General features: G+C 51.9%; 52 protein-coding genes and 3 pseudogenes (1 of these 55 only partly in view). 22 read left to right on the forward strand and 33 right to left on the reverse strand.

From position 1 onward, the window contains the following. Positions 1-93 precede the first annotated feature (93 nt). The 4 genes from mliC (at position 94) to pdxY (ending at position 3,457) form a co-directional block, all read left to right on the forward strand. On the forward strand, positions 94-417 hold the full coding sequence (mliC, locus tag GF617_RS06720; protein ID WP_181623308.1) for a C-type lysozyme inhibitor: 324 nt from the start codon (positions 94-96) through the stop codon (positions 415-417). A gap of 57 nt (positions 418-474) precedes the next feature. Then, a complete protein-coding gene (pdxH, locus tag GF617_RS06725; RefSeq protein WP_181623309.1) occupies positions 475-1,131 on the forward strand; it encodes a pyridoxamine 5'-phosphate oxidase in 657 nt (218 codons plus the stop codon). Positions 1,132-1,256: 125 nt separating this feature from the next. Beyond that, positions 1,257-2,531: a tyrosine--tRNA ligase gene (tyrS, locus tag GF617_RS06730; RefSeq protein ID WP_181623310.1), complete on the forward strand. Its 1,275-nt coding sequence runs from the start codon at positions 1,257-1,259 to the stop codon at positions 2,529-2,531. A 65-nt stretch (positions 2,532-2,596) separates the two neighbouring features. Next, complete coding sequence (pdxY, locus tag GF617_RS06735) at positions 2,597-3,457, forward strand: pyridoxal kinase PdxY (RefSeq protein WP_203451346.1); 861 nt, start codon at positions 2,597-2,599, stop codon at positions 3,455-3,457. Between the two features lie 58 nt (positions 3,458-3,515). Here the strand turns inward: pdxY and gstA are convergent, their stop codons facing one another. The 12 genes and pseudogenes from gstA to blr all read right to left on the reverse strand — a co-directional run bounded on the left by gstA (position 3,516) and on the right by blr (position 13,789). Continuing rightward, entirely contained in the window at positions 3,516-4,121 is a 606-nt protein-coding gene (gene gstA, locus GF617_RS06740) for a glutathione transferase GstA (RefSeq protein WP_181623312.1), read from the reverse strand. Positions 4,122-4,228: 107 nt separating this feature from the next. Further along, positions 4,229-5,737 (reverse strand): dipeptide/tripeptide permease DtpA, encoded by a 1,509-nt coding sequence (gene dtpA, locus GF617_RS06745; protein ID WP_181623313.1) that lies wholly within the window; start codon positions 5,735-5,737, stop codon positions 4,229-4,231. 614 nt (positions 5,738-6,351) lie between these two features. Continuing rightward, on the reverse strand, positions 6,352-6,987 hold the full coding sequence (nth, locus tag GF617_RS06750) for an endonuclease III (RefSeq protein ID WP_181623314.1): 636 nt from the start codon (positions 6,985-6,987) through the stop codon (positions 6,352-6,354). Beyond that, positions 6,984-7,670 carry an electron transport complex subunit E gene (locus tag GF617_RS06755; RefSeq protein ID WP_203451348.1) on the reverse strand — a complete coding sequence of 229 codons (687 nt, stop codon included), beginning with the start codon at positions 7,668-7,670 and terminating at the stop codon, positions 6,984-6,986. Before GF617_RS06755 ends, nth begins: the two co-directional genes overlap by 4 nt. A 2-nt stretch (positions 7,671-7,672) precedes the next feature. Further along, a complete protein-coding gene (gene rsxG / locus GF617_RS06760; RefSeq protein WP_203451349.1) occupies positions 7,673-8,293 on the reverse strand; it encodes an electron transport complex subunit RsxG in 621 nt (206 codons plus the stop codon). 4 nt (positions 8,294-8,297) lie between these two features. After that, positions 8,298-9,356, reverse strand: a complete 1,059-nt coding sequence (rsxD, locus tag GF617_RS06765; protein WP_181623317.1) for an electron transport complex subunit RsxD — start codon at positions 9,354-9,356, stop codon at positions 8,298-8,300. After that, a complete protein-coding gene (gene rsxC / locus GF617_RS06770; protein WP_203451350.1) occupies positions 9,357-11,459 on the reverse strand; it encodes an electron transport complex subunit RsxC in 2,103 nt (700 codons plus the stop codon). It lies immediately after the preceding gene. After that, the gene (gene rsxB, locus GF617_RS06775) at positions 11,452-12,030 is read right to left on the reverse strand and encodes an electron transport complex subunit RsxB (protein WP_181623319.1); all 579 of its coding nucleotides are present in this window, start codon (positions 12,028-12,030) and stop codon (positions 11,452-11,454) included. Before rsxB ends, rsxC begins: the two co-directional genes overlap by 8 nt. Then, complete coding sequence (rsxA, locus tag GF617_RS06780) at positions 12,030-12,611, reverse strand: electron transport complex subunit RsxA (protein ID WP_008500564.1); 582 nt, start codon at positions 12,609-12,611, stop codon at positions 12,030-12,032. Before rsxA ends, rsxB begins: the two co-directional genes overlap by 1 nt. Before the next feature lie 76 nt (positions 12,612-12,687). Beyond that, positions 12,688-13,128 (reverse strand): DUF2569 domain-containing protein, encoded by a 441-nt coding sequence (locus tag GF617_RS06785; RefSeq protein WP_203451352.1) that lies wholly within the window; start codon positions 13,126-13,128, stop codon positions 12,688-12,690. 87 nt (positions 13,129-13,215) lie between these two features. Beyond that, positions 13,216-13,430: pseudogene (gene ydgT, locus GF617_RS06790) on the reverse strand (transcription modulator YdgT). 233 nt (positions 13,431-13,663) lie between these two features. Beyond that, positions 13,664-13,789: a division septum protein Blr gene (blr, locus tag GF617_RS06795; RefSeq protein ID WP_168162139.1), complete on the reverse strand. Its 126-nt coding sequence runs from the start codon at positions 13,787-13,789 to the stop codon at positions 13,664-13,666. Between the two features lie 244 nt (positions 13,790-14,033). On the opposite strand from blr, the pseudogene GF617_RS06800 reads away from it, so the two are divergent. Beyond that, positions 14,034-15,073 (forward strand): annotated as a pseudogene (locus GF617_RS06800) (oxidoreductase). A 47-nt stretch (positions 15,074-15,120) separates the two neighbouring features. Here the strand turns inward: GF617_RS06800 and add are convergent. The 3 genes from add to malX all read right to left on the reverse strand — a co-directional run bounded on the left by add (position 15,121) and on the right by malX (position 19,033). Further along, positions 15,121-16,122, reverse strand: coding sequence for an adenosine deaminase (gene add / locus GF617_RS06805; protein ID WP_203451353.1), 1,002 nt, complete (start codon positions 16,120-16,122; stop codon positions 15,121-15,123). Between the two features lie 96 nt (positions 16,123-16,218). After that, entirely contained in the window at positions 16,219-17,391 is a 1,173-nt protein-coding gene (locus tag GF617_RS06810) for a MalY/PatB family protein (protein ID WP_203451384.1), read from the reverse strand. A gap of 49 nt (positions 17,392-17,440) precedes the next feature. Continuing rightward, complete coding sequence (gene malX, locus GF617_RS06815) at positions 17,441-19,033, reverse strand: maltose/glucose-specific PTS transporter subunit IIBC (protein ID WP_181623323.1); 1,593 nt, start codon at positions 19,031-19,033, stop codon at positions 17,441-17,443. 98 nt (positions 19,034-19,131) lie between these two features. Here malX and GF617_RS06820 point away from each other — a divergent pair, with 98 nt between their 5' ends. Continuing rightward, positions 19,132-20,160, forward strand: a complete 1,029-nt coding sequence (locus GF617_RS06820; RefSeq protein WP_181623324.1) for a Mal regulon transcriptional regulator MalI — start codon at positions 19,132-19,134, stop codon at positions 20,158-20,160. Between the two features lie 157 nt (positions 20,161-20,317). After that, positions 20,318-20,833: a phospholipase D family protein gene (locus tag GF617_RS06825; RefSeq protein WP_181623325.1), complete on the forward strand. Its 516-nt coding sequence runs from the start codon at positions 20,318-20,320 to the stop codon at positions 20,831-20,833. A gap of 40 nt (positions 20,834-20,873) precedes the next feature. On the opposite strand, the gene GF617_RS06830 is transcribed toward GF617_RS06825, so the two are convergent. Continuing rightward, entirely contained in the window at positions 20,874-22,388 is a 1,515-nt protein-coding gene (locus GF617_RS06830; protein WP_203451354.1) for a YdgA family protein, read from the reverse strand. Positions 22,389-22,488: 100 nt separating this feature from the next. Then, the gene (gene manA, locus GF617_RS06835; protein WP_181623327.1) at positions 22,489-23,664 is read right to left on the reverse strand and encodes a mannose-6-phosphate isomerase; all 1,176 of its coding nucleotides are present in this window, start codon (positions 23,662-23,664) and stop codon (positions 22,489-22,491) included. A gap of 200 nt (positions 23,665-23,864) precedes the next feature. Here manA and fumA point away from each other — a divergent pair, with 200 nt between their 5' ends. Continuing rightward, a complete protein-coding gene (gene fumA, locus GF617_RS06840; protein WP_203451355.1) occupies positions 23,865-25,511 on the forward strand; it encodes a class I fumarate hydratase FumA in 1,647 nt (548 codons plus the stop codon). Positions 25,512-25,654: 143 nt separating this feature from the next. Beyond that, positions 25,655-27,049, forward strand: a complete 1,395-nt coding sequence (gene fumC, locus GF617_RS06845; RefSeq protein ID WP_203451356.1) for a class II fumarate hydratase — start codon at positions 25,655-25,657, stop codon at positions 27,047-27,049. Here fumC and tus read toward each other — a convergent pair whose 3' ends face one another. The 3 genes from tus to rstA all read right to left on the reverse strand — a co-directional run bounded on the left by tus (position 27,050) and on the right by rstA (position 30,096). Beyond that, positions 27,050-27,979, reverse strand: coding sequence for a DNA replication terminus site-binding protein (gene tus, locus GF617_RS06850; RefSeq protein ID WP_203451357.1), 930 nt, complete (start codon positions 27,977-27,979; stop codon positions 27,050-27,052). It abuts the gene before it with no gap. Positions 27,980-28,053: 74 nt separating this feature from the next. Continuing rightward, positions 28,054-29,355 (reverse strand): two-component system sensor histidine kinase RstB, encoded by a 1,302-nt coding sequence (gene rstB / locus GF617_RS06855; RefSeq protein ID WP_181623331.1) that lies wholly within the window; start codon positions 29,353-29,355, stop codon positions 28,054-28,056. Positions 29,356-29,379: 24 nt separating this feature from the next. Further along, the gene (gene rstA / locus GF617_RS06860; protein ID WP_203451358.1) at positions 29,380-30,096 is read right to left on the reverse strand and encodes a two-component system response regulator RstA; all 717 of its coding nucleotides are present in this window, start codon (positions 30,094-30,096) and stop codon (positions 29,380-29,382) included. A gap of 128 nt (positions 30,097-30,224) precedes the next feature. Here rstA and GF617_RS06865 point away from each other — a divergent pair, with 128 nt between their 5' ends. After that, on the forward strand, positions 30,225-30,560 hold the full coding sequence (locus GF617_RS06865) for a GlpM family protein (RefSeq protein WP_181623333.1): 336 nt from the start codon (positions 30,225-30,227) through the stop codon (positions 30,558-30,560). On the opposite strand, the gene folM is transcribed toward GF617_RS06865, so the two are convergent. From folM to ydgH, 3 genes are all read right to left on the reverse strand, one after another. Further along, positions 30,557-31,279, reverse strand: coding sequence for a dihydromonapterin reductase (folM, locus tag GF617_RS06870; RefSeq protein WP_181623334.1), 723 nt, complete (start codon positions 31,277-31,279; stop codon positions 30,557-30,559). The genes GF617_RS06865 and folM overlap by 4 nt on opposite strands. 38 nt (positions 31,280-31,317) lie before the next feature. Further along, on the reverse strand, positions 31,318-32,700 hold the full coding sequence (locus GF617_RS06875; protein WP_203451359.1) for an amino acid permease: 1,383 nt from the start codon (positions 32,698-32,700) through the stop codon (positions 31,318-31,320). Positions 32,701-32,886: 186 nt separating this feature from the next. Further along, positions 32,887-33,831 carry a DUF1471 family protein YdgH gene (ydgH, locus tag GF617_RS06880; RefSeq protein WP_181623336.1) on the reverse strand — a complete coding sequence of 315 codons (945 nt, stop codon included), beginning with the start codon at positions 33,829-33,831 and terminating at the stop codon, positions 32,887-32,889. Positions 33,832-34,366: 535 nt separating this feature from the next. On the opposite strand from ydgH, the gene pntA reads away from it, so the two are divergent. Both pntA and pntB read left to right on the forward strand, forming a co-directional pair. Further along, entirely contained in the window at positions 34,367-35,896 is a 1,530-nt protein-coding gene (gene pntA, locus GF617_RS06885) for a Re/Si-specific NAD(P)(+) transhydrogenase subunit alpha (RefSeq protein ID WP_181623337.1), read from the forward strand. A 10-nt stretch (positions 35,897-35,906) separates the two neighbouring features. Further along, positions 35,907-37,295 carry a Re/Si-specific NAD(P)(+) transhydrogenase subunit beta gene (gene pntB / locus GF617_RS06890; protein ID WP_203451360.1) on the forward strand — a complete coding sequence of 463 codons (1,389 nt, stop codon included), beginning with the start codon at positions 35,907-35,909 and terminating at the stop codon, positions 37,293-37,295. A gap of 59 nt (positions 37,296-37,354) precedes the next feature. Here pntB and uspE read toward each other — a convergent pair whose 3' ends face one another. Continuing rightward, positions 37,355-38,305, reverse strand: coding sequence for a universal stress protein UspE (gene uspE, locus GF617_RS06895; RefSeq protein ID WP_181623339.1), 951 nt, complete (start codon positions 38,303-38,305; stop codon positions 37,355-37,357). Between the two features lie 170 nt (positions 38,306-38,475). Here uspE and GF617_RS06900 point away from each other — a divergent pair, with 170 nt between their 5' ends. Beyond that, complete coding sequence (locus GF617_RS06900; RefSeq protein WP_203451361.1) at positions 38,476-38,841, forward strand: hypothetical protein; 366 nt, start codon at positions 38,476-38,478, stop codon at positions 38,839-38,841. A 91-nt stretch (positions 38,842-38,932) separates the two neighbouring features. Here the strand turns inward: GF617_RS06900 and fnr are convergent, their stop codons facing one another. The 5 genes from fnr to GF617_RS06925 form a co-directional block, all read right to left on the reverse strand. Continuing rightward, positions 38,933-39,685: a fumarate/nitrate reduction transcriptional regulator Fnr gene (gene fnr, locus GF617_RS06905; RefSeq protein ID WP_181623341.1), complete on the reverse strand. Its 753-nt coding sequence runs from the start codon at positions 39,683-39,685 to the stop codon at positions 38,933-38,935. Between the two features lie 183 nt (positions 39,686-39,868). After that, on the reverse strand, positions 39,869-40,384 hold the full coding sequence (gene ogt / locus GF617_RS06910) for a methylated-DNA--[protein]-cysteine S-methyltransferase (protein ID WP_181623342.1): 516 nt from the start codon (positions 40,382-40,384) through the stop codon (positions 39,869-39,871). Positions 40,385-40,394: 10 nt separating this feature from the next. Further along, positions 40,395-41,921: a p-aminobenzoyl-glutamate transporter gene (gene abgT, locus GF617_RS06915; protein WP_203451362.1), complete on the reverse strand. Its 1,527-nt coding sequence runs from the start codon at positions 41,919-41,921 to the stop codon at positions 40,395-40,397. 56 nt (positions 41,922-41,977) lie between these two features. After that, positions 41,978-43,423: a M20 family metallopeptidase gene (locus GF617_RS06920; protein WP_203451363.1), complete on the reverse strand. Its 1,446-nt coding sequence runs from the start codon at positions 43,421-43,423 to the stop codon at positions 41,978-41,980. Next, entirely contained in the window at positions 43,423-44,733 is a 1,311-nt protein-coding gene (locus tag GF617_RS06925; protein ID WP_181623345.1) for a M20 family metallo-hydrolase, read from the reverse strand. The genes GF617_RS06920 and GF617_RS06925 overlap by 1 nt, the downstream gene beginning before the upstream one ends. 174 nt (positions 44,734-44,907) lie before the next feature. Between GF617_RS06925 and GF617_RS06930 the strand changes: the two genes are divergently transcribed. Continuing rightward, positions 44,908-45,819, forward strand: a complete 912-nt coding sequence (locus GF617_RS06930; protein ID WP_203451364.1) for a LysR family transcriptional regulator — start codon at positions 44,908-44,910, stop codon at positions 45,817-45,819. A gap of 369 nt (positions 45,820-46,188) precedes the next feature. Next, complete coding sequence (gene smrA, locus GF617_RS06935) at positions 46,189-46,752, forward strand: DNA endonuclease SmrA (protein ID WP_203451365.1); 564 nt, start codon at positions 46,189-46,191, stop codon at positions 46,750-46,752. Here smrA and GF617_RS06940 read toward each other — a convergent pair. Continuing rightward, complete coding sequence (locus GF617_RS06940) at positions 46,749-47,369, reverse strand: LysE family translocator (protein ID WP_203451366.1); 621 nt, start codon at positions 47,367-47,369, stop codon at positions 46,749-46,751. The two genes, smrA and GF617_RS06940, sit on opposite strands and share 4 nt — an antisense overlap. A 109-nt stretch (positions 47,370-47,478) precedes the next feature. Here GF617_RS06940 and GF617_RS06945 point away from each other — a divergent pair, with 109 nt between their 5' ends. Then, positions 47,479-48,378: a LysR family transcriptional regulator gene (locus GF617_RS06945; protein ID WP_203451367.1), complete on the forward strand. Its 900-nt coding sequence runs from the start codon at positions 47,479-47,481 to the stop codon at positions 48,376-48,378. Between the two features lie 36 nt (positions 48,379-48,414). Here the strand turns inward: GF617_RS06945 and GF617_RS06950 are convergent, their stop codons facing one another. Continuing rightward, positions 48,415-50,073 carry a methyl-accepting chemotaxis protein gene (locus GF617_RS06950; protein ID WP_181623350.1) on the reverse strand — a complete coding sequence of 553 codons (1,659 nt, stop codon included), beginning with the start codon at positions 50,071-50,073 and terminating at the stop codon, positions 48,415-48,417. Positions 50,074-50,244: 171 nt separating this feature from the next. Between GF617_RS06950 and GF617_RS06955 the strand changes: the two genes are divergently transcribed. After that, complete coding sequence (locus GF617_RS06955; RefSeq protein WP_203451368.1) at positions 50,245-51,111, forward strand: aldo/keto reductase family oxidoreductase; 867 nt, start codon at positions 50,245-50,247, stop codon at positions 51,109-51,111. A gap of 111 nt (positions 51,112-51,222) precedes the next feature. Here GF617_RS06955 and GF617_RS06960 read toward each other — a convergent pair. Then, a pseudogene (locus GF617_RS06960) lies at positions 51,223-51,390 on the reverse strand (hypothetical protein); the annotation flags it as partial. Positions 51,391-51,430: 40 nt separating this feature from the next. After that, positions 51,431-51,640: a hypothetical protein gene (locus tag GF617_RS06965; RefSeq protein ID WP_181623353.1), complete on the reverse strand. Its 210-nt coding sequence runs from the start codon at positions 51,638-51,640 to the stop codon at positions 51,431-51,433. A 293-nt stretch (positions 51,641-51,933) separates the two neighbouring features. On the opposite strand from GF617_RS06965, the gene GF617_RS06970 reads away from it, so the two are divergent. From GF617_RS06970 to umuD, 5 genes are all read left to right on the forward strand, one after another. Then, entirely contained in the window at positions 51,934-53,478 is a 1,545-nt protein-coding gene (locus GF617_RS06970; protein WP_203451369.1) for a nucleoside hydrolase-like domain-containing protein, read from the forward strand. A 73-nt stretch (positions 53,479-53,551) separates the two neighbouring features. Further along, a complete protein-coding gene (locus tag GF617_RS06975) occupies positions 53,552-54,937 on the forward strand; it encodes an MFS transporter (RefSeq protein ID WP_203451370.1) in 1,386 nt (461 codons plus the stop codon). Continuing rightward, a complete protein-coding gene (locus GF617_RS06980) occupies positions 54,927-55,943 on the forward strand; it encodes a NagC family transcriptional regulator (RefSeq protein ID WP_203451371.1) in 1,017 nt (338 codons plus the stop codon). The genes GF617_RS06975 and GF617_RS06980 overlap by 11 nt, the downstream gene beginning before the upstream one ends. A 44-nt stretch (positions 55,944-55,987) precedes the next feature. Then, the gene (locus GF617_RS06985; RefSeq protein WP_181623357.1) at positions 55,988-57,376 is read left to right on the forward strand and encodes a Xaa-Pro peptidase family protein; all 1,389 of its coding nucleotides are present in this window, start codon (positions 55,988-55,990) and stop codon (positions 57,374-57,376) included. Positions 57,377-57,526: 150 nt separating this feature from the next. Further along, positions 57,527-57,671, forward strand: the 5' portion of a protein-coding gene (gene umuD, locus GF617_RS06990) for a translesion error-prone DNA polymerase V autoproteolytic subunit (RefSeq protein WP_181623358.1). It continues 290 nt past the right edge of the window; only the first 145 of its 435 coding nucleotides appear in the window; the start codon lies at positions 57,527-57,529; the stop codon falls past the right edge of the window.

Raw genomic sequence — 57,671 nt, forward strand, 5'->3', positions numbered from 1 at the left:
GAAATTCAACGCAACGTGTAACCGCTAAGATTAACAGGAAAACAGGAGGGCAACGCTGCCCTCCAGGACCAGGATCGTCTTCGGAACACGCCCATGAAAAAACTCTTTCTTGTTGTTGCCCCTTTCTTACTGGCAGGATGTAGCGTCTACAACCAGTTTGTTGAACGTATGCAGACGGATACGCTCGAATACCGCTGCGATGAAAAACCGCTGACCGTTAAGCTGAACAATCCTCGTCAGGAGGCCAGTTTTGTCCTCGACAACAAACTGCTTACCCTGAAGCAGGGGATGTCGGCTTCTGGCGCACGCTATACGGACGGTATCTATGTGTTCTGGTCTAAAGGGGACAATGCGACGGTTTACAAACGTGACCGTGTGGTCCTGAACAATTGTGAGCTGCAAAATCCGAAGCGTTGAGATTTTTACAGGGGCGGCGCACAATAGCGCCACCCATAATCAATCTCAGCTAACGCCATGTCAGATAACGACGAATTGCAGCAAATTGCGCACCTGCGCCGTGAATACACCAAAGGCGGCCTGCGTCGCCAGGATCTTCCCGCCGAACCGCTGGTGCTTTTTGAGCGCTGGTTAAAACAGGCCTGTGAAGCGAAACTTGCCGATCCGACGGCAATGGTTGTGGCGACGGTTGATGAAAACGGTCAGCCATACCAGCGTATTGTCCTGCTCAAGCATTATGATGAAAAAGGGCTGGTGTTTTACACCAACCTGGGCAGCCGCAAAGCGCATCAAATCGAAAAAAACCCTCGCGTTAGCCTGCTGTTCCCGTGGCATATGCTGGAGCGTCAGGTGATGGTGACGGGGAAAGCAGAGCGCCTCTCAACGCTCGAAGTGCTGAAATATTTCCACAGCCGCCCGCGTGACAGTCAAATCGGGGCCTGGGTATCAAAACAGTCAAGCCGCATTTCTGCGCGTGGTGTGCTGGAGAGTAAATTCCTCGAGTTAAAGCAAAAATTCCAGCAGGGTGAAGTCCCACTGCCCAGTTTCTGGGGCGGATTTCGTATCCCGATCGAACAGATGGAGTTTTGGCAGGGTGGTGAGCATCGCCTGCACGACCGCTTTTTATACCAGCGTGATAATGACACGTGGAAAATCGACCGACTGGCGCCATAATCCCCGAAATTTGTTGTGTTAAGCGCTAGCGCTACGTGCGCCAGCGCTTTATTCTATGTACCTTTCGCGTTAGGCGAAAAGTCGTGTACCGACAGAGGTGCAGTCGTTTATACATGGAGAATTTGATGGCAAGCAGTAACTTGATTAAACAATTGCAAGAGCGGGGTCTTGTGGCCCAGGTGACGGACGAAGAAGCGTTAGCAGAGCGACTGGCGCAAGGCCCGATCGCGCTCTATTGCGGCTTCGATCCCACCGCAGACAGCTTGCATTTGGGGCATCTTGTTCCATTGTTATGCCTGAAACGCTTCCAGGAGGCGGGTCATAAGCCTGTCGCGCTGGTGGGTGGTGCGACCGGTCTGATTGGTGACCCAAGCTTTAAAGCCGCTGAGCGTAAACTGAACACAGAAGACACCGTACAGGAGTGGGTGGACAAGATCCGCGGGCAAGTTGCGCCTTTCCTCGACTTTGACTGCGGCGACAATTCTGCGATTGCGGCAAATAACTACGACTGGTTTGGTGGCATGAACGTGCTGACGTTCCTGCGTGATATCGGCAAGCACTTCTCTGTTAACCAGATGATCAACAAAGAAGCGGTGAAACAGCGTCTGAACCGTGATGATCAGGGTATCTCCTTTACCGAATTCTCCTACAACCTGCTCCAGGGGTATGATTTTGCCTGCCTGAACAAACTGCATGGTGTGGCGTTGCAAATTGGTGGGTCCGATCAGTGGGGGAATATTACCTCCGGTATCGATCTGACCCGTCGTTTGCACCAGAATCAGGTCTTTGGCCTGACGGTTCCACTGATCACCAAAGCTGACGGAACCAAGTTCGGTAAAACTGAAGGTGGCGCAGTATGGCTTGATCCGAAGAAAACCAGCCCGTACAAGTTCTATCAGTTCTGGATTAACACGGCTGATGCCGATGTATATCGCTTCCTGAAGTTCTTCACCTTTATGGATATTGAAGAGATCAATGCCCTGGAAGAAGAAGACAAGAACAGCGGTAAAGCGCCTCGTGCCCAGTATGTTCTGGCCGATCAGGTCACAAAACTGGTACATGGTGAAGAGGGACTGGCTGCGGCGAAACGCATTACCGCCAGCCTGTTCAACGGCACGCTGAGCGATTTGAGTGAAGCGGACTTCGAACAGCTGGCGCAAGATGGCGTGCCGATGGTTGAGATGGAAAAAGGCGCAGACCTGATGCAAGCCCTGGTGGATTCAGAGCTTCAACCGTCCCGTGGGCAGGCCCGCAAAACGATTGCCTCAAATGCTATCACCATTAATGGCGAGAAGCAGTCCGATCCAGAATACACCTTTGTGGACAGCGATCGACTGTATGGTCGTTACACGCTGTTGCGTCGCGGTAAGAAGAATTACTGTCTGGTTTGCTGGAAGTAATCGAAAGTATGCAGGGGCGTGGGAAACCACGCCCCTTTGTTTTTCAGGGTTGTGGTAAGCAAAAAATGAAGAATATCCTCGCCATTCAGTCCCACGTTGTATTTGGACATGCTGGCAACAGCGCAGCGGAGTTTCCCATGCGTCGCCTCGGTGTCAACGTCTGGCCATTAAATACCGTTCAGTTCTCCAACCATACGCAATACGGTAAATGGACTGGCTGTGTCATGCCACCCTCTCATTTGACTGAGGTTGTGCAGGGCATTGCTGATATCGATCAGCTAAAACACTGTGATGCTGTGTTGAGTGGTTATCTGGGGTCAGCAGAGCAGGGTGAGCATATTCTTGGCATAGTCCGTCAGGTGAAAGCAGCGAATCCTGTAGCAAAATACTTTTGTGACCCGGTAATGGGACACCCGGAGAAAGGCTGTATAGTCGCGCCCGGTGTCGCGGAATTTCACGTTCGTCATGCGCTGCCCGCCAGCGACATCATCGCCCCAAATCTGATTGAACTGGAGATCCTCTGCAAGCATCCGGTGAATAGCGTACAAGAAGCGGTAATAGCTTCGCGCGAACTCATAGCGCAAGGTCCTGAGATTGTCCTTGTGAAACATCTGGCACGGGCCGGGTTGAGCAGGGACCGGTTTGAGATGCTGTTGGTGACAAAGGATGACGCCTGGCATATCAGCCGACCACTGGTGGATTTTGGTGCGCGTCAGCCAGTTGGCGTTGGTGATGTGACAAGTGGTCTTCTGCTGGTGAAATTACTGCAGGGGGCGTCGCTACGTGATGCACTGGAGCATGTGACGGCTGCCGTCTTTGAGATCATGATGGCGACGAAGAATATGCAGGAATATGAGTTGCAGGTGGTTGCTGCGCAAGAGCGTATCGCGAAGCCGGAGCATTATTTCAGTGCGACACAGTTATAACAGTGCGCATTTTTTTGCCGGGTAAGCGACAGCGCCACCCGGCAAACGGACCACTCGTTTAATTCAAACCTTCCGCTTTCAGCGCTGCTGCCACCGCAGGGCGCGCAGCCACACGCTCCATATAAGATGCGATATGGTCTAACCCTTCCATGTTCAGCTTAACCGCACGCGCCCAGCGCAGAACGGTAAACAGATACGCATCCGCAATAGTAAAGCGTGCACCACAAATCCACTGGTCTTCTTTCAGCGACTCATTAATGTATTGCAGTTTTTTCTCCAGCAGAGCGCGCACTGTGGGTTTGAATTCCTCAGGCGTGTCAGGACGAAACAGTGGAGTAAAACCTTTGTGCAGTTCTGTTGCGATGAAGTTAAGCCATTCCAGCGTCTTGTAACGCGAAATACTGCCTGTTGGCGCCAGCAAGTGGCGGTCTGGCACGTTGTCAGCGAGGAATTGCATAATTGCCACGCCTTCCGTCAGCAATGTACCGTCATCCAGCAGCAGGGCGGGAACTTGCCCCTTCGGGTTGATCGCAAAGTAGTCATCGCCGTTTTCCAGGCGCTTTTTCATCAGGTCAACGCCGTCCAGCGTAAAGTCTTTGCCGCTCTCACGCAGAGTAATGTGGGAGGCAAGCGAGCAAGCACCCGGTTTATAGAACAGTTTCATCGATAACTCCTTATTGCTGAGGTTTACGCTATGTTAGTGCCCGGACGAATAAAAAAAAAGCCGCTAACACACGTTAGCGGCCTATATTCAGTCGTTTCCCGATGACATTAAGCTGTTGCGGTTTTAGTCGCTTTCGCTGTTTTGTCGTCGTCCTGAGTCATACGATTCAGTTTAGGTGCAGTCAGCAGCATCAGCACAGCGATAACTGCGGTCGCGATACCAATCTGCATGAATACAGTACCGTAGACATTCAGAGAGACCAGCGGGTCAGTCACGTTTTCTGGTACAGCCATCAGGTTAGCAATCTTACCTGCGATGATTGCCGCACCGGCAGTCGTCAGGAACCAGCTGCCCATGATGAAGCCCATCAGGCGCTGTGGAACCAACTGAGCAACCATTGCCAGACCCAGACCGGATATCATCAGTTCGCCGATAGACTGCAGAGCGTAACTCAGAATCAGCCAGTTAACCGATACGATACCCGCGTCGGTCGCAAATTTCGTACCCAACGGCAGGACCAGGAAAGCACCTGAGCACAGCACCATACCGATAGCAAACTTGTGCGGCATCGGCAGGCGGTCACCCATTTTGTTATAAATAGCGGCCAGAATCGGGCTACCAATCATAATCCAGAATGGATTCAGGGCCTGGTACTGCTCCGGCTCGAACGCGATACCCAGGATAGAGTGCTCAACGTTACGGATAGCGAAGAAGTTCAGAGACGTTGGCATCTGGCTGTACAGAACGAAGAAGATAATCGCTTCCAGCATCAGAATGAACGCAACAATCATCTTGCGACGCGCAGCACCCTGCATTGCAAAGGCTTCTTTCGCGAAGATACACACAATACCCAGTGCAACAACACCAAGAACAGCGCGCGCAACACCCTGGTTATGTAACAGCCAGGTTGCGATTGCCGCGAGGATCACGACACCAACAATCGTTGCCAGCAGTTTGCCCACATGTACTGGCTCGAAGTCTGGTTTCGAACCGTAGTCTTTGACCCACTTTTTACAGAAGGCAAAGTTTACAACGGTGATCAGCATACCGACAACGGACAGGGAGAAGGCGACGCTCCAGCCAAACTTAGCTGCCAGCCATGGTGTTGCCAGCATAGAGAAGAATGAACCGATGTTCACAGACATGTAGTACATGGTGAATGCACCGTCCAGACGTGGGTCATCTTTGCTGTAGCAGGTAGAGAGCAGGGAAGACGGGTTCGCTTTGAACAGACCGTTACCGACAGCGATAGTCGCCATACCCATATAAACCACAGCAGCATCGTGACCAGACCAGGCCACCAGTGCGTAACCAATGGCCAGGACAATAGCACCCAGCATGATGACACGTTTAGTACCGAGAACTTTATCGCCCAGCCAACCGCCGATAGCGACCAGACCATACACCAGAGCACTGAATGAAGAAAACAGTGTGATGGAATCCGCTTCAGACATACCCAGTTGTTTTACCAGGTAAACAGCCATGATCCCTTGCAGGCCGTAATAACCAAAACGTTCCCACAGCTCAATCGTGAAGATGAGATAAAACGCTTTAGGTTGTTTAAAAGCGTTAAGACTTACGCTTTCTTCTGTTGGTTTATTGTTTGCAGTAGACACATATACCTCTTTTTTTACATCCCATATTAACGGGGGTGTTCATCGCGTGATGGCCGAAGTCCATTCGCTTTATAGTTATATTGGGAGGGGAAACGGCGGGTAATGTTCACTATCCTGGACGTTCTGGCAATACGTTTGCAATAATCTGTTACATTTAACTGGGGCGGAATAATGCACGGGTCATACAAATGTTATTCAGCGTTAAATTTTATTGGTCGTGGATTGCTGGTTTATTTCACTGCCAGAGGTCCCATGAAATGGGCTTTTGGCGATATGTTCTGCTATCAACCCTTTGATGTAGTGATATAGCCCATCATCTGAGAAATGTCTGGTTTTATGTGTGGTTGATGGGCGATTAAATCTTGTCTGACAAGGGGCTAATGAAGGTTTGCACAACAAAATTCCAACATGGCGTTATCAGAGTGATCGCGATCACATATGTATAGAAATTTTTGGTGATGAAAAAACAATTAACCTGTTGGAGTGTTAAAACGCCGAATAATCGACACGAAAGAAGATGGCAGGAACGGACAATTAACGTTCACAAGGAAGGTTTGCAGTTATACCTTCCTTTAGTAAGGTTTTGATAAGGGAGTAAAAAGGAAAGTAATACGTCAGGGATATACTTTTTCTTTAAATTCGCAGAGATCCTCGATGATACATGAGCCGCAACGCGGCTTACGTGCAATGCAGGTATAACGGCCATGCAAGATTAACCAGTGGTGGCAGTCGACCTTAAATTCAGCAGGAACCACTTTCAGCAATTTCTCTTCGACCTGCTCAACATTTTTACCCGGCGCGAAACGGGTACGATTACAGACGCGGAAAATATGGGTGTCAACGGCGATTGTTGGCCAGCCAAACGCAGTGTTAAGAACCACGTTGGCGGTTTTACGCCCTACGCCTGGTAGCGCCTCCAGCGCTGCACGATCTTCAGGAACAACTCCACCATGTTGCTCCAGCAAAATGCGGCAGGTCTTAATGACGTTTTCCGCTTTGCTGTTAAACAGACCGATGGTTTTGATATATGACTTCACCCCATCAACGCCTAGCTCCAGCATCGACTGCGGCGTGTTGGCAACGGGATAGAGTTTGGCGGTAGCCTTGTTGACGCTTACGTCTGTAGCCTGAGCAGAGAGCAGCACCGCGATCAACAACTCAAACGGTGAGTTGAAATTCAGTTCTGTCGTCGGGTGAGGGTTCTCATCCCGAAGCCGGGTGAGGATCGTGATGCGTTTCTCTTTGTTCATGATGCTTTCTCTGGGATCCCTTCCTGCACGCTGCGTTCGGCAGCGCGACGTTTACGTTTCTCATCAATCAGGTATTTTATTGCCAGCATCATGCCGAGGCCAATAAAAGCGCCTGGTGGCAGCATTGCCAGCAGGAATGGTGTGTCTGTATGGAACACCTCAATGCGCAATACCTTTGCCCATCCGCCTAACAGTGCATCTGCGCCGTCAAATAACGTCCCGTTGCCCAGAATTTCACGCAGTGAACCCAGAACAAACATGGCACAGGTTGCCCCCATCCCGATGGCAAACCCATCCAGGGCAGAAATCAGCGGATCGTTTTTCACCGCAAAAGCTTCCGCGCGGCCTACCACAATACAGTTGGTGACGATCAACGGGATAAAAATACCCAAGGACTGGTACAGACCAAAGGCATAAGCGTTAATCAGCATCTGCACGATACTGACCACCGAAGCAATGATCATCACGTAGATCGGAATACGAATTTCCGAGGGTGTCCAGCGACGCAGAGCGGAGATAGACAAGTTCGTCAGGGTAAGCACCAGCGTGGTCGCCAGGCCAAGACCCAGTGCGTTAGTCGCGGTAGACGTAACCGCCAACAGGGGACACATCCCCAGCAACTGTACCAGCGCGGAGTTGTTTTTCGAGAGACCCTGGACAATAACCTCTTTAACCTGGCTCATGATTACTCCTCACAGGCCGGAAGATTGTTAAGTTGCGCGGGCAGCGTTTCTGCATACAACCCGGCACGTTTCACAGCATTGACAACGGCACGTGGGGTGATGGTTGCCCCGGTAAACTGGTCGAACTCACCGCCATCCTTCTTAACAGCAAACGTCGTGTCGTCTTCACCGCGGATCACTTTCCCCGCAAAGTGCAAAATCCAGTCGCTCAGACGCAGTTCAATCTTATCGCCCAGGCCCGGTGTTTCGTGGTGTTCCGTCACACGCGTACCTAGTACAGTTCCTGAAAAATCACTGCCGACGAGCAACTGGATTGCTCCGGAGTATCCGTCTGGTGCTGTGGCTTCCATTACGGCGCCGACTGCATCATTGCCTTTACGGGCAATAAAGACGCGGTGTGTGCCTTTACCGAGTTGTGGTGCTTGTACAATAAAGCAACTTTTCTGCAGGTCATTATCGTAGAAGTCCGAAGGGATAACCTGGTCGAAAAGCGCTTTTTGTTGTTTCGCAGCCTGTTCATCAATAGTTGTTTTGGTCAACTCATTAACCAGTGCGGTTAGCCCCGTTAAGGCCGCCGCGAAAATGGCCAACGTGACACCGTGTTTTTGCATCGTTTTTAGCATGATGTCACCCTTTGCGATGGCCATACACGCGAGGACGCGTGTAGTAGTCAATGAGTGGAACGGTAATATTGGCAAGCAGTACAGCGAATGCGACACCGTCCGGATAGCCGCCAAAACTGCGAATCAGCCAGACCAGAAGCCCCGCCAATGCACCGAAGATCAAACGTCCACGGTTGGTCGTCGATGCTGTTACGGGATCGGTCAGAATGAAAAAAGCACCCAGCATCGTTGCCCCTGACAAAAGATGCATCTGTGGGCTGGCCAGTGATTCTGGTGAGAACACCCAGCCCAGCGTCGAGCAAATCGCCAGAGTCAGCAGGAAACTTACCGGAATGTGCCAGCGAATCGCCTTTTGTTGCAGCAGAAACAGGCCGCCCAGCAGATACGCCAGATTGACCCACTGCCAGCCTGCGCCTGCCAGCATGCCGCTGTAAATGGCTGATTTCATGATCTGCTCAACACTGTGCCCGGCATGCAGAGACGTTTTAAAGGTATCAAGTGGAGTGGCCTGGCTGATGCCGTCTACGCCCATCCGAAGGGATGTGATATCCGCGCCATTTGCGGTATGCCCGGTGAAAATCACCTGGAGAGCATCCATAAAGCCAGGAACGGTTGCGGCGATGTCATGTGGCGGTAACCAACTGGTCATTTGGACCGGGAAGGAGATAAGCAGTACCACATAACCAATCATCGCCGGGTTGAACGGATTATGACCCAGCCCGCCATAGAGTTGTTTGGCGATAATGACGGCGAAAACTGTGCCCAGGACAACCATCCACCAGGGAGCAAAGGGGGGAATACTGATGGCCAATAACAGTCCGGTCAGAAGTGCTGAGTTGTCACTCAGAATCCGGGTGACATCCAGCTTTCGCAGCTTAAGAACCAGTGCTTCGGCGGCTAAGGCACTTACACAGCCGAGGAACAACTGGAATAGTGTCCCCCAGCCAAAAAACCAAAACTGCACGGCAATACCAGGCAATGCCGCGAGACAAACCAGCATCATAATACGCGATGTCTGCCGCTGGTTATGGGTATAAGGGGAACTTGCAATTCTGAAAACCATTTAATCCTCGTTAACGGGTTGCTGCGCGGCTTTCTTTGCCTGAACACGCGCAATCGCGGCGGCGACTGCGGCTTTGCGTGGGTCGTCGTTTGCTGCCTGTTCTTGCCCGGCCTGTTGCGCTGTTCTGCGTGCTTTTGCACGCGAAATAGCGGCTTCAACGGCGGCCTTGCGCGGGTCAACAGGTGCTTCAGCTTCCGGTTCGTGCTGGGCCGTTTTGCGTGCTTTAGCACGGACAATCGCCGCTTCAACTGCTGCTTTACGCGGGTCAACAGGCGCTTCAGCTTCCGGTTCGTGCTGGGCCGTTTTGCGCGCTTTAGCACGGGCAATCGCCGCTTCAACTGCTGCTTTGCGCGGGTCAACAGGCGCTTCAGCTTCCGGTTCGTGCTGGGTTGTTTTGCGTGCTTTTGCACGGGCAATAGCGGCCTCTACGGCAGCTTTGCGTGGATCAATATCGGTATCGGTTGATGCATTCTGGGCTTTTTCTGCCTGACGCGCACGGGCTTCAGCTTTACGTGCCTCACGTGCCGCAATTGCTTCGCTATTATCGGGTTTGTCTCCTGCGGAGATCACAACCGCTTGCGCCGCGGTGGCTTTTTTCTCACGCACGCGGGCCAGTGCTGCGCTAATAGCATCCTGATCTTTCTCACCGGGTTGCACAGCAGCCTGTTTGTGACGCTCCTGGCGGGCGACTTTCTCGCGTTCAAGACGTGCCTGACGAGCCTCAAAGCGGGCTTTGGCTTCGGCTGCCCGTTTCTCTTCCATCGAAATGGCATAAATCTCAGCCTTTTCCTGACGGAAATATTGCACCAGCGGAATGTTACTTGGGCAAACCCAGGCACAGGCGCCGCACTCAATACAGTCGGCAAGATTGTGCGCTTTCGCTTTGTCGTGCAATTGGCCTTTGCTGTACCAGTACAACTGTTGAGGCAGCAAGTCGGCGGGACACGCGTCCGCACAGGCGCTACAACGAATACAACCTTTCTCTTCCTGCTCTTCTCCCATCTCAGTTGGGGAAGGGGCGAGCAGGCAGTTGGTGATTTTCACCACCGGGACATCCAGCCACGGCAGGGTAAAGCCCATTAATGGGCCACCCATGATGACCATCTGATCGCTACCAGGACAAAACTCAGCGTGTTCCAGAAGATGGCGTACCGGTGTACCCAGACGCGCCCAGACATTACCTGGGCGAGAAACCGATTCACCAGTCAGCGTCACTACGCGCTCGGTCAGAGGTTCACCGTCTACCACTGCACGTTTAACCGCATAGGCTGTGCCGACGTTTTGCATCAACACGCCAATATCAGAGGAGCGACCGCCGTGTGGCACTTGCTTACCGGTCAGGATTTGCGTGAGTTGCTTCGCGCCGCCAGACGGATATTTAGTGGGGATGACGCGCAAGCTAATATCATGGCTGCCCGCCAGTACTGCACGCAGCATGGATATAGCCTGCGGTTTATTGTCTTCAATACCAATCAGGACTTCGCGCGGCTGAAGGATATGGGCAAGAATGCGGATGCCTTCCACGACCTGTGCGGCGCAGTCCTGCATCAACCGGTCGTCAGCTGTAATATAAGGCTCGCATTCGGCGGCATTGATAATCAGGGTTTCAATCTTGTCACCACCGCCTTGCAGTTTAGTCCCTGTCGGGAAGCCTGCGCCGCCAAGACCCGCTACGCCAAACTGATGGATCCGTTCGATTAGCGCTTCACGGCTACGGGCGCGGTAGTCGCTCCAGCCGTCGCGTTCAATCCAGCGGTCTTCGCCGTCGGCCTCAATAATGACGCTCAGCTCAGAGAGCGCCGATGGATGGGCAACGGTATGTGGGGAAATTGACACCACTTTGCCAGATGTTGGCGCGTGTATAGGCAGCATTCGGCCACGACCAAAGGTCAGAGGTTGTCCACGCAGGACCGCATCGCCTTCTTTTACACACAGTTCGCCTTCCGCGCCGATGTGTTGTTTGAGTGGCATAACGTAACGGGTCGCCAGCGGAATTTGACGCAGCGGCGTCCCGTTGGACTGGGTTTTCATTTCTGGTGGGTGAATACCCCCATCAAAATCCCAAATCTTCTCTTTTCTGAAAGCAGAAAATAACTTAAGCATGTTGTTCCACAGGAATAATGCGAACCGGAATGGTTTGAAGATCCCACTTCCAGCTATCAGTAGTCGTTTCAACTGGACGCAATTCAATGCATTGTGTCGGGCAGGGGGCTACGCAGAGGTTACAGCCTGTGCACAAATCCGCCACGACGGTGTGCATTGCGCGGGTTGCGCCGACAATCGCGTCGACGGGACACGCCTGAATACATTTGGTGCAACCAATACAGTTGGCTTCGTCAATAACAGCCAGCGCACGCACGGGCTCTTGTACATCCGCATCACCATCAACGGGCTGCGGATCTACGTTAAGCAAGGCGGCAATTTTGAGCATGACCGCTTCGCCGCCTGGCGCGCAGCGGTTAATCTTTTCACCCTGAACACCGACGGCTTCGGCATAGGGACGACAGCCGGGATAACCGCACTGCCCACACTGGCTTTGCGGCAGAAGCTCATCGATTTTTTCAACAACGGGATCGTCCTCTACGGCGAAACGACGGGAGGCATACCCAAGAATGACGCCAAAAACCAGTCCCAGCACGCTGATAGAGGCGATGGCAATCCAGATAGCATTCATTACAACTTCACCAGACCACTGAAGCCCATAAAGGCCAAAGACATTAAACCTGCAGTCACCAGCGCGATAGCATTGCCGCGAAACGGTGCAGGAATATCAGCAGCCGCCAGACGTTCACGAATAGAAGCGAATAACACCATCACCAGTGAGAAACCAACCGCGGCGGAAAAACCGTACAGGGCTGATTGCATAAAATTATGACCAAGGTTGATGTTAAGCAGTGCCACACCCAGGACGGCGCAGTTCGTGGTAATTAATGGCAGAAAAATGCCCAGCAAGCGATACAACGCAGGGCTGGTTTTGCGTACCACCATTTCAGTAAATTGCACAACAACGGCAATCACCAGAATAAAGGCCAGTGTGCGTAAATAGGTCAAACCCAGCGGAATGAGGATCCAGGTATCAATCCACCAGGCGCAAATCGACGCCAGTGTCATCACGAAGGTTGTAGCCAGCCCCATACCCATTGCTGTTTCCAGCTTTTTGGATACGCCCATAAACGGGCACAGGCCAAGGAACTTCACCAGTACGAAGTTGTTCACCAGCACAGTTCCGACAAAGAGCAGTAAGTAATCGGTCATTATTTAGCCTGAAATAAAAAAGCCGCCTATTATCGGACAAACCGGAGCAGGCGACAACAGGATAACTGTAAGGTTATTACGGGTTCACGAAGGTTTTCTTCACACGTGCCGAACGTCGGAAATAGGGCGCGAAGAGTGCGGCCGCCAGGAGCGGGAAGAGCAACTGGCGAACAGCCAATGCATCTGAAACCGGGGAGAAAGCAAAGGCTTTTAGTGCCAACAGAACAGAAATGAGCAGCCAGATAATGTAGTGCTTCGGCACGCTGCGTCTGCGTTTAAAGAACGCGATAGTCAACCACAGCGTGTAGTACCACATAGCGATGGCGAAAACGAAGGAAATAAACCACATCACAATATTGAATGTACTCTGGGACATCAGGTTTTGAAGTGCATGTGGAGTAGCCAGAGCAGCGGTATAAAGCAAAAGCGCCAGCGATGCGCTTAATAATGCAACCAGCAGCCATGCCAGTGGGGCGATTAACCAGCCTCCGATTCTTTCTCCAGGCAATGCGGTCATGATATCTCCCATAAGTCTGCGCGAAAAGTTATACATCAAATTTGCAGGGCGCTGAGTATATAACATTTCGCGCGGATGGCTACTTTCTTATAAAACGTAGCGCCATACAGACTTTGGTACTTCGCCCACATTGAACAATCGTCCCCGGATACAAGCTCTGCGCGACGATGATCTGCAGCGCGATACATATTGATGATTTCCTGATTATCCGACAGCGTGTAGTTCAGATGGTCAAACAGTTTTTCCAGGCTTTGAAGTGAATTGATCTTGCGGAATTTTAATAAATAGTCCTGAACTGTCATATTAATAAGTTTCCATATAAAAGTGAGTAATACCAGTGAAGGTAATTCGTTCGAATAATAAACGGATTAATAAAGACGTAAACTGCCTACTCAGGTGACGCTAAAAATTAGGAGTTTTCTTTGCTGAAAGACTCAGGCATCAGACGATGCCTGGAAGAGAAGGTTAACCTTGTTCATCACTGCTGGCAATATGTAACTGACACGATATGTCACTCTCAATTGCTGCCCAGAAATTACTTAGGTTGTGCGACAGTGACAGGCTCCGGGGGCTGGTAGTTATCGATATGGCTGGCAACGCCGAGCAAAACGACCGAAACTCCCAGGACAATCCATCCCGCTAATTCAATGATTCGATTAATTATTGACGTCATGATTCGTGTTTGTAATTTGTCCATAAATACAGGTTGCGAATGTTACAGCGCCGCTTCTGTACAGGCAAGTGCTTTGGGAACGGTTTCCATAAATGAAATCAGCAGGTTATATGAATGTAACAAAAACAACTGGCAGAGGATGCTATTTCAAGCCTGATAGCACATTATTAATCTGTTGTGACGGTTTATTGGCTAGTGTGAAATAAGCACATCACAGGATGAGGGCAATACCATGAACGAGAATATCCGTGTCGGACTTATTGGTTATGGCTACGCAAGTAAAACATTTCACGCCCCTCTGATTGCCGGGACGTCAGGAATGGAACTGGCTGCCATTTCGAGCAGTGATGACGAAAAAGTACATAAAGACTGGCCTGGCGTGCCAGTGGCGTCTGAGCCAAACACCTGTTTAACGATCCCGCTATTGACCTGATTGTCATCCCAACCCCCAACGATACGCATTTCCCACTGGCGAAGGCGGCGCTGGAGGCGGGTAAGCATGTGGTGGTGGATAAACCGTTTACCGTGACGTTGTCACAAGCCCGTGAGCTTGATGCGTTGGCAAAAAGCCTGGGAAGACTGCTGTCGGTATTCCATAACCGTCGCTGGGATAGTGATTTCCTGACGGTAAAAGCGCTTCTCGGTGAGGGGGCGCTTGGAGAAATTGTTTATTTTGAATCCCATTTTGATCGTTTCCGCCCGCAGGTACGTAATCGCTGGCGTGAACAGGCCGGCCCTGGCAGCGGTATCTGGTATGATCTGGCCCCTCATCTGCTCGATCAGGCGGTGAATTTGTTTGGTCTGCCGGTGAGTGTAGCCGTTGATCTGGCACAACTTCGTCCTGGCGCACAGACCACAGATTACTTTCACGCGGTATTAAGTTACCCAGAGCGTCGTATCGTGCTGCATGGAACGATGATGGCGGCGGCAGAAACCGCACGCTATATCATCCATGGAACGCGTGGCAGTTACGTGAAGTTTGGTCTGGACCCTCAAGAGGAGCGTCTGAAAAACGGAGAACGTCTGCCGCAGGAAGACTGGGGGTATGACATGCGGGACGGTGTGCTGACACGCATCGAGAGTGAAGAGCAGGTGCAGGAATCCTGGCTGACGATCCCTGGCAACTATCCCGCCTACTATGCGGCGATTCGCGACGCGCTGAACGGGACAGGAGATAACCCTGTTCCGGCAAGCCAGGCAATACAGATCATGGAATTGATTGAACTGGGGATCGAATCCGCCAAACACCGCGCAACGCTGTGTCTGGCGTAACCTGGAAGAGCGCCGGGTAAGCGTGTTGGCCTCACCCGGCAAAACCACTACCCGCGCGCAACCTTGTCGCGCAGAGTCTGTTTTTCTTCTGGCGTTAAGAAGGCGATTTCCAGGCCGTTAATCTGTGCCTGGCGGATTTGCTCCCGGCTTAAACCTGCCTGAGGTGCGGCGATATTATACTCATGGATAATATCAACCCCCTGAACGGCTGGATCATCGGTATTAAGCGTCGCCAGTACGCCATGTTCCAGGAAGGTTTTCAATGGATGCTGGGCCAGTGTTGGAACAGTACTGGTCTGAATGTTGGAGGTCAGGCAGGACTCAATACCAATACGCTGTTCAACGAGGAAATCCATCAACGCACGGTCTTCTATGGCTTTCACGCCATGGCCAATACGCTCTGCACTCAGTTCACGGATCGCCTGCCAGATACTTTCTGGCCCCGCAGCTTCTCCTGCGTGAACGGTAATATGCCAGCCAGCATCACGTGCACGGTTGAAATGCGAAAGGAACAGGCTGCCCGGGAAACCCAGTTCATCACCGGCAAGATCGACCGCAGTGATCTGATCCTGATGTGCCAGCAACGCTTCCAGTTCCTGCAGGCAGGCCGCTTCGCCAAACGTACGGCTCATAATGCCGATCAGGCGCGCCTGTACACCGAAAGCCTTGCTACCTTCACGCACCCCCTCAATTACCGCTTCAACCACACCAGCGACGGGCAGATTGTGGGTCATCGCCATGTAGCCAGGAGAAAAACGTAACTCGACGTAATGCAGGCCATTACGTGCGGCGTCTTCGATGTTTTCGAATGCTACACGGCGACACGCATCCAGCGAGGCCAGCATTTTTACGCCCCAGTCGAGTTTACTCAGAAAACTGACCAGATCGGGTTCATTCGATGTGACCTGAACGTGAGGAATCAGTGTTTCCAGCGTTTGAGCGGGGAGGGTTAAATTGAACTGGCGGCCAAGATCGAGAATGGTTTGGGCACGAATGTTACCGTCAAGATGACGATGGATATCAGTTAAAGGAAGGCGTGTATCAATCATGGTCGCACTCTTTTCTGGTTAAAGTGCGCCATATTATAAAAACAAAACGAGGGAAAAAGCTATTTGCGCAATGGAATATTCCGTTGCGCAAAATGCTCACTGAAGCGAATGGATCCCGTTGATGAGGCGCTGAACCCCCTGTTCAAGCTTACTGCGCGGGCATCCAGCATTCAGGCGAATGAAGCCATTTCCTTCATTACCATAGGTATATCCCGGCATGATGGCGACTTTTTCCTGCTCAATAAGGATCTTCTGCAGCGCGTGCTCATCAATATTTAACGGACGTAAATCGATCCAGGCGAGGTATGTCGCCTCGGGGGGGGGCCAGTTGAGATTCGGAAAAGCACTGTTCAATTGTTCAGCAATATAATGCAAGTTGTCCTGAAGATAGTGGCGAAGGGCGTCCAGCCATGGCCCACCATCCTGATAGGCTGCAATGTGAGCAACCAGCGCCAGTACCGAGGGAGAGGAGAGTCCATCCCGGCCTTTCAGCGCGCTCAGGTATGCCATACGGCTCTCTTCATCACCAATCAGGCCGTATGCACCAGTCAATGCCGGAATGTTAAAACTCTTGGAGCCAGAGGTGAGCAGCGCCCATTTTCCGCGGGCAACGCTGTTCCATGGAATGTGGCGGTGCTCACCCCAGACCATGTCCATATGAATTTCATCGCTAATGACAGCAACATCATACCGTGCGCACAGTTCAGCCATGACACGAAGTTCTTCCTGCGTCCAGACTTTCCCGGTCGGATTCTGCGGGCTGCACAGCAGCAACACGCTGTTTTCCGGCCGGGCGAGTGCGGCTTCAAGTGCGGCCATATTGCCCTCCCAGCCTGCTGCATTTTTTTTCATGGAGACAGGAACAACGGTGCGTTGGTTGCCTTCGATAGCGTTATAAAAGGCATCGTAAGCCGGAGTATGTACGATGATACCGTCCCCGATATCAGACCAGATGCGGATAAGTTCGGAGACCATGTAAATTACCGATGGCCCATAGACAATCGTGTTTGTATCAACGGGAGTGTTGAAACGCTGCCTGAACCAGTGATCAACGGCGGCCAGAAACTCATCGTTCTTCCAGCGGCTATAACCAAATACCCCGTGGTCAAGACGATGGCGCAGGGCGTCGATAATACAAGGCGCTGTGGCAAAATCCATATCAGAAATAGTGAAGGGCAGCAGATCGTTAGCACCAAAGCGGTCAGCCACATAATCCCACTGAGTGCACCAGGTGCCGTGGCGATCCACGACAGTAGAAAAATCGAACATGATGCGGGTCCTTAACATGAAGACCCCCTCGTGAAGAGGGGGAAAGAGGTCAGGCTTCGACTGTACGCATCAGGGTAGCCAGTTCATCTTTGACTGACTGCACCTGCGGGCCGATGACAACCTGCAAATTATGCTGATTGAGTTGTACCACGCCGATAGCCCGATTCGCTTTCAACGCGTTGGTATCCACTTTGGACATATCATTCACCGACAGACGTAAGCGAGTGATGCAGTTATCCAGAGAGGTAATGTTATCCGCACCTCCCAGCGCCGCCAGAATAGCAGGCGTGTTATAGCCGGATTTACCCACCGTACCTGCCACGGCTTGTTCAACGCTGCTGGCGGTATCGGCATCGCGTCCAGGGGTTTTCAGATTAAATCGGGTGATGGCGAAGCGGAAAATGGCGTAGTAGACCGCAAACCAGATTGCGGCCACAACCGGAACCAGATACCACTTTGTCGACAAGCCGTGCAGAATACCGAACACCACAAAGTCAATCACGTTGCCGTCAGTGTTACCAATGGTTACGCCCAGTATGGCCATGGTGGTAAAGCCCAGACCGGTCAACACGGCGTGGATAAGGTACAGCACCGGAGCGACAAACAGGAACAGGAATTCGATGGGTTCGGTTGTACCACCCACGACGCAGGCAATGACACCGGAAATCAGCAGGCCTTTAATTTTATGACGATTTTCAGGGCGAGCACAGTGATACATCGCCAGTGCCGCACCTGGCAGTCCACCCAGGAATGCCGGCATTTTGCCCTGTGACAGGAAGCGGGTTGCGCTTTCGGAGAAGCCGTGAGTCGTCGGGCAACTCAGTTGCGCCTGGAAAATGGTCAGCGCGCCACTCACGTCATGGCCACAAACCTCCATTGTGCCACCGGCTTCCGTAAAGCGAATCAGCGCCACCAGAATGTGTTGCAGACCGAATGGCAGCAGCAGACGTTCACCGGTTCCAAAAATCATTGGACCAAAATCGCCAGCACCATTAATGATGCGACCAATGCCATTAATACCGAGCGCGAACACGGGCCAAATCAGCGGAATAATCAAGCCAAATAGCCCCATCACAACCAGCGTGACGATGGGGACGAAGCGCGTGCCGCCGAAGAATGCCAGTGCATCAGGCAGGCGAATGTTGTGGAAACGTTCGTGCAGCATCCAGATGATGACACCTGCGATCACTGCGCCGAGGATCCCGGTATCGATAGACTGGATCCCGATAACGCTCTGAATGTTGTTCGCTTTTAGTACAGCTGTGTCAGTGGTCGGCAGAATGCCTTTTGCCGTCAACCAAAAGTTAACCGCCAGGTTCATCACTGCGTAACCAACAAAACCGGCAAACGCCGCCACGCCTTTATTCTCGCGCGCCAGACCGAGAGGGATCGCAATACAGAACATGACTGGCAGGAAGCTAAATGCAAAAGAGCCGACCTTACTCATCCAGATAAAGATCGCCTGCAGTACGGGGTTACCGAGGAAGGGAATCAGTGTGATGACGTCATTACTGCTCAGCGAACTGCCGATCCCCAGCATGATCCCACAGAAAGAGAGAAGTGCCACGGGCAGCATAAAGGTCTTACCCAGTTGCTGGAAAAACTCCCACAGCGATATTTTTTGTGCTGTTTTCGTCGTCATCAAACGACTCCTTTATTGTTAAAATAGATTTACCTGCTTTGATGCTGCGAGAAGATAAAACGTTTTACCGATCTCATTATCAGGAGTCACGCCAACACATGGCTGTAGCGAAAAAAATCACTATTAACGATGTCGCATTGGCTGCGGGCGTCTCTGTCAGTACCGTGTCGCTGGTGTTAAGCGGAAAAGGGCGGATATCGTCGGCCACGGGCCAGCGGGTCAACGAGGCTGTTGAGCAGTTGGGTTTTGTGCGCAATCGGCAGGCATCGGCGCTACGTGGTGGACAAAGTGGCGTGATTGGTTTGATCGTGCGCGATCTTACCTCCCCGTTTTATGCAGAGTTGACCGCCGGATTAACCGAGGCACTTGAAGCCCAGGGACGAATGGTTTTTTTGCTGCATGGCGGCCGTGAGGCCGATCAGTTACTTCAGCGCCTGGACATGCTGCTTTTGCAGGGGGTTGATGGCGTAGTGATTGCCGGAGCTTCTGGTCTGGGAAACGAACTCTGTGAACGTGCCGCCGAAAAAGGCGTACCGTTAGTGTTTGCTTCACGCGCCAGCTATCTGGATGAGGCCGATACTTTGAGGCCCGATAACATGCAGGCTGCACAAATGCTGACTGAACATCTGATCCGTCGTGGTCATCAGCGCATAGCCTGGCTGGGGGGGAAAAGTTCATCGTTGACCCGTGCGGAGCGAGTGGGGGGCTATTGCGCCACATTGATTAAATACGGCTTACCGTTCCACAGTGAATGGGTGGTGGAGTGTGAATCCAGCCAGAAAAAAGCCGCGGAGGCAATCAGCACGCTGCTGCGCAGCAGCCCAACGATCAGTGCCGTGATTTGCTATAACGACGTCATTGCGATGGGAGCATGGTTTGGTTTAATTCGTGCCGGGCGTCAAAGCGGTGAGGGCGGCGTTGAAACCTTTTTCGACCATCAGGTAGCTCTGGGGGCATTTGCGGATGTGGGTGAAAACGCGCTGGACGATCTGCCGATCGTCTGGGCAACAACACCCGCCCGTGAAATGGGCTATACGCTGGCGGACAGGGTGATGCAGCGGATCGAGAAAGCGGATGTGCAGTCCGGACATCAGATCGTGGCGGCACGGTTAGTCACAGTCAAATAAGCATCTCAACCCATCATCCGGCGGTGTTGTGTTTATCCCAGCGTCCCTCCACGGGTGAAGCATAGCCACCATCCATGGTAAAAGGGTGATCCTGATCAAACGTTAACCTGCTGGAACGAGGCATATTCCGTGCTTCAATTTTTCATTAGGTTCACCCATGCGAGCAATCACGACGCTGTTGGCGTTAACACTTATCCCTTTTATTTCCTGCGCTTCCCGCGATATCGACGTGGGTTTTTCTCCTGAAGGTGGCGCGCAGTCACTGGTGCTGAAAACGATCAACAACGCGAAGAAGTCGATTCGGATGATGGCATTCTCTTTCAGCGCACCGGATGTGATGAAGGCACTGGTGGACGCTCAACAGCGTGGAGTTGATGTCCGGGTCGTGATCGATGAAGAGGGAAATACCCGCGCCAAAAGCTTGTCAGCAATGCGCTATATCACCCAACATGGGGTCAGGTTGCGCACCGATAATCACTACCGCATTCAGCATGACAAAGTGATCATTGTCGATGACGATACGGTCGAAACCGGCTCGTTTAATTTTGCAAAATCATCTGAGTACCTGAACTCAGAAAATGTGATTGTCATCCATCGAGCGCCAGAACTGGCGAAACACTATCTGGCCCACTGGGAAAATCGCTGGCAGCAGGGCGTTGATTTTTCTCAGTAATAAAAAAGCCCCTCGATGAGGGGCTTAAGTCTTAAGTCGGTTACTGTTGCGGTGCAGCCGGTTCGGCAGGTTCCGGCATTCCTAAAGCAGGCATACCAAACATCCCAACAAAGTCTTCCAGCGGCATTTTCTGTCCGTTCAGAGTGACCTGTCCATTGGCATATTGCAGGCTAGCACCCATCGTGTTGTCTTCGAGCGTGGTAATGCGGAACATCTGACCCATTGCCGCCAGGCCTTTCACCTGTTGACTGGCCAGTTTGCCGGCATCTTCTTCACCGTAACCTTCAAGTTTGGCGACCTGAGTCATAAACTCGGTGGCCATGTCCATTGGGATCGTCAGTTTACTGTCGAGAGATTTCACGCTGCGATCCACTTCCTGCGCCAGCGTTTGTGCTTCACCCGTAGAAGTTGACGGATCTTTCAGGAACAAGGACAAGTTGAAGCTGGTTTCGCCTTTGCTGTTTTTCCAGCTCAACGGTGCAATCGTAATGACCGGTTCACCTTTCAGCAAAATCGGCAGGTTATCAAACAGCACGGCCATCACCTGCTGCTGGTACACCTCGGGATTTTGTTTCAGGGCGGCATCTGTCAGCAGAGCCTGACTTTCTTTAGTGTATTTCTGGCTAAACTGATGCCATGCCTGACCGTCAATGTTGCCAATTTTAAGGGACAACTTGCCCGTACCCAGATCCTGATTCTGTACTTTCAGACTTTTCAGTGTGTAGTCCAGTTGGGTATTGATGTTTTTACCGTCTTTCGAGACATCAGACTTCCCGTCCAGATCCATCCCTTCCAGTACGGCCATCTCTTTGCCTTCGACGGCGATCGCGAGTTTATCGAGGGTGATTTTTTGATCCCCGATGCGCTCATCAAAACGGGTCATGCGGCTGTTGCCGTTGGCCTTCAGGTTATTGAAAGTAAGCTGAACTTTTTGATTGTATTCATTTACTGCATTGACCAGCCCGCTTTGTGCTTCACCGGTCAGGCTGAATACATTGCCGTCACGATCGGCATCAAGCTGGAAGTTCCCCCCGCTAAAGGCGACTTTCTCTTCACCGTTTTCATAATTCAGCGCTTTCAGGGCAATATCGGAACGGGTATCACCGGCATAGCTGATACGGGTATTGATCTCAAATGGTGATGTATTTTTTGCCAGATCGAAAAGTGGCTTAGTGACGTCATTATTGACCAATACAGTGTTAACCGATGCCATCGACGGCACAAGATTAAACGATTTCAGTTGTGCCAACGGGAAGGGACCGTGGCTAACCACTTCGTCCAGCACCACGCTTTGCCCTGATTTCAGCCACGGATTTGCGCTTCCGGCAACCGGTTTGACCACCAGTTGCATATGGCTGGTGAACACACCACGTTGATAATTCTGGTAGCCCAGTTCGATACCCGCTTCGGGCGCAGTACGTTTGAGTTCACTGTTGGCCTGCGCCACCATTTCTGCCAGACGGCCTTCCAGTTGTTTCCCGGTAAACCAGGAGGCTCCTGTCCAGACCACGCCTAATGCAACAATAACGCCTGCAGCTATAACCGTTTTTTTCATCGTGATTATCCATAAAATGAAACCAGGCGGTAAAAACCGCCTGGTATGTAATAAGGCTCTGACTAGCTTAGCAAGAGTTGTTAAAAACTTCAGTAAGTTGCTACAACTTATTGAAAACGCGTGCCAGGCGACCCGTTCCACTCACGGTGATCGGCGACTCATTCGCCGCAATAAATGCCGATTCACCCGGTTTTAGCACCAGACGCTGATCGTCTTTGTTCAGCGTTGCTTCGCCCTCAACGCAGAACAGGATTGCGGCGCTATCCTGTGCGACAGGGGTTTCTGTGCGGTTCAGGTCATGGAGTGAAAACGCAAAATCGTCTACCGGGATAGGGAAGTCTAGCTCCGGGCCTTTCTTAACCGGTTGCGTCAGCAGTTCTGCGGCCGGTTTAGCCACAAACTTCACGTTGGCAACCAGCTCTGGGATATCAATGTATTTCGGCGTTAAGCCAGCGCGCAGTACGTTATCTGAATTCGCCATCACCTCAAGCGCGACACCCTGTAGATAGGCGTGCGGTGTTTCGGCAAACAGGAACATGGCTTCGCCGGGGTTCAGTTTCACTACGTTCAACAGCAGTGGGGAGAACAGGCCGCTGTCGTCCGGGTAAAACTCAGCGATCACACGAATGGTCTGCCACGGTTCACCTTGCTGGCTGTTTAGCGCCGCTTTTAGTACCGCCAGAGCATGTGATTTTTCGTCACCCTGCATATTTAACAGGCTGGCAAAGAGCTGGCTTAAACCTGCGGAATCAGGATTTTCGAGGAAGTGGGCGATGGCTTTGTTGGCTCCGGCAACAGGCTGCAGCAGAGAAACAATTTCGGAGAATTCGCGGAACGCGTTCATTGCCAGGAAGGGGGTCAGGGCAAAGACCAACTCGGGTTTATGGTTAGGATCTTTGTAATTACGCTCAGCCGCATCCAAAGGAATGCCTGCGGCGTTCTCTTTTGCAAAGCCGAGTTCAGAGGCTTTTTTGTTCGGATGAACCTGAATGGAAAGCGGTTGGTCTGCACACAGCACCTTAAACAGGAACGGCAACTCACCAAAGCGGTTAGCAACCTTGTCGCTCAGTAGCGTCGCTTTGTCGGCCTCAATCACGTCGCGCAGGCTGCGTACCTGACCGCTGGCGTCCTCAATTTTTGAGCTGCTCTTCGGGTGTGCCCCCATCCACAATTCTGCCATCGGCAGGTTGTCTGGGTTCGCGATACCGTAGAGATCCGTTAACGCAGTTTTACTTCCCCAGGCGTAGTTTTGCACTGAGTTGATGAGTTTTTGCATTATCAAGCCCTGATTCAAATGTGGAATTAACTCCAGGTATTAAAGCAATAAACCGCGCGGAAGTAACCAGCGCATGTAAAAAGTCGTACTAGTCTCAGTTTTTGTTAAAAAATTGTGTAGGATAAGCTAACTCGCTTTTAAGCAGGGCAAACGGAAGATCTGCCTGAATCATAATCAGCAATGTCGTAAGTGAGAGCACAATGTCGAACAAACCCTTTCATTACCAGGATCCTTTCCCTCTTGCAAAGGATCAGACCGAGTATTACCTGTTAACCCGTGATCATGTTTCTGTCGCTGAGTTCGAAGGACAAGAGATCCTCAAGGTGGACCCGCAGGCGCTGACTTTACTGGCTCAGCATGCGTTTCACGATGCCTCTTTTATGCTGCGTCCCGCGCATCAGCAACAGGTGGCAGATATCCTGAGTGACCCACAGGCCAGTGAAAACGATAAATATGTCGCCCTGCAGTTCCTGCGAAACTCGGATATCGCGGCGAAAGGCATTCTCCCAACCTGCCAGGATACCGGAACAGCCATCATCACCGGCAAAAAAGGCCAGCGTGTCTGGACGGGCGGTGGTGACGAAGCCGCTCTGGCACACGGCGTGTATAACACCTATATCGAAGATAACCTGCGTTACTCGCAAAATGCGGCGCTGGATATGTACAAAGAGGTGAATACGGGAACTAACCTGCCGGCGCAAATTGATCTCTATAGCGTCGATGGTGACGAGTACAAATTCCTCTGTATTGCCAAAGGCGGTGGTTCAGCCAACAAAACCTATCTCTACCAGGAAACCAAAGCCCTGCTTACGCCAGGTAAGTTGAAAAATTATCTGGTAGAGAAGATGCGTACGCTCGGTACGGCGGCGTGCCCGCCTTACCACATCGCCTTTGTGATCGGCGGGACATCAGCGGAAAGTACGCTGAAAACCGTCAAACTGGCATCTACCAAATACTATGATGGTCTGCCAACCAAAGGGAATGAGCATGGTCAGGCATTCCGCGATGTTCAGCTTGAGCAGGAACTGTTGCAGGAAGCCCAGAATCTGGGTCTGGGTGCGCAGTTTGGCGGCAAGTATTTTGCACACGATATTCGCGTCATTCGTTTGCCGCGCCACGGCGCATCGTGCCCGGTCGGGATGGGCGTATCTTGTTCTGCGGATCGCAATATCAAGGCGAAAATCAACCGCGACGGTGTCTGGATCGAGAAACTGGAAAACAACCCAGGCAAATACATCCCAGAAGCACTGCGTAAAGCGGGTGAGGGCGAAGCTGTTCACGTCGATCTGAACCGTCCAATGAGCGATATTCTGGCGCAGCTTTCTCAGTATCCGGTATCAACGCGTTTGTCCCTGAATGGAACTATTATCGTCGGGCGTGATATCGCTCATGCGAAGCTGAAAGAGCGTCTGGATAACGGCGAAGGTCTGCCTCAGTACATCAAAGATCACCCGATCTACTATGCCGGCCCGGCGAAAACGCCTGAAGGCTACGCTTCTGGTTCGTTAGGCCCAACCACAGCTGGCCGTATGGACTCGTATGTTGATCAACTGCAGGCCAACGGCGGCAGTATGATCATGCTGGCAAAAGGTAACCGCAGCCAGCAGGTAACAGACGCGTGTCATAAGCATGGTGGTTTCTATCTGGGCAGTATTGGCGGCCCGGCAGCCGTACTGGCACAGGGCAGCATCAAGAGCCTGGAATGTGTGGAATATCCAGAACTTGGGATGGAAGCCATCTGGAAAATTGAAGTGGAAGATTTCCCGGCGTTTATCCTGGTGGATGACAAAGGTAATGACTTCTTCAAACAGATCCAGTCGTCCCAATGTTCTGCCTGCGTGAAGTAAGATAAAAAGCCGGGCAAGCGTCAGTGCTGCCCGGCACGATAAAGAGCGCACAAAGCGTCATACCGTTTTTTTGAAGCAATCAATACTTATCTCTTAAGCAGGTGAGCAATGTTCCCAACTTCATTGTTATCAAGGAGAAAGTAATGACCACGTCACGTCGCGAGAAAGACTCAATGGGTGCAATCGATGTCCCGGCTGATAAGCTATGGGGCGCACAAACCCAACGCTCACTGGAGCATTTTCGGATCTCAACCGAGAAAATGCCCGTCTCGCTGATCCACGCGCTGGCACTGACCAAACGTGCGGCCGCTAAAGTTAACCAGGACCTGGGACTGCTTGCCGCTGAAAAAGCGACGGCCATTATCAATGCTGCTGATGAGGTCCTGGCGGGCAAGCATCCTGACGAGTTCCCTCTAGCTATCTGGCAAACGGGTTCCGGCACACAGAGCAATATGAACATGAACGAAGTGCTGGCAAACCGCGCAAGCGAACTGCTGGGCGGCGTACGTGGCATGGAGCGTAAAATTCATCCCAATGACGATGTGAACAAAAGCCAGAGCTCGAACGATGTTTTCCCGACGGCGATGCATGTCGCCGCGATCATTGCCCTGCGTGAACACCTTCTCCCTCAACTGGACGTGCTGAAAAAGACCCTGAATGAAAAAGCGTTAGCCTTCAGCGATATCGTGAAAATTGGCCGAACCCACTTGCAGGATGCCACGCCGCTGACTCTGGGCCAGGAGATTTCTGGCTGGGTTGCCATGCTTGAACACAACCTTAAGCATATCGATCACAGCCTGCCGCATCTGGCTGAGCTGGCGCTGGGGGGAACGGCGGTGGGGACAGGGCTGAACACCCATCCTGAATACGCTGCACGTGTTGCAAAAGAGTTAGCGGCGATCACCGGACAACCGTTTGTCACAGCGCCCAATAAATTTGAAGCCCTTGCCACCTGCGATGCACTTGTTCATGCACATGGTGCGCTGAAAGGGCTGGCTGCATCGCTGATGAAAATTGCCAACGATGTCCGCTGGCTGGCTTCCGGTCCGCGTTGTGGTATTGGTGAGATCAGCATTCCGGAGAACGAACCAGGCAGTTCGATCATGCCGGGGAAAGTGAACCCGACACAGTGTGAAGCCATGACCATGCTTTGCTGTCAGGTGATGGGTAACGATGTGGCCGTGAACATGGGCGGGGCGTCCGGTAACTTTGAACTGAATGTTTATCGCCCAATGGTGATCCATAATTTCCTGCAGTCGGTGCGTTTGCTGGCGGATGGCATGGAAAGCTTTAACGAACATTGCGCGGTGGGGATCGAACCGAATCGCGAGCGCATCAACCAGTTGCTCAACGAATCGCTCATGCTGGTGACCGCGCTCAATACCCACATCGGCTACGATAAAGCGGCAGAAATCGCCAAGAAAGCACACAAAGAGGGGCTGACGCTAAAAGCCGCCGCCCTGGCGCTGGGCTACCTGACTGACGCTGAGTTTGACAGCTGGGTTCGTCCTGAAGCGATGGTAGGTAGCCAGAAGTAATTATTCCGCCACATACAGGTGCAGCCGCGGGATGATTAATTGCAGCGGCTGTGCCTGCGGTTTATAACGATGCTGAATGTTTTCGGCATCGTAATTCAGCAGCTCGCCAATATCCGGGATCACTGCGCCCTGATCGGCATCATAAAGTGCAATTAAGGGGGTGGGACAGGCGTGCTGAACCTGTTTTTGCTGTCCGGAATACCAGACCCGCGCGATGGGCTGTACCTTTACAGGTCGTTTTATCTTGAGCCGCGCTTCTGAAGGCAGTGACGCAATACTGTGATACTCCTGTTCCAGACGTTCAATCCACTGCTCGCGCGACCAGGGGGCAACAGTGCGCGGCGCTTTCAGGCTTTTTTCCAGCATCGACAGGATCTCATCGCGGGTGAAGTTCTTGATAATGTGCTTATTCGCCCAGCCAAACCGTAATGTGGCCGGGTGACGAAGTACCGTCAACGAACGATAGGCATTCAGGGTGATAAGCCCTGGCAAATGACGATGAACCCACTCGAAACGTGCCGCCGGGGCTAATCCTGACTCTTCCGTAACGATTTTTTCGAACGCGGCTTTTAACGCGTTGATGTGGGCGATTTGCACTTCCAGCACTTCCCGCTCGGAGGTTTCTGTTTGCAGGCAGATCACGCCGGGCAGGCGAACGGCTGCTTTACTGCTGCGATTTTCTGACTGCTGCTGAATAAACAGGTGACGATAATGTTGTATCGTGAGCGCCAGAGCCGTACTGCCGATGTGTTGTTTGACCTCAATGCGTTCCAGTGGATCGTGTTCTGCGCCTTTCACCACATCTGGCAGAGTGAATACGCGAGCGGCCAGTAAACGGCATGATTGCAAACGCCCGGTCAGTGAGAGCAGTTCATGCTCAATGTGCCGCAACGTGGTATTCAGTCTTTCGATCAGATCGTAAGTCGCCATGACAACCCTTAATTAGTTACAACATACTTACCATATAACACAGCACGCCGGGTCAGGCCAGCGCGCGGTTAAGGTCAGGCAGTAACGGGAAGAGGGATATTGTGATACACCGGCCAGCTAAAACAGAAACGCGCGCCGCCGAGAGTGCTCTCTTCGCAGCGAACCGTCCCCCCCATTGCCTGCGCAATGGAATAGACGATCGCCAGCCCCAGGCCACAACCTCCAGTGGCACGATCGCGGCTGGGATCGAGACGAACAAATGGTTCGAACACTTTTTCTCGCTCGTCCGGCGCAATGCCTGGGCCATCATCTTCGACGGACAAACGGGCCTGATTCCCCTCTAGCTGCAAGCCAATTCGTAACGTGGTTTGGCTATAGCGCATGGCGTTATTCACCAGATTATCCAGGACGCGCTCCATCAGGCGCATATCGAGTGCACCATAATCACCGGAGGTCACGGTTTCGAGCAGTAGCGTACGCTGAGGATTAACACTTTGCACATCGTCAATATGGTTTTTCAGCCAGACGGGGAGATTTGGTGTACTGAGATTCAGCTCGTTTTGTGGGCGATCAAGCCGCGCGTAGGTCAGTAATTCCTCAATCAATCCTTCGAGCTGGCCGATATCCCGGTTCAGCGCCAGAGACTCTGCCTCGGTCAAGTTATCACTCATCTCCAGGCGATAGCGCAGACGTACCAGCGGTGTACGTAGTTCATGTGCAATACCGTCGATCAACTGCTTTTTACTGGCAATCAGCGCATTGATGTTATCGGCCATCTGGTTAAACGTCACACCTAACCGTTCGAAGCTCGAACCACTGTCAAAGTGGATACGCTCGGTAAGATGACCTTCGCCAAAACGTTGTGCAGCTGCTTCAAGTCGCAGCATGTCCTGCCAGTGCGGTCGCATCCAGATAAAGACCGGAAAGGCCAGTGAAATGGCGATAAATGCCAGGAGCGCCATATCCAGCAGCCGCATCTGGTGCAGATAATACAGATAGGGGACGGGTCCCACGGCGAGAACATAGTGGCTTCGGGGAATGCGCTGAATAAACGTGTATTTTTCATCCAGTGCGACAATGTCACCGTCTCGCAAGCGCTGCATGGCGGGCGCATCGAGATCGAAATCTTTCATCGATTCAATACGCAGATTGAATGAGAGATTCAGATCCAGCTCTTTCAGTGTGCGGGCCCAGTCGTGTGGCGGAATTTCACGTAACTCACTGCGCATCAGGTACAGCGAGCTTTTCATCAAATCATCCAGCGATTGCCGACCCGCACGCTCGGCGGTGAACTTGTAGACCAGCCCGACCAGCATGGTCATCACCAGGAAGCAGACAAACAGCAGGAGATAAAACTGCACGAACAGCTTTTTCATGAACGTATCCGGATGACGAGGTGATCAAGTTTCCCAGGCGTGCGGGGCAAAAAGATAGCCTTTGTTACGTACCGTTTTAATGCGATACGGCTCAGTGGCATTATCCAGTAATTTCTTGCGCAGCCGAGAAATGGCGACATCAACACTGCGATCCATACCATCGTAGCTGACACCGCGTAAATTTTTGAGTAATGCATCCCTGTCCATGATTTGTCCGGCATGTGTTGCCAGTTCCCATAGCAGGTCAAAATCCGCCGTGGAAAGCGCGATCAGCTCACCTGACAGCAACACCTGGCGATTAACAGGATCGATTGATAACGTACCAAAATGCATAGCTTTATGCGGTGTAAGCGAAGGTGCTGAGGGTTCCCGGTCAACGGTGGCGTGCTGGCGCAAATGCAGACGCAAACGAGCGAGCAATACGGCAGGAGGGGTCGTTTTAAGGATGTAGTCGTTAGCGCCCATCTCCAGCGACAAGATGTGGTTCATGTCACTGTCCAGAGAGGTAAGAAGAACAATCGGGCCATCCCACTGGGCACGCAGGTCACGGCACAAGGTCATTCCGTCTTTACCGGGTAGCATGATATCCAGCAGCACCAGATCCGGCTTCTCACGCGCCACGACTTCCTCACCGCGATCGCCGCGAGGCTCGACTATGACGTCCATATCATGTTTACCCAAATAGGCGGCAATCAGTTGCCCGACTTCGGGTTCATCCTCTACATAAACGATCTTATTCATACAGCGTCTGTTATCGCGAAAAAAGCCAACATACACTGCGTAACCTTAACCTTCCATTAATCTTTCAAAATTAACCTCAGTTCCGTTATTCTGGTCTGAATTGTTGCCTGGTTGTTATGGGAAAATACATGGGCTTGCTGATAAAAGCTGCGCTGGGTGCGCTGGTGGTGTTACTGATTGGTGTGTTGGCAAAAACAAAAAATTACTACATTGCTGGGTTGATCCCGCTTTTCCCGACGTTTGCCCTTATTGCGCACTATATCGTAGCCTCGGAGCGCGGGGTTGAAGCATTGCGAACCACCATTGTCTTTGGCATGTGGTCCATTATCCCTTACTTCCTCTATCTGTTGTCACTATGGTATTTCACCGGCTTTTTGCGACTGCCGCTGGCGCTGGGTGGGGCCGTTTTGTGCTGGAGCCTCAGCGCCTGGGTGCTCATTTTTTTCTGGAGCCGCTTACATTAGCGAAGCGGGCGACCGCCATCTACCGCGAAGGTTCTTCCGGTTACGTAACAACTGGTTAGCAGATAATCGATAAGATCGATCACCTCTTTTTCACCAGGGGCGATCTTCATCAACGATTTATTCAGAGCCTGCTGGCGGTACTCAGCGTCGTCGCTGTCGTTGAACAATATCAACGACGGGGCAATCGCATTGACTTTGACTTCTGGCGCGAGCTTACGTGCAAAAGAGCGTGTCATATTATCCAGCGCGGCTTTACTCGCGGCGTAGGCGATATGTTTATCGCTCCCTCGTTCTACGACATAGTCTGTAAAGTGAATGATGTCTCCCGCTGCATGCCCGTGCCCGCGTAGCAGGTCTTGCAGGGCGTGGTTAAGCAGGTAAGGGGCATTAACGTGGATTTGCAGCATACTGGAGAGCGTATCGCTGAGCGGTGTGCCCGGCAGTTCAGCGAGCCAGGCACTGGCGTTATGAATGATTGCCCGAAGCCCGTCAGTACGGGATTTCACTTCGTCGGCAAAAGCCAGAATGCCTTCGTCAGTTGAGAAATCAGCCTGAATACAGACCGCCCCGGCGTTTCGGAGACCGTCAATGGCAGGATATTCACTGCGATAACTGACGATCACCGGCTGGCGAAGGGTAAGAAAATGATGAGCAATGGCGAGGCCAATGCGACGGCCTCCCCCCGTGATTAATACAGGACGTTGTTGCATTTTTCCCATCGTGTTCTCCTCTCAGTTCAGCAACGGGAAAGACGGCGCTATCCCATTAACATCCACGTTGCCGGTACGGCAGCAACCAGTAACAACCCGATCAATGCCATCTCACGACGTTTAAGCGCATTATTCAATTGATGCGTACGGCGCGCGTAGATAAAGACCAGCAGACCCGGCGCATACAGTACAACCGAGAGCAGCAGGTGCATTGGGCCCGAAGCATACAACAACCACAAGCCGTAAATACAGGCGCCGATACCGACGATCAGGTGTGCTGGACGTGTAGCTATTTTTAACAAATAAGCGCCCACCAGAAAATAGGGAACCAGAATCATCTCTGAGGCGATAGTTAACAAGGTGTTATAGTCAGAACCTGTGAGCCAGATCAGGACAAGGCAAACCTGCACGCTGATGTTGGTCAGCCAAAGTGAAGCTGAAGGCGCATTATTTTTATTCTGACGAGCAAATAAGCGCGGAAAGGCTTTATGGGTCGCCGCCAGGAAGGGAACTTCTGCTGCCATGATCGTCCAGCTCAGGTACGCACCACAGACAGAGACGATAAGACCTGCGGCAATCACCACATCGCCCCAGGAACCCATCATGTTTACCATCAGGCCAGCCATTGATGGATTACGCATGCCGGCCAGCTCAGGACGTGCAACCACACCGAGTGAAAGCAGCGTCACCAGCAGGTAGACACCTAATGCTGCCAGTACGGCAAGTAAGGTGGCCCGGCCTACGTCGTGCTTATTACGGGCACGGGCAGAAACCACCACTGCACCCTCAACACCGATGAACACCCACAGGGTTATCAGCATCGTATTTTTGACCTGTTCCCAGACAGGAACGCCCAGAGCAATACCCGTAAAGTCGAGCTTAAAGACATCAAGACGGAACGCAATAAATGCCAGAACGATAAACAGGCCCAATGGGACCAGTTTCGCCAGCGTTGCGACCAGATTGATGCTCGCGGCAGTCTGCACACCACGTAAAACCAGCCAGTGAACGAACCACAGTAGTACCGATGCGCCGACAATAGATTGCCAGGTATTCCCGTCGCCGAAGAGCCGTAACTCTGGCGTATCGGTAAAGAAACTCAATGCAGAAAAGACGATGACCAGATACGAGACATTGGCGATAACCGCGCATAACCAGTAGCCCCAGGCCGAGCAAAACCCGATCAGCTCGCCGAATCCTTCACGGGCATAAGTAAATATCCCGCCGTCAAGGTCTGGACGGATACGGGTCAGCAGTAGCATGGCGAAGGCCAGCAGCAAAATCCCGGCCCCGGTGATACCCCAACCAATGAGGAGTGCCGCAGGGCTTGCGACGGCAGCCATATTTTGCGGCAAACTGAATACACCCGCACCCAGCATTGAGCTTAAAACGAGTGCAGTCAAAGCACTCAGGCCAAGTTTCTTTTCCATTGGCTTCCTGTTATGAAAGGTCCAAATCCAGAATAATTATTTCGCACAGGCGCATAAAAATGGTGGATCACACTAAGGCGCGGGATTTTACGGAGTGTCACGAAGTCATGCAATGACGTGAGGCAGAAATTAGAATAAAAGTTACAAAAAAAGGCGGCATTGCGCCGCCTTTGTTAAACCGTTTACTTACTTGTACAAATCGGCACTGATCGTCATGTTGTTACCACGTTCCTGCCACTGGCGGGTGATGTGGTAATACTTAGCCCCTTTCTTCGCCGCGCGTTTTGCGACCTGATAAGAGACTTCCGTCATATTGCCGTAGTTACCTGTAAACTTGATGCTGTCGAACGGAACCATCTGCGCAGCAGTGGTTTTGTTCAACTCTTCAATTTTGGTCCCGTCTGGCAGGGTAACGGAGTAACGACCGCCTTTTGTGGATTGCGTTTCAAAGAAGCGACCCACTTCCGCGCTTGGCGCAGCAGAGGTCGCAACGCCTGGAATTTCCACTTTCTTCGCTTCTTCGCCACCTTTCGCGATTGCTGCGCGGCCAGCGTCAGAATCGGCAGGGATAGCATCCGGGCTTTGCAGAACGCGTTTTTTCGCATCTTCTTTATAAATGAATGCGGTAATACGCTGGTTGCCGCCCTGGTTGGCATCGACCTGGCGCACAATATAGAAAGAGTAGGCCCCTTTCTCTTTGGCGGCTTTGGTGATTGCATCGTTCACTTCAGGCTGGCTGCGGTAGAACCCCTGAACAGTCACGGTGTCGTAAGGTTCCAGTTCAATCGCCTGATCTTTTGGCAGTTCGACGATACCGTTAATCACGCGATTTTTGGGTGCGTCAGCTTTTGGGGCATTGTCTTTGAACAGCGCGATGGTTACGCGCTGGTTGCCGCTGTTGCCGTAGTCAGACTGGTCAACAACGTAAAACGAGGCTGCACCGTTTTTATCGGCGGCTTTTGATGCGGCGTTAACGGCATCGCCAATAGAGTTATAACGACCCACAATGACCGTATGGTCAAAAGGTTTTAACGCTGCCGCTTGCTCCGGCGTTAACTCTGTCGCGGCATTCGCAGACAGGGCGGTCGCAGAAAGAAGTGCGGACGCCAGGAGTGTGTTCTTAAGCTTCATAAAAATAATCCTTCGCCTTGCGCAAACCATGTACTGGTATTGTTGTTAATTTGAGACGGTCTCGATTATTGCATTTAAAACCCGTTGCTGTCTGCGCCATTTTTCGCACCCTGTGCTCAGGGGAGATCTAAATTCGATAACATTTAGTGATATGTTGAAAAAACAGGCGTTTGACAAGCAAAACTGATAAAGCATATGACTTTTACAAGTTAATTTAATGTTAATAAGTTGATCTCGTATGGCGCTATATCATGTTTTTACCGCTTCGCTTGCGCTATTTATCGGTTACTGCGGTGAATTTAAGGTAAATATCTCTGTCAGCGACGTCGATCACTTATTTTTCACAGATAAAGTAAGAAATAGTGTTTTCTGGCGGTGGATCACAGGCGTTATTTTCAGTAGGTTATAGAAAGTTTGTTACTGTTTTATTTTCCGGGGTTAATGATCTACCTCAGCTATTAAGTTGATGGAAATTGATACAAACCTCGGGCATTTATCGACAAACCATCATCAAAAACCGATGGAAGGGAAAACTATGCGTATTGGGGTACCAAAAGAACGGTTAGCCAATGAAACCCGCGTAGCGGCAACACCAAAAACGGTGGAGCAACTGCTTAAACTGGGTTTTACCGTCGCGGTTGAAAGCGGCGCGGGCAAACTGGCGAGTTTCGACGATGAGGCATTTACTCAGGCTGGCGCTGACGTAGTGGACGGTGCAGAGATCTGGCAATCGCCGATCATCCTGAAAGTGAATGCACCGGAAGAACATGAAATAGCGCTGCTCAATCCGGGCACGACGCTGGTGAGCTTTGTCTGGCCAGCGCAAAATCCAGAGCTGATGGAAAAGCTCGCGGCACGTGATGTGACCGTGATGGCAATGGATTCTGTTCCACGTATTTCTCGCGCTCAATCGCTGGATGCATTGAGCTCCATGGCGAACATTGCGGGATACCGTGCTATCGTCGAAGCGGCACATGAGTTTGGCCGTTTCTTTACGGGGCAGATCACCGCTGCAGGTAAAGTGCCGCCTGCGAAAGTGATGGTGATCGGCGCTGGTGTGGCAGGGCTTGCGGCGATTGGCGCGGCAAACAGCCTGGGCGCGATTGTGCGAGCATTTGATACGCGTCCGGAAGTAAAAGAACAGGTTCAAAGTATGGGCGCCGAATTTCTTGAGCTGGACTTCAAGGAAGAGGCGGGAAGTGGTGATGGCTATGCGAAGGTGATGTCTGAAGCCTTCATCAAAGCGGAAATGGAACTCTTTGCTGCTCAGGCGAAAGAAGTCGACATTATTGTCACCACCGCATTGATCCCCGGTAAGCCGGCTCCGAAGCTGATTACCCGCGAAATGGTTGATTCCATGCAACCAGGCAGTGTCATCGTCGACCTGGCCGCGCAAAATGGCGGTAACTGCGAATACACTGTGCCAAACCAGGTGACCACCACTGCCAATGGCGTGAAGATCATCGGTTATACCGATCTGCCGGGTCGCTTACCAACGCAGTCTTCTCAACTGTATGGAACCAACCTCGTTAACCTGCTGAAACTGCTGTGTAAAGAGAAAGACGGCAATATTACGGTAGACTTTGAGGATGTGGTTGTGCGCGGTGTTACTGTGGTCCGCGAGGGAGAAATTACCTGGCCTGCACCACCCATTCAGGTTTCAGCACAGCCTCAGGCAGCACCAAAAGCAGCACCTGAACCGAAAGAGCCTGCTAAGCCTGTTTCACCGTGGCGTAAATATGCCCTGATGGCGCTGGCGATTATTCTTTTTGGTTGGCTGGCAAGTGTTGCGCCAAAAGAGTTCCTCGGTCACTTCACCGTCTTCGCACTCTCCTGTGTGGTGGGCTATTACGTGGTGTGGAACGTTTCCCATGCACTGCATACGCCGTTGATGTCGGTGACTAACGCCATCTCCGGGATCATCGTGGTGGGGGCATTGCTGCAAATTGGTCACGGTGGCTGGATTAGCTTCCTTAGCTTCATCGCGGTGCTTATCGCCAGTATCAATATCTTCGGTGGTTTCACCGTGACTCAGCGTATGCTGAAAATGTTTCGTAAGGGATAAGGGGTAGCATATGTCTGGAGGATTAGTTACAGCTGCATACATTGTCGCTGCGATCCTGTTTATTTGCAGTCTGGCGGGGCTTTCCAAACACGAAACGTCTCAGCGCGGTAATAACTTTGGCATCGCCGGTATGGCGATTGCACTGCTTGCCACCATCTTTGGACCGGATACTGGCAACGTCGCCTGGATCCTGGTGGCGATGATTATCGGTGGCGCGATTGGTATCCGTCTGGCGAAGCGCGTTGAGATGACTGAAATGCCAGAGCTGGTGGCGATTCTGCACAGCTTTGTTGGTCTGGCTGCGGTGCTGGTGGGCTTCAACAGCTACCTCTACCATGAAGCAGGCATGGAACCGATTCTGGTCAATATCCATTTGACTGAAGTGTTCCTCGGTATTTTCATCGGTGCGGTAACATTCACTGGCTCTATTGTGGCGTTTGGTAAATTACGCGGGAAATTGTCGTCAAAACCGCTGATGCTACCTAACCGCCATAAGCTGAATCTGGCTGCACTGGTTGTATCGTTCGTGCTGCTGGTTATCTTCGTACGTACAGAAAGTGTGGGTATGCAGGTGCTGGCGCTGCTGGTGATGACCATTATTGCTCTGGCGTTCGGCTGGCATCTGGTGGCTTCTATCGGTGGTGCAGATATGCCAGTAGTGGTCTCAATGCTGAACTCCTATTCAGGTTGGGCGGCTGCGGCTGCGGGCTTTATGCTGAGTAATGACCTGCTGATCGTTACAGGTGCACTGGTCGGCTCTTCTGGTGCGATCCTCTCCTTCATTATGTGTAAAGCGATGAACCGTTCGTTCATCAGCGTGATTGCGGGTGGTTTTGGTACTGACGGTTCCTCTTCGGGTAATGACGAAGAAGTCGGTGAACATCGTGAGGTCACTGCGGAAGATACGGCAGATATGCTGAAGAATTCGCACTCGGTTATCATCACCCCTGGCTACGGCATGGCCGTTGCCCAGGCGCAGTATCCGGTTGCCGAAATTACGGAGAAACTGCGGGCGCGTGGTATCAAGGTTCGCTTTGGTATTCACCCGGTTGCCGGGCGTCTGCCGGGTCACATGAACGTTTTGCTGGCTGAAGCGAAAGTGCCTTACGACATCGTGCTGGAGATGGATGAGATCAACGATGATTTCTCCGATACCGATACGGTACTGGTTATTGGCGCGAATGATACCGTTAACCCGGCGGCACAAGATGATCCGCGCAGCCCAATTGCGGGGATGCCTGTGCTGGAAGTGTGGAAGGCTCAGAATGTCATTGTCTTCAAACGTTCGATGAATACGGGCTATGCAGGCGTTCAAAACCCACTGTTCTTTAAAGAGAACACCCATATGCTGTTTGGCGATGCCAAAGCCAGCGTGGATGCGATTCTGAAAGCGCTGTAATCAGTAGCAATAAAAAAAGCCGCCATATTTGGCGGCTTTTTTATATGCATCAACAAGGCTCAATCGTCGTCTTCGTCGTCCAGTTCAACCGGCGTCTGGTATTGATCCGGTTTAATGACCAGCAGGTCGCAGCGCAGATGGTCGATCACCTGTTCGGCGGTATTCCCCAGGAATGCAGCAGAAATACCGGTACGACCAATCGTGCCCAGCACGACAATCCCCGCCTGCAGGTGTTCAGCCAGGTCCGGGATCACCTCTTCAGGTAACCCTTTTTCAACGTGGGTCATTTTCTCATCGATACCGAATTTTTGGCGCAGTGCTTTCATGGCCAACAGATGCTGACCGCGGATTGCGTCGTTATACACACTCGGATCAAATTCAGGCAGCTCGATGGCGATATTGATAGGTGTCACCGGGTAAGCTCCCACCAGATGGACTTCGGTATGGTTGACTTGCTCGGCAAGCTGGATGGTCTCTTTCACCAGCTTTTCGTTCAACGCGTTGTGATAGTCCTCTTCGCTGGCGAGATTGACCGCAACAACGGCCTTACCGCCTTCTGGCCAGGGTTGATCTTTTACCATCCACACTGGGCAAGGGCATTTGCGCAATAAGTGCCAGTCCGTCGGGGTGAAGATGACGGACTCCAGTTTGTCGTGCTGGTGCGCCATTTTCAGCAACAGATCGTGATTGCCGCTGATAATTTCCTGGATAATGGCTTCAAATGGGCGGTTATGCCAGACCACTTTAATATCAATGGGAATTCCCGCATCCAGGTAATATTTCGCCTGTTCGCGGATCCATGCAGTACGCTGGCTGATCACTCCCTGACGCATAGCGGTGCGCTCGTCAGGCGACAGAAGGGTGGTCATTTCGTATGAGAAGTCATAGATCGGCAAAAACGCTTTGATTTTGCCACCAATCCGTTGATGTAAATACACAGCACGCCGTAACGCAGGTTGATCGTCCTGATTAGGGTCGATGGCCACCAGCATGTTTTGATACTTTGTCATACAGGTCTCCTTACAACTGTCACCACAGTCTGTAACTAAAAGAGTAACCTATATATCTTGAATGAAACAGGGGGGAAGTTTTACCAGATCAATAAATCATGAAAAATTAATGGCTGTTGTGCCATCAGGTTGAAACCCAAGCGCTTTGCTTCTCAGATAAAGGAGCCAACATGGCAAATCACTCAAAACGGAAAGCGATAGGCAGATTAATTGCACAAGGGGTTGCGGCGAAAAGACAAGCGACAGAACGCATGTTGTATATCACCGAGCAGCAACAAGCGACCGCGCAAGATCTCGAATGTTTAAAAACACCGCCTAAAAACAGAACCGAGGCCAAAAAGCAACTGGCGGTAAAACTACGCTTACTGAAAAATGGGGCTATGGATCTGAAATCGCTGCAAGAAATTGAAGTTCAGGCTGCAATCGACTTAGCAAATGCGAACATCCGCAGATTTGAAGACGGCTCGGTTGACGCTGTTTCAACAGAGAAAACGTCAGTTAACAGGAAGAAATGGCGGGGCAGGACGGCAGACTGAGAAGGGATGAGAACACGTTGGTAAGCAGAATCATGAATTTCAGTATGCAGCCAGACGAATGTATCGATCTGGCTGCAGTCATTCGCAGATGTTATGCCACGTTGCGGGAATGACCGGCGAGGATCGCCAGCGCTTCACCGTTTTCGATGGTGATATATTTGCCTTTAACGGCCAGCATACCGCTTTTCTGGAAGCGACCCAGCAGACGGCTGATGGTTTCAACGGTCAGTCCGAGGTAGTTACCGATATCACCACGGGTCATGGTCAGACGGAACTCACGTGGTGAGAAGCCACGTTCGGCAAAACGGCGCGACAGGTTATAGATAAAGGCCGCCAGACGCTCTTCAGCATTCTTTTTGGAAAGCAGCAGGATCATGTCCTGATCGCCTTTAATTTCGCCGCTCATCAAACGCATCATCTGTTGACGCAGGTTCGGCATTTTTCCGGACAGGTCATCCAGCGTTTCAAACGGGATTTCGCAGACCATTGAGGTTTCCAGCGCCTGAGCAAAGCTCGGGTGGTGACCAGTACCGATGGCATCAAAGCCGACCAGATCGCCTGCTAAATGGAAGCCAGTGATCTGCTCATCACCTTGTTCGGTGATGGTGTAGCTTTTAATCGTGCCAGAACGGATAGCATAGAGCGATTTCAGTTCGTCTCCCGCTTTAAACAGCGTCTGTCCTTTCTGAATAGGCTTTTTGCGCTCGATGATATTATCAAGCTGATCAAGTTCATGCTCATTCAGGGTAAACGGGATACAGAGCTGGCTGATGCTGCAATCCTGGCAATGGATAGCACAACCGCCAGACTGAATGCGTCGTATAATTCGCTTTTCCGGGATCATAGGTTTGCTCGAGCCTTAATTGATATTGGTCAATTTTAACATCTTTTTGGCGAGTACGTAAGCCTGGCAAACCCTCAATAAGGACAAGAGACGGTAACGTGTTGCCATCTTCTTGAAATTCCACAGCTTGGTTATGGGTTTTCGCCCTAACTGGCAGAGAATTAAGCACTAAAAGCCTGGTATCTACAGTAAAAGATAGCCCTCATGGCGCAATAACCACTCCTTGCGCTGCACGCCACCCGCGTAGCCGGTCATCGTGCCGTTACGGCCAATAACGCGATGACAGGGAACGACAATGCTGACAGGATTAGATCCGTTGGCAGCGCCCACCGCTCGAGCAGCACCCGCACGGCCTAATTGTTCAGCCAGTTGGCCGTAATGCATAACATGGCCACAGGGAATATCACGTAGCGCCTGCCAGACTTCACGCTGGAAAGCTGTACCGGCCGTGGCGGTTGGCAGGTTATCGATGATACTGAGATCACCTTCGAAGTATGCCGCAAGCTTGTCGCTCAAGCCGTTGGGATTGCTGGCGCTGATACGTTCATACCCTTGTGAACGGTAATGAATATCGAGCAGCTCTATCATGCGGTTACTGTGCTCTTCCCACTCGACGGCACGTAAGTTGAACTGTTCGTCGGCAATAATCCACAGTGGCCCAAGCGGGGTAGCAATTTTATCTTCGAGTAATCTCAGCATCCTCTTTCCTTTAGTTCAGCCGCGGGTAAATACCCGGCCCAATTGGCAGGCCGACAAGATACCACGCCACCAGCATCACCAACCATACCCCTAAAAAGATAAGCGGATACGGTAAAACCAGCGAATAGTAAGTACCCAGTTTGGCTTCAGGTTTATAGCGCTGAAGGAAGCCTAAAAACAGAGGGACAAACGGTGAGACAGGAGCCAGCGGGATCACTGACGAATCGGCAACACGGAACAGGATCTGCGCAAACGCCGGGTGGAATCCGAGCATCATGAACATGGGGACGAAGATGGGAGCCAAAATAGACCAGATAGCCGAACCACTGGCAATAAACATACACAGCAAGGAAGACAAGAGTGCCAGACCGACAAACGCCGGAACACCGCTTAACCCGGCCGCTTCCAGGGCATCAGTCAGGCCAACGGCCATAAACTTGCCCATGTTACTCCAGTTGAACATCGCCACAAATTGCGCCAGTGGGAACACCATCACGATAAACCCGGCCATCTCTTTCATTGGCTCGATCATCAAGTGTGGTAAATCGGCCTGACGGCGGATCTTGCCTGTGGCGATACCATACGCCAGCGAAACGACGAAAAAGAAAAGGATGATCAGCGGTACGATCCCCTGAATAAAGGGTGAGGGCAGCACAGTGTGTTTGACCGGGTCGCGCAGCACACCGTTTTCCGGTACAACCATTAGCGCTACCACGGCAATAAATGCCAGTGAGACGATGCCGGCGACGCGCAGACCGAAACGCTGCTCTTTACTTAATGTCTCCAGCTTTTCATCGCGACTGCCTTCCCACTTGCCTAAACGCGGTTCAATGAGTTTATCGGTGATAAGGCCGCCGACAATTGTCAGAACAATCACTGAGCTTGCCATAAAGTACCAGTTGTCGATCACGCTCACATGCATCGCGGCATCAATCGTTTTTGCAGCTTCAGTACTGATGCCGGAGAGCAGCACGTCCGTGGTGACAATGAGCAGATTTGCCGTAAACCCGCAGCCGCCCCCGGCAATGGCGGACAACAGACCTGCGACAGGATGCCGACCCACCGCCAGGAAGATCAGCGCTCCCATTGGCGGCATAATCACCAGCGCGGCATCGGAGGAGATATGGCTGAAGAACGCGATAAACAGCACCATATAGCTGGCGTAACGCGCACTGACATGGGAAGCCATTTTTACCATCAACGCCGGTAGCAGGCCTACGCGCTCGGCCAGCCCGGCCCCCAGCACCAGCGCCAGAATGGCTCCAAGTGGGGCGAAGCCGCTGAAGTTTTTAATTACATTCGGCAAAAACCAGTGCAAGCCTTCAACACTGAGCAGGTTTTTGACCGCGACCAGACTACCGTCGGCCGGGCTTCGTACGCTCACGTCGAATGCGGACAGAATGGCTGTTGCCATCATCAGAATCACAATCAAATAGATAAAAAGCAGGAAAGGGTGCGGTACTTTATTGCCGATCCTTTCAACCCAGCCATAGAGCTTACCGGTTGGGGAATGCGAAGGTATGGAAGACATACTCATGGGCGTTCCTCGGGACTGTTGTGTTGTTGTGTTTGTGTTTGTGTTTATGTGTTTTTTTATTTTAAAGGTGACGGTGTCACGCCTTGCGGGATCGGACACTCGTACGGTCGGTCTGTTATCTGTTGTTCAAACTCGTCACGGCATGCCCGAAGAAGGTCAGCGTCCTGGAGCAGGTTCAGGGCCGTAGCCCCCATGACTTTTCCCGCCAGCAGCATGCCTTTATGGGCAATAGAGGTTCGACCCTGTGTAACCAATTGCCAGGTATGCAGTGGTGTGCCGATGGCGAAACAGGGGCTAAAGCACTGTGCGACAGGCATTTTCCAGCTGACATCGCCAACATCCGTTGAACCAGCCATGACATTGTCAGTCACGGCGTACGGGGCGACTTCGTCGATCAGCAACGTCTCCTGATGGCGACGGGCGAAGGTCTTGCCGTCTTCTCCCCCTGTTGCTGCAATATTTTTCAGGCTGTTTTGCAGATCATTTGGCGTAAGCGTTGTACGAATCTCACGGGCAAACTGGCGCTCCTCTTCATTCCAGGCGGGCGTTCCGTAATGTTGCAGGGCGCGATACATGGCTGCTTCGAGTGTGCGGTTAGGCAGGTAACTGGAACAGGCTTTGTCAAAGCGTTGCTCGACGGTGGTCTCTGTCATCAGCGCAGCACCCTGAGCGATCTTGTCAATACGCGCGTAGATCTGCCGTACATCGGCCATCTCCGGGGCGCGGATCAAATACAGCACTTCGGCCTGAGCCTGCACAACGTTGGGTGAAATGCCGCCCGTGTCGGTGATGGCATAATGTACACGCGCTTTCTCAATAATGTGCTCGTTGAGAAAATTTGTGCCGGTGGTCATCAGCGTGACGGCATCCAGCGCACTGCGGCCCAGATGTGGGGAGTTCGCTGCGTGGGCTGCCACGCCGTGAAAGCGCCACGATGCCTGAATGTTGGCGAGGGTACTGACATTAAACATCCCGGCAAAGGCTTCCGGATGCCAGGTCACTGCGGCATCGACATCATCAAACAAACCTTCACGCACCATAAAGGTTTTACCCGAGCCACCTTCTTCGCCTGGACAGCCGTAGAAACGAACGGTTCCGTTTCCGCCATGTTGTTCCAGCCAGCTTTTCACAGCCACTGCGCCAGCAAGGGCTGCCGTTCCCAGTAAATTATGCCCGCAGCCGTGGCCGTTAGCGCCAGGCGTTGATGATTGTACGGTGGCGCAATATGCCTGCTGGCTTAAGCCGGCCAGGGCATCATATTCACCCAGTAATGCGATAACGGGCTTTCCTGTGCCGAAACTGGCGATAAAGGCATTTGGAATGCCGCCTGCTTCACGCATGAGGCTAAATCCTTCGGCTTCCAGCGCATTAGCGAGCCGTTCTGCCGACCAAAACTCTTCGAAGCGGGTTTCCGGATGATCCCAGATCTCATCGGCTATATTGGTCAGTGTCTGAGATCGGGTGTCGATCGCATCAGCAATAAACGCATAGTTCTCCGGCATTACACACCTCGCGCCCACGGAAAATTCAGCGCCGTTCGCGCCAGGGTTTCGATAGCGATGCACATGATCTGCTCGTCGAAGTCGAATTTTTCGTTGTGATGCCCGGCACTCAGATCTGTACCAAACACCATATAAGAGGCCAGGCCGCCATTTTCCTGCACTCGCGCCATCATCAGCGTGGCATCTTCAGAGCCTGCAGGCGCTTTTACCTTGTCGATGGCATGCGTGACGCCGGAAACCTGGCTTGCCTGTTCGCGGAGGTAGTTCACCCAAGCGGGGGTTGGGGTACTGGAGGTTGCCGCCCCCATCAGACGCATCTCTGAGGTAACACCGTAAAGTGCAGCCGCACCGGTAATAACAGACGTTGCACGCTCGAATACGTACTGATTGATGGCTTCGCTTTCGCCGCGGGTTTCTACCTTAAGCAAAGCGCTGGCAGGCACAACATTGCGGCCACTGCCAGCCTGCATGACACCAACGTTTACGCGGGAAGCGCCTTCGCTGTGTGGTGCTATGCTGTGCAGGGCGAGCGCGGCCTGTGCGGCGGCTAACAGGGCGTTGCGGCCTTCTTCTGGTTTACCGCCGGCGTGTGCGGCTACACCGGTAAAGCGCACGTCAAACTTGGTGGTAGCCATAAAGTTATCGCTGCCGCAGATAACGGTTCCGGCAGGGACGCCTGTGCCAATATGAATAGCGGTAAAGTAATCCACCCCCTCAAGCGCACCGGCAGCCACCATCGCGCGAGCGCCCCGAGTGCCTTCTTCGGCGGGCTGGAAAATAATTTTGATCGTGCCGTTCAACTGGGCTTCATTCTGTTTCAGTACCTGCGCCAGACCCAGGCCGATCGTGGTGTGACCGTCATGACCACAGGCGTGCATCATACCGGGATTACAGGAGGAAAAACCTTCACGGAATGGGCGATGGCTCTCCTCCTGGGCCTCACTCAGATCGAGAGCATCCATATCCACCCGAAAGGCCATAACGGGGCCGGGTCGGCCTGTATTGAGGGTGGCAACGATACCGGCAAATCCGCCTTCAAAGGCCGTAAGCCATTTTTCGGGAGCGCCTTGCTCACGGGCGCGGATAAACTCGCGGGCAAGAGTTGTATCATCCGGCAGCCCCATGCGGCTGTCGGCATCCACAACGTCCCGGCCCATCGCCAGTTCGTAGCCCAGGTGGTGTAATGTTTCTGCCACTTTTGCCGCCGTGCGAAACTCCACCCAGCCAGACTCTGCAAAACGGTGGAAATCGCGTCGCCATGCGCTCAGTTGCGGGGTTAAGGTCTGGATGTATTGCGTCAGTTGATCCATGTCTTTTCCTGTCATCATTAAAATATGTGAACTGCTTCACGCTGTGATAGTTTTTACTTATCACTAACCGTTTTTTCACAGTTTTAACCGTTCAGGAATTACCCTCGCACATCCATTTCCATTAAAGTAGATGACAATTTCTTTACTCTGATAAACAACAGTTATCGGTGAGTTATGTCCTATCAGGTTAAATTTCATCAAATCCGGGCGTTTGTAGAAGTGGCTCGCCAGGGCAGTATTCGGGGGGCGAGCCGGGCGCTGAATCTTTCCCAACCGGCACTGACCAAATCGATCAAGGAGCTGGAGGAAGGGATGGCTGCTCAGCTTTTTGTTCGGCGCAGTAAAGGTGTGACGCTGACAGAGTGTGGTGAAAGCTTTTATCAGCATGCCAACCTCATTCTTGAGGAACTTCGTGCCGCGCAGGACGACATTCGTCAGCGGCAGGGGCAACTGGCCGGACAAATCAACATTGGTATGGGAGCCAGTATTTCCCGAACATTAATGCCTGCGGTCATTACCCGTTTTCACGTGCAGCATCCACGAGTGAAGGTCCGAATAATGGAAGGGCAGCTGGTATCGATGATTAACGAATTACGTCAGGGGGAACTGGATTTTACAATAAACACTTATTGCCAGGGTCCATACGATCATGAATTTACCTTCGAAAAACTCTTTGAAAAACCGTTTGCCATATTTTGTCGGGAAGGGCATCCGGCAATAGGAGCCAGAACAATTAATGAGCTTTTACATTATGACTGGACAATGCCAACGCCACGGGGAAGTTATTATAAACAATTAGAAGATGTGTTTATGCACCGCTCGCAAATACCCCGTATCGGTATTGTCTGTGAAACGTTTTCCTCCTGCATTAGCCTGGTCGCACAAAGTGATTTCCTGAGCATTCTGCCGCAGGAACTGGGCTGTGACCCGTTGTTGGCGCATCGTCTGGTGATGCTGCCTGTTGTCGAAACACTCCCAAAAGCGACTTATTATTTAATCCAGCGACGTGATTCACGCCAGACACCGCTTACTGAATCGTTAATTACGCAATTCAGAATGGAAGCCAGAAATATAGTATATGAATAAAATAACAAAAATAAAAAAATAGAGTCTGCCGACACCTGACAGACCCTACAGTACACACAGCAGTATATCCTTTCACATGTCCCGCGTGTTTTATCCGTTAAGCAGGTTTATTTAGTTATAACAGCTTTCCTGTAAAATGAAAGGTTGTAGAGTGATTGATTTCACGAATTTTTAACTTAAATTTAATGTTTAACTAATGCTGAAATTTAAGTTAAGTTAGGTTTAAATTTGTCATTAGTTATTTTTGTATTTTCCCCTGTGTGATTATTTATTGTGTTTATTATTATCCGCGTATTCAGGGGCGGGGTGATTGAGACACGCCTCAGGCAAGGGTATAGTACAGAGCTCAGATGTAGCCGGAGAATGTCCATGAACCCTGACGACAAATCGCTCTTTCTTGACGCCATGGAAGATGTCCAGCCCCTGAAGCGCTGTACCGATATTCACTGGCAGCCGGAGCGTAATTCGCGTACCCGACAAGAGCTTGATACCGAGCAACTCGATAATTTTTTAACGCTGGGTTTTTTGGAGTTAGTCCCGCTTGCAGAGCCGCTGGCATTTCAACGTGACGGCGTGCAGCAGGGGGTTATTGATAAGTTACGCTCAGGTAAGTATTCCCGTCAGGCCAGCTTAAACTTATTACGCCAGCCCGTTGAACAATGCCGTCAGATGCTGTTTGCGTTTATCCGCCAGGCAGGGCGCGAGGGGTTGCGCAATCTGGTTATCGTTCACGGAAAAGGGCGTGAAGAGAATTCACACCCCAACGTTGTGCGCAGTTATCTGGCACGCTGGCTCGCGGAATTTGACGACGTGCAGGCATTTTGTGTGGCATTGCCTCATCATGGAGGCAGCGGAGCCTGTTATGTCGCGCTACGAAAATCTGACGAAGCCAGAGCTGAAAACTGGGAGCGGCACGCCAAACGCAGTCGTTAACCTGCGCTCAGTGCTGCCAGTATCTCTTTCCCATTCCACATCACGCCATACACCGCGACCGCCAGCATAAATACGGCTGTCGCGAACCGTATGACACGTTCGTACTTTACTGAGACATACCGTCTGATGCCCACGATCCAGAGGGTAAGGATCACCAGATCCAGCACAATCCAGATAGCCGTCAACAGAGCAATGCTGTGCGCAAAATTATGGGTTACCGGGACGAACAGCGGGAAAAAGGCGACAAAAAAGAGAATGTCTTTTGGGTTGGCAATAGCCGTTAAAAATCCGGTGATAAAGCCGCCCGGTCGTGTTGATGTTTGCTCCCCTGTACCTGAATGCGTAAGTATCTGAATTGCCATTGCACCGAGAAATAGCGCACCCGCAAGGCTGATACACGTCAGGCTTAATGGGTGTATTTCCACGATCCCGCTCAGGATTAACACCGCCATCGCCAGTAACACCAGCGACGCTAAATTGGTTCCGGCAAGCGTGATAAATGCACGTTTATACCCTTCCCGTAAGGCTGTGTGAGTCACGAGTGCAATAACGGGACCGGGTGTGATGAGCAATAGAATAACGGCCACGAGATAAGAGCCCAGTAGCGATAACGCCATATCAGCATTCCTTGTGGTGAAGAGAAGAGGAGTGTCTGCCATCGCACTGGAATTGAAAAACGGAAAATCCTGCGTTTTAATGTGAGTTAAACTCACAATGGATTATTCCATGCTCTCTCCACTTCCGCCTTTGTATGCACTACGGGCCTTTGATGCCGCCGCCCTTTGTGGCTCGTTTACCCGTGCGGCACAAATGCTGCACGTCACACCTGGCGCAATCAGCCGTCACATCCGTACCCTGGAAGAGAACTTTCATTGCCAGCTCTTTCTGCGCAATGGTCCTGCGGTTGAACTGACCGATGCCGGACGTATCCTGGCAAGCCAACTCAGAAATGGTTTTGCTACGCTGGAGAGTGCGTGTGAGGCATTTCGTACCACCCGCCACGGACTACGACTAAAAGCCCCCTCAACACTAACACTGAACTGGTTACTGAACATTCTGAAGATATTTGTTGAGGAAAACTCAACGCCTGAGGTGCATGTTTCCAGTGTCTGGATGGATGTCGATCACGTTGATTTTTATCAGGAGCCGTTTGACTGCGCGATTTTGCTCGGCAACGGTCAGTTTGGCGAGCAGACCGTTTCACAGTTGCTCTTTAAAGAGTGCCTTGCGCCGGTATGTGCGCCGGGGCTTCTGGAAAAAGCGCAACACAATATCAGTGCCTGCGAACTGATTCACCCTTCGCCAGATCGGCGTGACTGGCGACGCTGGCTTAAAGGTAGCCCGTTTGAGTTGACGCTGGATATCAGCAAAGGGAAGGTTTTCGATACGCTGGAGCAGGGAAATCAGGCGGCAGCCGGTGGGTTCGGTGTGTCTGTCGGGGATGTGGCGCTGAGCATTCCGGCGCTGGAGAGTGGTTTGCTGGTGATGCCGTTTACCCGCACGATTGAAACCGGGGATGGCTATTATCTGGTCTGGCCCAGCGACAGCCCAAAGCAACAGGGCATTGAGACGCTACGTGCGTTCTTGCTCGGGCATATTCCGGATATCAGCGCGTGCGTTAAATAGCGGGCGACAGATCGCCCGCTGGGTTTCGTATGACGATCAGAAGGTTTCCCAGTTACCGTCGGCGGCGGTAGTGGTTGCCGGGCGTAACAATTGTGGTGTTTTCACATTTGTCGGGCGAGAAGCCGTCACCTTTTCTTGTGCGTTCAGGCGGAATGCCGCGACGGCCTGACGTAACTGTTCTGACTGGTCTTCCAGCGCGGCGGCGGCCGTTGCTGATTCCTGAACCAGCGCGGCGTTTTGCTGTGTCACGCTGTCCATCTGCGAAACGGCCAGGCTAACCTGCTCAATCCCCCGACTCTGCTCATCGGATGCCGACGAAATTTCACCCATAATGTCGGTCACGCGGGTGACTGCCGCGACGATCTCTTTCATGGTTTCACCCGCTTCACTGACCTGGCCAGAACCGGTATTTACGCGGCTAACCGAGTTCTCGATAAGTCCTTTGATCTCTTTCGCCGCCTGCGCACTGCGGCTGGCCAGCGTTCGTACTTCGCCTGCTACGACGGCAAATCCCCGGCCCTGTTCCCCGGCTCGAGCGGCTTCAACAGCGGCGTTGAGTGCCAGGATATTGGTCTGGAACGCGATGCTGTCGATAACACTGGTAATGTGAGCAATCTGCTGTGAGCTGTCGGCAATTTCGGTCATGGTACGCACAACGTTATCGACGACACGTCCACCCCTGGCCGCGGTATCGGAGGCATTTTTGGCCAGTAAGGTGGCCTGACGGGCATTATCGGAGTTCTGTTTGACCGTTGCGGTTAACTCTTCCATGCTGGCAGCCGTTTCTTCCAGTGAGGCAGCCTGTTGTTCTGTACGGGCCGAGAGATCGTTGCTACCGGCGGCAATTTCACCTGCGCCGGTGTAGATCGAGTCGGTACTGCCGCGCACCGCGCTGACCGTGCTCACCAGAGACTGTTGCATCTCATGCAAACCGGTCGCCAGTTGTCCCATTTCATTACGGCTGCCAAGAGTAATGCTGTGCGTCAGATCGCCACCTGCGATGGTTCGAATATGGTTCATGATGCTTTTCAGTGGGGTTAACAGCAGGTGTTGTAAACCTTGCCAAATCACCACCAGGACAACGACTACGGCGAGGAAGATGCCAGCCAGCGTCCATTGCATATGCGTAAAGCTGCTCTGGTTCTCTTCGGCGGCGGCTTTGAGTAAGGTGTTATTCTCTGCACGCCAGCGATTGTATACCGCCTCCATATCATCCTGCGCCTGCTGCGCATCCAGATCGCCATAAGCCTGATAGTTATCTGCACGCAGATACTCAATCGACAGACGCATCACCTCATGCATTTGCGTCCAGGATTTTTGCATCTCTTCCGTCAGAGCCTGGTTTTGGCCCTTCACCTGTGGCATTTTTTGCCAGGCGCTGTAATAGGTTTCGGCTTTTCCCAGTGATTCACTGGCCGTTCCCAGCAGTTTGCTGATGGCGGCCATTGCCGCTGGGTCACGTTGATTTTTCAGATAACGAATCGCCACACGGGTGACGGTAACGCGTGTTTTCACCAGGGTGTTCACGCTGTCACTCAGGCTTTCCTGTTGCGCGTTAAGCACGCCTGAGTTCTGGAAGTTGTGGCGGTCATTACTGACGGCAGAGTAAAACAACCCGCCCGTGACAACTTGCAGCAGACAGAATATGGTGAGTGCAAAGATAATACCGGTGATAACGTGCAAATTTTTCAGCATGGCGGTCGTCCGTTATAGGTGCAGGAGTTGCACAAATAATATCGACGTAGCGAAATTAAACTTTAATTTAACTATTACTTAACTAACAGTATTGCTCCGGAACGCGTTGTAAACCGGAACAATATTGATGGTCCAGGCGTTCTCTCTACCCAGTGAATCAGGAAGGCATACATGACCAGTATTGATAAAAGTGGAACGTACACGTTAGGGACGCGTACGGTTAAGCGGCTCGGCTATGGCGCAATGCAGCTTGCAGGTCCTGGTGTTTTTGGGCCACCGAAGGACAAAAATGCTGCGCTTGATGTGCTTCGTCATGCAGTCGCCGCAGGTGTGAACCACATTGATACCAGTGATTTTTACGGCCCTCATGTCACTAACCAGCTTATTCGTGAGGCACTTCATCCGTACCGTGACGACCTCACCATTGTTACCAAAATAGGTGCGAGGCGAGGTGATGATGCTTCCTGGCTGCCCGCATTTTCGGCGGCTGAACTGACACAGGCAGTGCATGACAACTTACGCAACCTGAAACTGGATGTGCTGGATGTGGTTAATTTACGCATCATGTTTAGTGCGCATGGTCCGGCAGAAGGCTCGATTGCTGAGCCACTGGCCGCGCTCGCGGAGCTTCAGCAGCAAGGGTTGGTTCGTCATATTGGATTAAGTAATGTGACGGCTACACAGGTTGCTGAAGCGCAGAAGATCGTTTCGGTTGTTTGCGTTCAGAACATGTACAACATTGTGAATCGTGAAGATGACGCTCTGGTTGATCTGCTCGCTCAGCAGAAGATCGCGTATGTCCCGTTCTTCCCGCTTGGCGGCTTTACACCGTTGCAATCTTCCGGGCTGCAGGCGGTCGCCGATTCGCTAGGTGCAACAGCCATGCAGGTTGCACTGGCCTGGTTGCTGCAACGTTCCCCCAATATCTTGCTGATCCCCGGTACATCCTCTGTGGTGCATTTGCGTGAAAATCTGGCCGCTGCCGATCTGATTTTACCGGTGGATGCGCTTGATACCCTGAACGCGCTGGTGGATTAAGCGCAAAAATGAAAAGTCCAAAGCGACGGCTTTGGGCTTTTTCCGTCCGGCATGTTATTTACGCATAACCTTATCCGACTGAGTAGTCTTTGCCTTCAGCTCAGGATGTCTGGCGATGTTTTGCGCTTTGGTTTTGTTAATGTCGCACGTGCCGTTGCTTTCCGTGACCTGAGTACAGCCGGAACGCTCCAGCTTCGCGCGGTATTTTGCACTAATAGCATGTGCAGGGAGGGCAGTCAGGGTGGCTAAAGCCAGGGCTATCATCACTGTTTTTTTCATGACAATCTTTCTCGTTTTGTGGTTGTAAACCCTGTCGGGTTTATTCCGCCGCAGATTCTGCCTGGCGATTTCTCCTGTGCAGCGCTAATGCTTCCGCCACAATCTCCTGCTTACTTTTGCGTGTCTCAAACGCAGTGGCTCTGACGTACTCCATTAAGTCTTTATCAACTCTTGCACTTAACATCTTCAGGTCGGCATCTTTTGCGAAACCGCGTGCAATACGCTTATCCGGATAATCACGGGTTGGCATAGAAAACGTCCTCTACACGTTGTCTTGTTAATTTGTGCTGTAAAATATGCTGCTGACAAAAATTAAAGTCAATATATAGTGATTGCATAGTGATGTTATTTTTTGGTTTTGCATTTAGATTAAGTCATTGGTAAGTGATTTTTATATGACTTTTGTTTGACTTAGTTTCCTCTAAGGTTGCGAGTTCAAAAATTTACGTCTCATCACAGAATCACCTTTTTTCTTTTTACTTTGTTTCCTGTGTTAACTATGTTGGGGCCATTGTTCTATGGCATAAAAAAGGTGAAAACACGATGGTGAACCAACATATCAATAAGATGACCCAGGGCATTTTGCTGGCAATGGCCGGGGTGGCGACATTCTCTGCACCACTGGCTTTTGGCGCGGAAACGGCTATCACACAGATTGCCGGTAAGGTACTGCCTTATCAGGAAAAACCCCGGGTCTTTGTGCTAACCGATATCGGTAATGAGCCGGACGACCAGATGTCTCTGACGCGGTTTTTGCTCTACGCCAACGAGATGAATATTGAAGGTCTGGTGGCAACCACATCGACCTGGCAGCGTGAAAAAGTGCATACCGATATGATTGACCTGGTGGTGGGGCACTATGGTGAAGTACAGCCGAATCTGCTGAAACATGCTGCCGGATTCCCGACGGTGTCTGCACTGCAGTCTGTGGTGGCGCCAGGCCTGGCAAGCTATGGCATCGCAGCGACAGGGGAAGGAAAACAGACCGCGGGTTCTGAGCTGCTGGTTAAGGCCATTGAAAAGAGTACTGATGCGAATCACCCGCTGTTTATCACCCTGTGGGGAGGGGCGAACACCCTGGCGCAGGCGTTACAGGATGTGTCGAGAAAACATCCCGCAGAGAGGGTTCAGTCGCTGGCGCGTAATCTGGTGGTGTATGCCATCTCCGATCAGGATGATGCCGGAAGCTGGGTGCGTGAACACTACCCGGATATCACCTACATCGTCGACCCCTCCAGCCAAAACGGTGAAGATTATGCCCGAGCCACCTGGACCGGGATCAGCGGCGATCGGTATTACCGCAATGCACCGGGAGCAGACTTTACCACCGTCTCTCAGCACTGGCTGGATGAGAATATCCGCAATAAAGGGCCAATGGGGAAAGGCTATCTGAAGTATCTGTTTATCATGGAAGGTGACACGCTGTCGTTTATGAGCCTCATCCGTAACGGCTTAAACAGCGAAAGAAACCCCGGCTGGGGTGGCTGGGGAGGACGTTATATTGTGCGTCAGCCGCAGCATGAAACGCGCCCTGTCTGGAGCAGCGGAGGGGACTTTTATCCAGGCAACCCTAACGCAGCGGATACGGTGACGGGAAAAGACGGCAAGCAGTATACCTCTAACCAGGCGACGATCTGGCGCTGGCGTGAAGCTTTCCAGCATGACTTTGCTGCACGTATGGCATGGGGGATTAACGACTATGCGAACGCCAATCACAACCCGGACGTGGTGGTGAATGGTCAGGCGGGTCAACAGGGGGTTTATCTGCAGGCCAAAAAAGGGGAAACACTGACTCTGGATGCATCAGGCAGCAAAGATCCCGATGGCGATAAGCTCAGCTACAACTGGTTTCTCTACCCTGAGGCCGGTTCGGCCAGCTCTGCTGCCGTGGATGTTAACGACGTTCAGGGACGTCGCGGAGAAGATAATCTCAATGCGCCAGCCGTGTTGACGCTGGGTGAAAATGGCCAACAACGTGTGACGGTGAAAGCCCAGCGAGCGGGTACTGAGCACCTGATTCTGGCCGTGACGGATAATGGCACTCCGTCGTTAACCTCCTACCGTCGCATCATTGTTTCCGTCAAGTAATTCAGGTATGAAGTGATGTCGGATGCGAAAGCCTCTGACATCACCTCTTCGTTAACTCTGCCGGTGAACCACGATGAAAACCGCTCTTGCGCCCGCCCTCACGTTGCGAGAGAAGCTCTGTTACGGCCTGGGGGATACCTCAGCGAATATCTTTATGGGCATGACGATGATGTTCTTGTCCATCTACTACACCGATGTGTTCCAGCTTAACCCTGCAATAATGGGCAGTTTGTTTTTGATGGCGCGCTTGCTGGATGCGTTTGGCGATCCCCTTATTGGTCTTCTGGCGGACCGGACTCGTTCTTCCCGTGGGCGTTATCGGCCCTGGTTGCTCTGGTTCGCGTTTCCCTATGGACTGAGCTGCGCGGCGGTCTTTTTTTCGCCTGAACTCAGCGCGTTCTGGCGCACGGTTTATGCCTGTCTGACCTATACCGCGCTGGTGCTTAGCTTCAGCTTTGTGGTGGTTCCCTATGTATCACTGCTGGGCGCAATCTCAGCCGATAGCGACGAACGGATCCACATTAATGCGATCCGCTTTCCTCTTGCCAAAACGGCCTACTTACTCTGCTCACTGTTGATCCCTGCGCTGATTACCCTCTTTGATCACGATGTACTGGGCTACCGGGTGGTGATGAGCGGGATTGGATTGTTGTCTACGCTGTTGATCCTGATTTGTTACTTCAATACGCAGGAGCGGGTGATCCCGGAGGGTATGCCCGCCGTCAGTCTGCGCCAGCAGTTTGGTTATCTCCTGAAAAATGACCAGGCGCTGATCCTTTTTGCGGCGCAAGGGCTGGTGATGATCATGAATACGCTGAAGTTTGGTGCGGCAGCCTATTTCGTAAAATATGTCCTCAGTATGCCCGTCACCTTTCTGAGCATGATGCTGACTATGGCATCGGTGGCGGGTATTGTGGCTCCGGTGATGACCGGATATCTGCTACGCAGTGGAAAGGTGAAACGCATTGTGCTGCTGGTCTACAGCCAGCTGGCGAGTGGGGCGATCACGCTGGCGATTGGCTTTATGCCAGCCAGTGCGCTCTGGTCGCATGTCGGGCTTTTTGTTTTCGCCACGCTGGCGGCAGAGCTGATTGCGGTGATCCTGTGGGCAAGCGTAGCAGATGCCGCAGATTACGGATTTTATCGTTTTGGCGTTCGCATTAACGGCATGATTGGCGGCGGTATGTTGTTCGCGACGAAAGCCGGTATGGCGGTAGGGGGCGCGCTGATAGGGTATGTGCTGGCATGGTATGGTTATCGGCCAGAAATGCACACCGTGGCGTTGCCGGATCACCTTCCGGCGTTTCGTTGGCTCTATATCTGGCTCCCGGCCTGTTGCCTGTTTTTGACGGCGGCTTTGCTGCAGTGTTATCGGCTGGATGAACAAAAAATGAGGGATGTTATGATGGCCGTTCGGGATGAGGCGGGTCGGAAAGAGGCGACACGACATGGATTATAAAAAACACATTCTCAATATTTTGCACAGTGAGCACGCGTCACGCGCGGAGATGACCCGGCGGGTTGGCGTCACCAAAGCCTACATTACCAAGCTGACATCACAGCTGTTGCAGGAAGGGTGGATTGAGGAGCGCGATATTAAAGATGTCGCCTTTGGTCGTCCGCAGCAACTTCTGGCCGTAAAAGGCGGACAAGCCTTTAGTATCAATATTATGCTGCGAAAGGGGAGTTTTCAGGGAACGCTTAACGATTACAACACCCAGGTTGATGCGCTTGCGACTCATGAATTTTCCCTGCCGGAAATGATGACGCCAGCCGAGTTGGTCATCCGCATTGCGGGTGGCATTAAAGCGCTGTGCGACGCCGCCGGGGTTGCGCAATCCTGCATCAACGTGGCCAGTGTAGCGCTACAGGGCGGGATTGAACATTTCACCGGTGTGGTACGTTATTGCCCGCTGTTTACGGACAATAACGTCAATCTGATGGCGCTTATTCAGGAGCATGTCGGGATCACCACCCGAATTTATAACATTGCTCATTGCACCAACTACCTGCTGGCAAAGCGATCGCCGGGATTATCGTATGTGGCCTTTATGCCAGGCTTTGGCAGCCTGGGATATGGCTACTGCACAAACGGTGTACCAGGGTTGGGTGAGAACGGTTTTTATCCGGAAATCGTACATTTACCGTATGAAGGCGGCATAGAACACGCCTTTAATGTCATTGAAGAGAACAAAGCAGAGACGGTGCTGACCACAGCGAAAGCACTCTACTTCGCCATTTGTTGCACTGCGCCCATTCATAACATCAAGCTGGCGATTGCCACTGGTGAATTGTTTGAAGATTACGGTGAAGAAGTCCTGCCGCGTGTTCAGGATATGCTGGATAACAACCCTAATCAGCATATTCGCGAAATTCGTCTCCGGCATGATAAAACGGGATATCACTATGGCGTGAAAGGGCTGGTCCAGCTCAGTTCAGACAGTATCACTGAGCAACTGGTTTGATGCCTTTCCACGACGGGCTTACATCAGAATTTGAGGTCAATAACATGGATTTTAGCGCACTTCATTTACAGGTTACGGCTGCGCCACCGGCGTTTCCGGGCGTTGCACCTGTCCCGCTTACCGACGCAACGATGCAGGAACGTAAGAACAATGTCCTGAAACGAATGGATGCTGAGGATTTTGACGCCATTATTGTGTATGCCGACAAAGAACACGGCAGCAACTTTGAGTACCTGACGGGGTTTATTCCCCGCTTTGAAGAGGGGTTGCTGGTGCTGGAGAAAAACGGTGACGCGACCGTGATCCTCGGCAATGAAAATCTGAAGATGGCGACATATTCCCGCCTGCCGGTCACGCTTAAGCACAGCCCGCTATTCTCGCTGCCTAACCAGCCGATGGAAAACGATAAACCCCTGAGTGTGCTGTTCGATGAAATTGGGTTGAGTGCCATGTCCCGCATTGGATTAGTCGGCTGGAAAATGTTTACCTCATCTCTGGCTGACAATAAGCAACTTTTCGATTTACCCTGGTTTATTGTCGACGCCATTCGCAACAGTATTTCGGCCAGTACGGTCCTGGAAAATGCCGCACATCTTTTTATTGGCGGAAATAAGGGTGTCCGGATCACCAATAACGCGAATGAGATTGCACATTATGAGTACGGCGCAAATCTTGCGTCAACCTGCATACTGAACGCGATGAATGCCGTGGAGCCGGGGATTCGCGAGGCGCAATTGGGCAGCTATCTCACGGCAGAAGGCCAGTACAATACGGTAGTAACGATTGCCGCTGCCGGGCAACGTTTTGAAAAGGCCAACCTTTACCCGACATATAAACCGGTGCAGCGAGGCCAGCCTCTTTCCATGACGACCGGTTTTAAAGGCGGGCTTTCCAGCCGGACTGGTTTTGTCATTGCTGATGAGAGCGAGTTGCCGGAAACGCAAAAAGACTATCTTGAACGCGTAGCGAAACCCTACTTTGGTGCTGTTGTTACCTGGCTCGAAACGATAAAAATTGGGATGAAGGGCGGGGAGATGTACTCCCTGATCTCGTCCGTTCTGCCGAAAGAAAAATATAGATGGCATCTGAATCCAGGGCATCTCAGCGCAGACGAAGAGTGGATGTCATCCCCAGTCTATAACGCCTCTACGGAAACCCTGAAAAGCGGAATGATCCTGCAGATCGATATTATTCCATCCGTCCCGGGGTACACCGGCATAAGCGCCGAAGAGAGTATCGCGTTGGCAGATCCTGCGCTTCAGAAGGAGATACAACACCTTTGGCCTGAGTTATGGGCGAGAATTGAAGCCAGAAAAAACTATATAAATAATGAGCTTAATATAAAGCTGAGCGACGATGTGATCCCACTGTCAAATACCGTGGCCTATTTGCGGCCTTTCTTACTGGCGAAAAATAAAGCCTTCACCTGTTAAACCCGCCACGGGCCGGATGAAATCCGGCTCTCTTTATCTGAATGTGTCGTTATTTCAGTGGGTTCTGTTTTTTGCGCCTGGAGAGTCTTGCAGGATAGCCTAAAAGCGTAATACTGTGTTTATATACAGTATCACGCAGGCAAGGCAATAATGAGCATCCTCTTTTCGTATCACGCCACTCAACTTATTGAGTTACCTCTTTTTTTAGAGCATGTGCCCTGCGGCTTTCCCAGCCCGGCACAGGATTACGTTGAAGATCGTCTCGATCTGAATCGGCTGGCAATAAAACATCCCA

This window comes from Lelliottia sp. RWM.1 (assembly GCF_016859735.1).
Lineage (GTDB): Bacteria > Pseudomonadota > Gammaproteobacteria > Enterobacterales > Enterobacteriaceae > Enterobacter.

Excerpts from the sequence above, each read along its gene's own strand:
- pntA (WP_181623337.1), top strand. The coding sequence starts at position 34,367 with ATGCGTATTGGGGTACCAAAAGAACGGTTAGCCAATGAAACCCGCGTA.
- tus (WP_203451357.1), bottom strand. The coding sequence starts at position 27,979 with ATGGCGACTTACGATCTGATCGAAAGACTGAATACCACGTTGCGGCAC.
- GF617_RS06825 (WP_181623325.1), top strand. The coding sequence starts at position 20,318 with ATGCGAGCAATCACGACGCTGTTGGCGTTAACACTTATCCCTTTTATT.
- smrA (WP_203451365.1), top strand. The coding sequence starts at position 46,189 with ATGAACCCTGACGACAAATCGCTCTTTCTTGACGCCATGGAAGATGTC.
- GF617_RS06980 (WP_203451371.1), top strand. The coding sequence starts at position 54,927 with ATGGATTATAAAAAACACATTCTCAATATTTTGCACAGTGAGCACGCG.
- folM (WP_181623334.1), bottom strand. The coding sequence starts at position 31,279 with ATGGGAAAAATGCAACAACGTCCTGTATTAATCACGGGGGGAGGCCGT.
- pdxH (WP_181623309.1), top strand. The coding sequence starts at position 475 with ATGTCAGATAACGACGAATTGCAGCAAATTGCGCACCTGCGCCGTGAA.
- malX (WP_181623323.1), bottom strand. The coding sequence starts at position 19,033 with ATGACGACGAAAACAGCACAAAAAATATCGCTGTGGGAGTTTTTCCAG.
- GF617_RS06975 (WP_203451370.1), top strand. The coding sequence starts at position 53,552 with ATGAAAACCGCTCTTGCGCCCGCCCTCACGTTGCGAGAGAAGCTCTGT.
- add (WP_203451353.1), bottom strand. The coding sequence starts at position 16,122 with ATGATTGATACACGCCTTCCTTTAACTGATATCCATCGTCATCTTGAC.
- GF617_RS06820 (WP_181623324.1), top strand. The coding sequence starts at position 19,132 with ATGGCTGTAGCGAAAAAAATCACTATTAACGATGTCGCATTGGCTGCG.
- GF617_RS06945 (WP_203451367.1), top strand. The coding sequence starts at position 47,479 with ATGCTCTCTCCACTTCCGCCTTTGTATGCACTACGGGCCTTTGATGCC.
- GF617_RS06950 (WP_181623350.1), bottom strand. The coding sequence starts at position 50,073 with ATGCTGAAAAATTTGCACGTTATCACCGGTATTATCTTTGCACTCACC.
- ogt (WP_181623342.1), bottom strand. The coding sequence starts at position 40,384 with ATGCTGAGATTACTCGAAGATAAAATTGCTACCCCGCTTGGGCCACTG.
- nth (WP_181623314.1), bottom strand. The coding sequence starts at position 6,987 with ATGAACAAAGAGAAACGCATCACGATCCTCACCCGGCTTCGGGATGAG.
- tyrS (WP_181623310.1), top strand. The coding sequence starts at position 1,257 with ATGGCAAGCAGTAACTTGATTAAACAATTGCAAGAGCGGGGTCTTGTG.
- fumA (WP_203451355.1), top strand. The coding sequence starts at position 23,865 with ATGTCGAACAAACCCTTTCATTACCAGGATCCTTTCCCTCTTGCAAAG.
- fnr (WP_181623341.1), bottom strand. The coding sequence starts at position 39,685 with ATGATCCCGGAAAAGCGAATTATACGACGCATTCAGTCTGGCGGTTGT.
- uspE (WP_181623339.1), bottom strand. The coding sequence starts at position 38,305 with ATGACAAAGTATCAAAACATGCTGGTGGCCATCGACCCTAATCAGGAC.
- GF617_RS06940 (WP_203451366.1), bottom strand. The coding sequence starts at position 47,369 with ATGGCGTTATCGCTACTGGGCTCTTATCTCGTGGCCGTTATTCTATTG.
- GF617_RS06920 (WP_203451363.1), bottom strand. The coding sequence starts at position 43,423 with ATGCCGGAGAACTATGCGTTTATTGCTGATGCGATCGACACCCGATCT.
- manA (WP_181623327.1), bottom strand. The coding sequence starts at position 23,664 with ATGCAAAAACTCATCAACTCAGTGCAAAACTACGCCTGGGGAAGTAAA.
- ydgH (WP_181623336.1), bottom strand. The coding sequence starts at position 33,831 with ATGAAGCTTAAGAACACACTCCTGGCGTCCGCACTTCTTTCTGCGACC.
- GF617_RS06785 (WP_203451352.1), bottom strand. The coding sequence starts at position 13,128 with ATGACCGCATTGCCTGGAGAAAGAATCGGAGGCTGGTTAATCGCCCCA.
- rsxD (WP_181623317.1), bottom strand. The coding sequence starts at position 9,356 with ATGGTTTTCAGAATTGCAAGTTCCCCTTATACCCATAACCAGCGGCAG.
- GF617_RS06865 (WP_181623333.1), top strand. The coding sequence starts at position 30,225 with ATGGGCTTGCTGATAAAAGCTGCGCTGGGTGCGCTGGTGGTGTTACTG.
- GF617_RS06965 (WP_181623353.1), bottom strand. The coding sequence starts at position 51,640 with ATGCCAACCCGTGATTATCCGGATAAGCGTATTGCACGCGGTTTCGCA.
- rstA (WP_203451358.1), bottom strand. The coding sequence starts at position 30,096 with ATGAATAAGATCGTTTATGTAGAGGATGAACCCGAAGTCGGGCAACTG.
- rstB (WP_181623331.1), bottom strand. The coding sequence starts at position 29,355 with ATGAAAAAGCTGTTCGTGCAGTTTTATCTCCTGCTGTTTGTCTGCTTC.
- mliC (WP_181623308.1), top strand. The coding sequence starts at position 94 with ATGAAAAAACTCTTTCTTGTTGTTGCCCCTTTCTTACTGGCAGGATGT.
- pdxY (WP_203451346.1), top strand. The coding sequence starts at position 2,597 with ATGAAGAATATCCTCGCCATTCAGTCCCACGTTGTATTTGGACATGCT.
- fumC (WP_203451356.1), top strand. The coding sequence starts at position 25,655 with ATGACCACGTCACGTCGCGAGAAAGACTCAATGGGTGCAATCGATGTC.
- GF617_RS06755 (WP_203451348.1), bottom strand. The coding sequence starts at position 7,670 with ATGAGCCAGGTTAAAGAGGTTATTGTCCAGGGTCTCTCGAAAAACAAC.
- GF617_RS06875 (WP_203451359.1), bottom strand. The coding sequence starts at position 32,700 with ATGGAAAAGAAACTTGGCCTGAGTGCTTTGACTGCACTCGTTTTAAGC.
- GF617_RS06925 (WP_181623345.1), bottom strand. The coding sequence starts at position 44,733 with ATGGATCAACTGACGCAATACATCCAGACCTTAACCCCGCAACTGAGC.
- GF617_RS06930 (WP_203451364.1), top strand. The coding sequence starts at position 44,908 with ATGTCCTATCAGGTTAAATTTCATCAAATCCGGGCGTTTGTAGAAGTG.
- GF617_RS06830 (WP_203451354.1), bottom strand. The coding sequence starts at position 22,388 with ATGAAAAAAACGGTTATAGCTGCAGGCGTTATTGTTGCATTAGGCGTG.
- rsxB (WP_181623319.1), bottom strand. The coding sequence starts at position 12,030 with ATGAATGCTATCTGGATTGCCATCGCCTCTATCAGCGTGCTGGGACTG.
- gstA (WP_181623312.1), bottom strand. The coding sequence starts at position 4,121 with ATGAAACTGTTCTATAAACCGGGTGCTTGCTCGCTTGCCTCCCACATT.
- GF617_RS06985 (WP_181623357.1), top strand. The coding sequence starts at position 55,988 with ATGGATTTTAGCGCACTTCATTTACAGGTTACGGCTGCGCCACCGGCG.
- GF617_RS06810 (WP_203451384.1), bottom strand. The coding sequence starts at position 17,391 with ATGTTCGATTTTTCTACTGTCGTGGATCGCCACGGCACCTGGTGCACT.
- GF617_RS06900 (WP_203451361.1), top strand. The coding sequence starts at position 38,476 with ATGGCAAATCACTCAAAACGGAAAGCGATAGGCAGATTAATTGCACAA.
- rsxC (WP_203451350.1), bottom strand. The coding sequence starts at position 11,459 with ATGCTTAAGTTATTTTCTGCTTTCAGAAAAGAGAAGATTTGGGATTTT.
- GF617_RS06970 (WP_203451369.1), top strand. The coding sequence starts at position 51,934 with ATGGTGAACCAACATATCAATAAGATGACCCAGGGCATTTTGCTGGCA.
- abgT (WP_203451362.1), bottom strand. The coding sequence starts at position 41,921 with ATGAGTATGTCTTCCATACCTTCGCATTCCCCAACCGGTAAGCTCTAT.
- GF617_RS06955 (WP_203451368.1), top strand. The coding sequence starts at position 50,245 with ATGACCAGTATTGATAAAAGTGGAACGTACACGTTAGGGACGCGTACG.
- rsxA (WP_008500564.1), bottom strand. The coding sequence starts at position 12,611 with ATGACCGATTACTTACTGCTCTTTGTCGGAACTGTGCTGGTGAACAAC.
- rsxG (WP_203451349.1), bottom strand. The coding sequence starts at position 8,293 with ATGCTAAAAACGATGCAAAAACACGGTGTCACGTTGGCCATTTTCGCG.
- pntB (WP_203451360.1), top strand. The coding sequence starts at position 35,907 with ATGTCTGGAGGATTAGTTACAGCTGCATACATTGTCGCTGCGATCCTG.